We start from the raw sequence: 57,671 nt of genomic DNA, 5'->3' as shown, positions 1-57,671 counted from the left end.
AGCTCCGTTCGATGCCCGCCTGAGCCTGTTCGACGACCAGGGTCGCCTGTTGGCCCTGGCCGACCAGGAAGGCCGGGGCGAGCGAGGCCCTGTTCTGATTGGTCCGGACGCCGGTGAGTGCCGACTGCTGGTGGTAAACGGTCAGGATCGTCGCGCCTACGGCCCCTACCGATTGGATGTACTGCCGGCGCCGCAGGCTATCGGTGAAACTCTGACGCTTGGCCGTTCCGTTCAGGGGCGTATGGGGGCTGACCAGGCCCAGGCCAACTTCGCATTCCACGTCGATCATCCGGTCGAGCTGGATCTTGTTTTGCTGGATGCCAGCCGTTCGCTGGGATTGACCATTCGCGGCGAAGGGTTTCTGGACCAGGCACAACGCTGCGGTGAGAGTGAATTGCGAATGACCACCTATCTGCAGCCGGGTGACTACAGCCTGGACCTGCTCGCCGGAGAACGAGGAGCCATGCCGGAATCGGCTGGCGAATGCGGTCAGGCGTTAGTCGACGACGGGCGCTTCTTCCTGCTGAGCACCCAGACCAAGCAACTGCCGGAAGGCATGCGCAACGGTGGCCCGTTGAACGACGGCGACGACATCACCGGCATTCGCCGCGAGCGCGACAACGAATACCGCCTGGTGATCGAGCAGCCTGCTGAAGTGACGCTCAGTCTGTCCTCGCAGGATTTCGATACCATTCTGGCCGTCGAAGGTAATGGCGTACAAATGGAGAACGACGACACCGAGGCTGACACGAACTCTCAACTGAACACCCTGCTGCTGCCCGGCGAATACCGCGTGTTGGTGCAAAGCTATGAGGACTACGGCGACGAACCGGGTGGCGAATACCGGCTGACCGCCGATATCCGTCCATTCGAAGGGGAACTGCAGAATCAGGGTACGGTCGAACCCGGCACCACGGTGCGCGGCCTGCAGTCCGGCGACATCAATCGTTATTCCCTGACCGTCACTGAGACCTCCGAAATCAACATCGCCGTCGACTCCGACAGTTTCGACAGCTTCGTCGAACTGACCGGCCAGGGTGTCAGCCAGAGCAACGATGACGGCGGCGGTGGCTACAACGCCTTGCTGCAAACCGTGCTGGAGCCCGGCACCTACGAGATCGGCGTCAGCAGCTATTCCGGAAATGGCCTGTTCACACTGAGCGTGGAACAACAGCCGTTGAGCGGCCGCATGATGAACAGCGGCACCCTTCAGGTCGGTGATCGCGTTTACGGCACCATGTCCGACGGCCAACCGTTGGTGTACGACCTCGAAGTCGATAACCCGGGTCGAGTCCAGGTGTTCGCCCGCTCCGGCGCCGTGGACACGATGTTGCACGTCAGTGGTCAGGGTGTGGCGCTGACCGATGACGACAGCGGCGGCAATACCGATGCCATGGTGGATGACTACCTGGAAGCCGGAACCTATCGGGTGGAGGTATCCAGTTATGACAGCTATGGTTCGGGTGTGATTGTGATCGAAGTCACAGATTTGAACTAAGGTTGTACAAATCGACTGATTGCTACCTGCATGTGGTGGCTATTTAATTCTTGCCAGGCTGCGAAAAATGAATGACTATTTTCGCAGCCAATCAGCCTTTAGCCACCTTGGTGGTATTTCATTAAAAGTCGAGTATTACAGACAGAAATTTCGGCTGGAATGAGTCGGGAAACTTTACATAGAGGAGTGCATTTTAGTTACATTTTCGCAATAAACTTCACAAAACAGTGCCTTACATTTGAGGCATTATGATTGCACAATCTGAATGCCGACTAAGGAAGGAGAATATGATGAAAAGGTATTTGTTTGTACTCGTGTCGTTTGTCTTGGGCAGTGCCGCCGCCATTCCCGTCGATGTGACTGATTTTAGTGGAACCGCCATTCACTATGGTTTTGATGGGGACGTTGTCGGCTCAACCACGGCTGGAGATGGAAATGCCTGGTTTTCCAATGGGGAAGTCTCATCCTATTGGACCTATCCGGATTTTTCCGCCCCGATCTACAGAGACGGGTCGGACAGTCTGGCGATTCGCGTGGATTTCCTGGCGCCTGTTTCCGCGCTGGGTATGAACTTCACGTCCACTCACACCAATACCTCGTTGTCGCTCTACAATAGCTCCGGTGCCTTGCTTGAAAGCTATACCATGAGTACCTATGACATGGATGGCTGTCCGGACGAGCTGTTCAACTATCCCTGCGATTTCATCGGAGTCGACTATGGCCTGAACGACGTTTCTTACGCCATCATCGATACCGAGTCGGACAGCGACGATTTGTGGGTCGATAACCTGATTTACCAGAGTGTTCCAAGTCTGGCTATGGTCAGCGAGCCAAGTACCTTGGGCATTCTGGTTCTAGGGTTGGCCGGGCTGGTCGTGGCACGCAGGAAGCGAATGTCGCCTTTATAACATGCAAATACCCGAAGTCTTAATACACCGGAGGTTCCAGAGTATCATCGGTCGAACTGAGCAGGGCTTCGGGTATTTATCGAATCTTTTTGTCCCGCTTGCTTCTTGTGACTTTATAGCAATTGAGAGCAGTGATCTTGCCTCACTCAGGCAGTGTCACGTTGAGCAAAATAATTCCCGGGTAATAATATTTGCTTATCTGATAGCGCTGGAATTGTGTATTGATCTATAAACCCTGCAATTCCCTGGCTCGTTCGGCTAGGTTATAACCCCCTTAAGCCCTGTAGTGCCGTGGGCTAACCAGCCAAACCTCAGTCCTCGATGTCCTCCTTTAATATCTGGACGCTTGATTTTCGATTAATTCATCGAAGAGTTTTTACAGAAGGCTGACAGTGCATTTTAAATGTGAGAACATGCGCAGCCTTGTTGTGTGAAAAATGGACGGAAGCATGACGCTTCGGTCAAAGGAGATGTAGGGTAAATGGACCTGAAAGCAGTGAAGTACCTGTCGGTACTGTTTTTGGTCGCGTGTTCCAGCGAAGACAAATTGGCGACCATCGGCCAAGAAGAGATTACTCGACAGCAGTTTGAAGCCCACCTTGAGTTCAAACGCATCGACCCATCCGATACCGAGCGTGTCCAGCAGACCCGCGACCAGTATCTGGAGCGGAAAACGCTCGCCCAAGCGGTGTTGGAAGGCGACCTGATCGATGACAGTGCGTTGCAGGCCGAATTCGAAGAATTCCGTACGCAGATGATCATCAATCGGTATCTGTCCAATTATCTGGACGAAACGGTCGATGAAACCGCCCTGAACAACTACTACAACAGTAATCCTTCCGAGTTTCAGGTCAAACAGGCCCACGTCGCCCATATCGTCTTCCGCACGCACAACGCCATGACTGAAGCCGAGCAGCAGGCTGCCCAGCAAAAGGCGCGCAATGCGCAGGCACAGCTGATGAAAGGCGAGTCGTTTGAAACCGTGGCGGAATCCCTCTCCGAGGATCTTCAGTCGGGCCCGCAAGGCGGCGATTTGGGGTGGATCACCGAAAACGCGATCGATCCCGCCTTTGCCAAGGCGGCGTTTTCGCTGGAAGCCAAGTCTGTTTCAGACATCGTAAAAACCCAATATGGATACCATTTGATCAAGTTGGTGGAGCCGGTCAGAACCCAGACCCTGCCGTTCGATCAGGTGAAGGGTGATATTCGATATCGCTTACGCAACCGCGCCAGGGCCGCTGAAGTCGAGCGACTCAAGTCGACCCTCGATGTCTCCATTAATGAGTAAGGGATCCACTGATGTATCGATGGTCTCGATGGGCCGGAATCTGGATAGCCGCCGGCGTCCTGCTGACGGCTTGCAGCGATAAAGAACCCGCCACCGCAACCGAACCGACAGTCGACGAATCAGCCGAGAAGGTCGTCGAAGGTTGGGCAACGGTCAACGACTCCGTTCTGACCGACGACGAGTTCGAAGCCGCGGTGGATCGATTTTTCGGCGACCAGATTGTCGATGCGCGCGCCCTCCGCAATATCCGTGAAAGTCTCATCACCTCCCGCGCCTTATCCCAGCACGCCGAACAATCCCTGGATGCGGATACGCTTCGCTCGATTGAACTGGCCACTCAGGCGTATCGGGAAGAAAAGCTCATTGCCGCCTATCTCGATCAGGTCACCACGCCTGAACCGGTCAGCGCCCAAGCCGTAAAGGCTTATTACGAAAACCACCTGGAAGACTTTGGCGCCGCCAGCGTTAAACGCTTGGAAGTTCTGCGCATTAATTTCGAAGAGCAGGGCCAGCAAGCGGCCGAAGCGGCCCGACTGCTTGGCCGTGTGGATGAGCGCGATGACTGGGCGACCTGGAGCCAGAAACAGGCGGACGGAAGCGTTCGACATATGCGCGTTGCCGCCAACGATCAACTGTCCGCCAGGCTGCGTGCCGCCATCAAGCCGCTTGGCACGGACCAGGTCACCGGGGTGATTGTGGAAGGCGATACCGCCTATCGAATCCGCGTGTTGGGTGTGGACCGGATCCCCCCGAAACCCTTGGGTGAAGTCAGCGCCGATATTCGTCGGCGGCTGGCGGCCAATCAACTGAAGCAGGCCATCTCGGAAGTGTCCGAGGATGTCCTGTCGGACAGCACTATCGAACGACGATACGACTAAAACAGGCGAGGTCATGATCAGACTTAGTCAGGGAAAGGGTGTACAGTCAAGGCTGATCGGTGTTTTCGCCGTTTGGTTAATGTTGGGTTCATTGCCGGCGGTGGCCGGGCAATGCCATGGCCTATGGGACGAGGCTGTGCAAAGTCACGGCCAGCGGCTCTGGTTGGCCTATGGGGCGGAGCTGGCCGAGCCCGATCCGCTGCCGTCCAAATCAATTCGTCAATCTCGCTGGTGGGGCGCCTGTGAAGGTCAGGCCTGTTCCTCCACCGGTCAGGCATCCACACCACTCACACTGCCCGCGTTCGTTTTCAGTGAGAGCGACAGAGACCTCTCCCTTCAGGTATTGCAGCCCAACCCGACCGTCGTTCGCGAAGGTATCGAGTTCGCCACCGTGGACGTTCCTTATGGCGCTCATCTGGAATTCGACCGGTCTGTGCCGCTGCGCATTATCGATCGACTGCGTATCGGCGCCTTTGGCGAAGTCCGCCTGGCGCCGGGTGACTACTGGATCAATGAACTGACGGTTCAGCCTTACGGTCGCGTCGAAGTGGTCGGCGAAGGCCGCGTTCGGCTGTTCGTGAACCAGCCCCTGGAATTTGGCTATGGCGCCGACTTCATCGCGGATCAGCCCGACAATGTCGTGTTCATCGGCCATCAGGGAGCGCGGTTTTGGGGGCGCAACCGCGTCCAGGCCACCGGGTACAGTCACCGCGACGTGCGATTGGGGACGTATTCCGAGATGCTCGGCCGGTTGTCGGGCGGCGACGTCCAGTTGGACTTCGGCAGCCGTATTTCCGGCATTCCGTTGTCCAGTGAAGATCTGTTGCATGGGCTGTGCAATGATTTTGGCCCGATGCGCGATCTCGATGGTGACCATCGACCGGACGGTGTCGATCCGGATGCGGACGGTGACGGTTACTACAACTTCGTAGAAGATCGCGCCGGATCCGATCCATTCGACGCAACCAGCATTCCCCAACCGCCGGAGGACCCGGAGACCCCCGACCTGCCGGATGCGTGGGACCCGCTCGATGCCAACGCCTGTACCAACACCTTCACCAACGGGTTACAGACCCATGCGCCCGATGGCGTGATTCAGTTCGGGTACAACGCCCAGTTGCTGAGCCCGTCCTCGTTCGGGTTGCTGACAGGGCGTATCGACCAACCCCCGTTCACGCACGAAAGTCATTGCGAAACCGGATCCTGTTACGCCCTGGGGCAGTCGTCACAATCCCTGCCGGACTTTGACGTGCCCGCTTTGGACGGCAATGAGCGGTTGCGCGTTCGTCCGCGCTCCGAACGTGCCTTGCATGCGGACGATTCTCAACGTTACCGCTTCATCCGCATTCAGCCCCGAGCGTCGCTTGTCATCAAGGGTGGAGCCGACGGGTTCCGGGCGGGCGATGTCTGGTTGCAGAGCCGGTCCGAACTTCGATTGTCTCCGGGTGATTACTTCTTCGATTCCTTGAGCGTCGACCCGGGTGCGGTGGTGCGTGTCGACGGCGAAGGCACCGTCCGGCTGCATCTGGACGGGGAATTGTCGGTATTGCCTTATGGGCGGATCAACACGGATGAAACCGGGGAAGGCGATGCCTCCCGGGTCTTGCTGGATGTCGCCGGTACGGTCGACATCAGCTATCAAGCCAGCCTGGCCGCGCTGGTCTACAGCGATGATCGCGTTCGGTCCCAGGGGCATATTGACGGCGCTCTGTCTTCAGCCCGCATTTCATTGCGTCCTTACGCCACCGTTAACTATAACCCCGACGCCGTCTGGCAACTGGATTTCGGCACCTATTGCGACATTGACGACGACGGTGTGTACGACGGACGCGACCCGGACCGGGACGGCGATGGCATCAGCAACGACTATGAAAAAGAACTGGGGTTCGACCCCAATGACCCGACCAGCACACCGCCCGACCTGGACGGCGACGGCATTCCCGATGCGTTGGATGACGATCGCGACGGCGACGGCTACCTGAACGAAGACGATCGCTTCCCCGACGACCCGACCGAATGGGCCGACATGGACAACGACGGCATCGGTGATAACAGCGATCCGGATCGGGACGGCGACGGCTTCGACAACGAGGACGAAGTCGCCTCCGGTACCGACCCGAACGACGCCAGCGACTACCCGGATCGCATTCCGCCCACCGTGAGTATCGAGCATGCTCCTGCATTGACGCGCCAGGCCCAGGTCGATGTGCTGGCCAATGCCGCCGATGAATACTCCGGTTTGAAGTCCGTCGTATTGACCAACACCACAACGGATGAATCCGCTCCGATGCAACTGAACGACGACGGGTTTTGGGTAGCCCCGGTATCACTGACGAGCGGTATGAACAGCCTGATCGTCACGGCCACGGACAACTGGGACAACCAGACCACGGTAGACGCCCAAATCAATCGGGATTCACAGGCGCCTGTCTTGTCCCGCCTGCAACCGGACAGCGACCAGACCTCCGCCACGAGCGCCACCGTGGTCTACCGCGTGACCGACGACAACAGCGGTGTCGAGTCGGTCGAATTGACGACCGCCTCGCACACCCTGGAGCCGGTTGTTTCCGGAAACGAGTATCAATTTGACGTTCCGCTGACCGAAGGCGACAACACACTGGTCGTCAACGCACGCGATGTGGCCGGCAATGCAAGCGCCACCACCCTGACGCTGCTGTCGGATGTGACCGCGCCCCGTTTCGAAGAGGTGCTGGTACCGGAACTGGTCAATAGCGCGGAACAAGCGGTCAGCGGGCGGATCAGCGACAACCTGACGAGCATTGCACTCGACCTGACCTTGAACGGCCAGGACATTCCGCTGACGTCCAACATCGAAGCGGGCGTCTTTGCCTTTAGCGCGGATCTGACCCTGAACGAAGGCACCAACGAACTGGTCCTGACAGCGACGGACGCGGTCGGCAACCAACGCACGCTGACCCGCACCCTGAATCTCGACACCACAGCACCCGTGTTGAATGTCGTGGAACCCGATCCCTACTGGCAGGCGCAGCCCGGTTATGCACTGGCCGGGCAGGTGACCGATGACAACAGCGGCGTAACGGCGGTGGTCTATGAACACGGAGACCAAAGCGGTGACGTGAGCTGGGAGGCTGACGGCACTTTCTCATTGCCGTTGACGCTGGTCGAAGGTGAACAAGCCGTGGCGCTCACCGTCACGGATCTGGCCGGCAACGAGGTTTCTATGGATGTCGTCATCGCACTCGACACCACGCCTCCTGTCCTGTCGCCCGAGCAATCCAGTGAGCCGTTGACCGGATCCTCCGAATGGACATTGAGCGGCACCGTCAACGATGCCGGTTCCGGTGTCACCGCTCTGGTGTTGCATTGGCCTGGAGAGGCCGAACCCCGTGACGTGGCGGTCAACAATGGCCAGTATCAGACAACGATTGACCTGACAGAAGGCGTTCAAGCCGGTCGTCTGGTGGTTACCGATGGCGTAGGCCTGACCACGGAATGGCCGTTCACCGTCACGGCGGACTTTACCGCGCCCACGATACAGGTTAGCCCACCGGACGGTTACCTGACCAACCAGGTCCAGATAGCCGCTCAAGTGACCCTGGCCGATGAACCGGCCGGATTGCAGGACCAGACCTTCAGCCTGAACGGAGACGTGCAGACCCTGTCGGGAGCCGACACCAGCCTGGACCTGACATTGACCGAAGGCTTGAACGACGTGAGCGTGCAGGCCACTGATACCGTCGGTAACCAGGCCACCGAGACCCTGACCTGGAACCTGGACACCCAGGCGCCGACCCTCGAACGCCTGGCACCGCTCGCCGAATGGACCGGCGCCGCCACGGTGCTGGTGCGCTATGGCGTTCAGGATGACAACAGTGGCGTCCGGGACGTATCGATCGACCTGGCTGGACAGCAACAACCGGCCGAACAGCTGGACGGGGCCTACCAGTCGGAACTGACACTGGCCGAAGGCGACAATAGCGTTCAGCTCACGGCAACGGACCAAGCCGGGAATGTCTCGCAGGACAGCCTCCTGATCAAAGCCGATTACACGCCACCGCGATTCACGAACGTATCGGTTCCCCTGCTGGTCAACCAATCCGACTTGACCGTGACCGGCGATGTGAGCGACGCCTTGTCCGGCCTGAGCGACGTCAGCCTGCAATTGAACGGCGACGCCCAGGCACTGACCCTGACCGACACAGCCGAAGGCGCCGGATTTTCGGCCAACCTCGCACTCGCGGAAGGGGCGAATACGCTGGAACTGGTATCGACGGACGCCGTGGGTAACGAACAGCGGCTGTCCTATCAGGTCAATCTCGATTCGCAGGCGCCAACGATCGAACTGACCGAGCCGGATCCCTATTGGCAGAACGACAGCGTCATCCGCCTGTCGGGCCGGATCAGCGATGACAACAGCGGGCTGGACAGCCTGACCTACCAATGGGCCGGACAAACACACCCACTGACTCCGGACAGCACGGGTGCCTTCAGCCTGGACCTGACGATGACCGAGGGCGACAACACCCTGACCGTCACCGCCCTCGACCGCGCTCAAAACTCGGCTGAAGCAACCGTTCAAGCCGGTCTGGACACCACACCGCCAGTGATCGAACCGGAGCAGAGCAGCGATCGGGTAACCGGCGACGAGGCCGTCACCCTGTCCGGGCGGGTCTCCGACATGGGCTCGGGCATTGCCAGTCTGGTCCTGCAACGCAGTGACCGCACCGAGTCAACGCCCGTAGCCGTGGCCGGAGGCCAATACAACCTGTCGTTGCCGCTGACGGAAGGCGTATTGGAAGGCACCCTGCTCGCCACCGACCACGTCGGCCTGACGGCCGAATGGCCCTTCACCGTTCTGATGGATGCCACACCCCCGTCACTGACGCTGACACCGGAGCAGGACTACCTGACCAACGAACCGGCCGTCACCGCCGAGTGGACGGCAACGGACGACGGTTCCGGCCTGTCCGGCCAGACGCTGACGCTGAGCGGCGAGCCCCAGCCGGTGACGGACGACGCCCGTTCATGGGCGCTCACCTTGCGCGAAGGCACCAATACCATCACCCTCTCGGCCGTTGACGCGGTCGGCCATCGCACCGAACTCACCCGAGAATGGCACCTCGACACCCAGGCTCCCGAGCTGACCTGGCTCAGTTCCAGCGAGGCCACCAACGACCCGGACTACACCGCGCGCGCCCGCCTGGTCGACGCCAACGGCATCGCCTCGTATCAGCTGACGGCGAACGGTCAACCGGTCACCGGCACACTGGAAAGCGATACCCTGAGTGGTAGTATTGTGCTGCAGGAAGGCCAAAATAGGCTGGTTCTGACGGCATCCGACACCGCCGGTAACCCGGCCCGCATCGAACAGACCGTCTTCCTGGATACCCAACCCCCGGTACTGGCATTGGACGATGTCACCGACATCACCGCGGCCAACGACATCGCCATCGCCGGCCAGGTCACCGATGCCTCCACCGTTCAGGTCACCGTCGGCGACCAGAGCGCCACCGTCGGCGAGGACGGCCGGTTCAGCGTCACCGTCCCGATCCAGGCCGGCGGTAACGACATTGTGGTTCAGGCCATTGACGCTCTGAACAACCTGACCCAGCAAAGCCTCTCCGTCACCGGCGACCGCACCGGCCCCAGTGTCGAGTGGACGGCCCCCGCACTGACGGACCAGGACATCCTGACCATCACCGGTTCGGTCAGCGACGACTACGCCGATGTGGCTAGACTGCAACTGATCAACGACAGCCTGGACGGCGCCGGCTTCGATGTGACCGTCAACGAAGGCGCCTTCAGCGTGGACGTTGCCCTCGCACCGGAGGTGAACCAACTGACCTGGATCGCCGAAGACAGCGTCGGCAACACCAGCACCACCCCCTTTACCGTCGAACTGCAGACCACCCGCCTGGAATGGTCCTGGCTGTCGCACCAGCCGGGGCAGAGGGTCACCGAAGACAGCATCGTCGTTGAAGGTCTGCTGGATACCGACGTCGCCGAGAGCGACCTCAGCGTGACCATTAATGGTATGGAAGCCCGGGTCAGCGCCTGGGCCACCGAGCAGTTCTCGGTACGTTCCCAGAGCATCGAACTGGCCGAGGGCGAGAACGTCATCACGGTGCATGTGCAGGCGCCGGATGAAACACTGCAATCCAGCCTGACTCTGAACCGCACCTCGACCGAAGAGCCGCCCACCGAAGGAACCCTCACGCTGACGGTGAACTCCCCGGCGGACGGTACCCAGGTCACCGGCGAGTGGCTCACCGTCAGCGGTGAGATCGAGTCCGACACCCGCCCCTGGTTGACCATCAATGGCGAGACCGTGGCCCTGCAAGCCAGCGCACCCTACTACCGGTTTGCAGAAAGCCTGTCCGTCCCGACGGGATCTACGACCTGGGACCTGACTATCGAGGCCCACAATGAGCAGGGGCTCAATCAGCGGATAACGCGAACCGTCCAGATCGACCGAGGTGCACCGGTGGTCACCCTGGAGCGCCCCTTGGCCGAGTACCCGGACGTGAACGAGATATTGGAAGAACCCTATCCGTTTGCCGGCACGGTCACGGACGCGAACCTGTCCAACCTGACGCTGAACGGTCAAGTGCTCCCGCTGACGCCCCTGTCCGAAAACCAATACCGCTTTGAAGCGCCGCTTTCGCTGCCGATCGGATCCGAGACGACCCTGTCCCTGAGCGCGGTGGACCTGGCCGGCAACCGCACCCGTCACGACTGGGTCGTTAAAGCCACGCGCAGTCTGGACCTGGGTTGGTTGCTGCCGGCCGCGGACAGCCGCTTTGTGACCCAGGGCGAGCCGTTCCCGGTGCAACTGGTGTTGCGCTCCAGCGACGCCACCGCCAGCTACGCCTATCGGGCGCGCTGGGTCGACCGGAACAGTGACGCGACGTCCGCCTGGTCCGACCTAACGGTGGACCAGACCACGGTCAGCGGTGAACTGATGCTCAATGGCCTGGTGGGCGATTACCGAATCGACGTCCAGGCATTGGATGCGGGCAATCAGGTTGTCCTGCAGGCCCAGCCTCGGTTATTCCGCATCGACGAGCCGGCGTCGGTCGAAGTCGCCGTTGTGCGCACCGTGCCCGAGTCCGGCGCCGATAATGTGGAAACCAAAGAGGCGATCGGCGTCTTCTTCAATCAACCGATCGACCCCGACCAGTTGACCATCGACGTGTTCGAGACCGCCCAGGGCAAAACCTGGCGCAACCTCGACGAACCGGGCACCGAATTCTTCAACGCCCAGGGCCACCAGCTGGTCGACGTCTCCCGCAACCACGAAGCCGTACCCGGCTCCATTCGGGTGCTGCCGGAACGCAAGGGCTTCCTGTTTCAGCCCGCCCGCGAACCGGCCTACGACGCCACCCTGAGCGTTGAAGTGGCTTACCAGGGCCAAACGCTCACCCGCTACCAGTACCAGACCGAGCCGTTGCCCACCTTGGTCAGCCTGCGGCTCGAAGATCAGTACCAGCGCCCCCTCGACGGCCTGCGCGTGCGCCTTGGCGACCGGGAGACCATCAGCCAGGACGGTCGTGCCACCTTCGGATTCGCCGACGGTGAGCCCCCGCTGCCCACCGGCGACTACACCCTGTGGATCAACCCGGACCGCACCAACCCGCGCTACGGCGAGACCCGCATTACTGTTCCGGTCGACGGCGGTCGTCACAACGAACTGGGCACTGCCCTGGTCAGTTTCCTGAACCCCGAGACGGGCTCCACCTACTTAAGCAGCGGGGAAGCGCATGTCCTGCTGGACGGCGCCGTCTCGCTGGGCCTGAGCAACGCCACGATCAGCTTCCGCGACGGCCGAAACGCCGGCCCGGCTCACATCCAGTTCAACACCTTCGGCGGGTTCAACTACCCGACCCATCCGTTGGTTGCCCCGAACTGGCTGTACTCGGTGCAACCGCTCGGCATCACCCTGGACGGCGACGCCGCGATCAGCTTTGAACTGCCCAAACTGCAGAACGGCTACGACTACCTGCCCGAAGACGGCAGTCTGGGCCTGCTGATGGGCGTGAACCCGCGCACCGAGCGGATTGAACCGTTGGGCGTCGTGAAACGGGATGGTCATCGGGCCGCAGTGCTGCCGCCGCATCGATTGACCGTGTTGGATCAGTTCGGCGCCGTCTTCTTGCCGGAACAGGCCCAACCTCTGTTGGCGCGATATCTGGCCGGCGAGATCTCCCTGGATGTTTTATTGGTCCGCATTGCCGAGTTGGCGCCTGCCCCGGCCGGACAGAATTCGGAAAATGATTCATGAAGAGACGTAATCACATGACAAGGATCGCGACCGCCCTCATTGCCACTGTGCTCAGCGCCAGTTCGACGGGTGCCTTGGCTTTTGGCTTGGCCGGAATCATGAACCAGCCGGACCCAAGTTGGGGTTTTATCAATAATCGTCAATTTGTTAATGGTTATGTATATACCCGAGGTATCTACAAGAACGAAAATGGCTACCCGGTCTATGTGGTTTATGATGATTCGGGCAAGGAAATCTCTGAAATTGGCTCTTTGGATCCGAACGGTCCTTACGCAAATTCCCGAATCATGGCCGCCAGTGAATACCAATCCTATATCGACCAATATGAAGCCGATCTGGCACAGTTTCGTGAAACCTACCCCAATACACCCGACCCCGAGTTACTGACAGTTGAGCAATATGAAGATCGAATCAGTAATCTAACGACTTCTGTAGAACCAGCAGAGCCATGGAAGGGAACCGAAAGCGATAAAAGCCTGTTGGCAGGTACTATTTCGGTGCTAGCAAGACCAGAAAGTTTGCTTTATACACCCGAGTCTCCATATTTGATGCGTCAATATCCCATTGATATGACTGACGCTCAAACTATATTTGGCGGTTCGGGTTCCTTGATCCTGAGTGAAGATGGAAAGGTTCTATACACCAGTGAACATCGAATCGCATTGCGAGCGGTGTTCTATGAGGACATCAATACGGGGGAATTCGACCCTGGTGTATTTGTATCCAGCGCTAAGAAGTATTCGGGTGTGAACCCGAAGCTGACAAATCCCATCCAGGGTATTCCGCTTACATCCGGTATGGGCTCGCAGGGAGCCGGAACCACTAACGATATCGGCCAGTATTCAATGATGATAATGGCCACGCCCTGTCCTACGTTTTTCTACCAGTACAATGAATCTATTGAAGGCTGGATACCTTATCGTTCTTTCAATCCGGATATCACGGGAGCTTATCTTTATCCCATTATTCGTACCTTCAACTTCGTCTGTAATGGAATGGCGACCTATTCCTTCCAACCCGGAATCAATCCACCGTTGAGCCTCGACTTTCCAATCGATGTCAATATTCTGACAGGGTCCATCCGCATGCCCAGTGTACAACTAGGCAGCGATGGGGATACACCCAGCTATGATCTCGAAATACCAGAGAGTTTTACCAGAACTAAGGCAGACTTTTACGACTTCGATCTGGATGGTGAGTCCGACACAACCTATTGCGGAGAGCAGAACGACGAGGGTGACTTCGTCGTCAACCCAGACTGTCAGACGGCCACGGTTCAAGGTGTGTATTTGTCCAGCGCCGAGAATGACCCCGAAGCGGAAGGCTGCAGCGAGGATCCTAGCGCTTCGATTTGCCAGCCCAACTTCATGCGCATCATGGACTTCGAACGGGAGGACAAGGACAAGGCGTTGGTTTCCCAGCTGTCTCCAGAGCACATGAAGGATACCGATCTCTTTGTCATTCGACAGTCGAACGGTCAGTTGATAGCTCAGCGTCAAGGGCTTAAGGATGACGAAGAAGCATACGAACCAGCAGGTGGGGACGGTCTGTCTGATAACGATATCAATCTGGTGCAGGGGGAGCTCCGTGTTGACTATGGAATGGTATTGCGAGGCATGGAAAACCTATCCAACCAATACTATTCCTTTCGAGCTTGGGATGATGAGCGTGGTTTTAGTACCTGGCAAGCCAAGGGCAATATGGCTCCTGAACTATACGCTCATCGGGAAAGCGACCAAGTACGCGCTGGTGAGACTCTGGAAGTGTGGGCCATTAATCGAGTAACGGGTTACATCGGTCATGCCGATGTCGTGGTAGGCGAAGATCAATTACAAGACAGTTTCCTGGACACCAATGTTTCCGACATCGAGTTGCGACCACCCAATTTAAAGATCTGGGCTGAACGGCGTTATAATATTGAAGCTGGAATGACCCAAGGTGAGCATCGTGACTACTTAATTAGCCATGAAGGCGCTGGTGAGGGGGACGATACATATATCCAATTGTTTGTCGAATGGCTAGACCATGATGGCAATGCTTTGCCGGATGCACTTAAAGACTATGGTTATACAGGACGGCTCGCTTATGTATCCGGCGAAAATAGCCTCAGTGATGCCAGTCAAGCGGGGCACGCCCGTTTTGATATCAAACCGGGAAAACATGTGGAACTACTCCGGTTACCGGGTGCCGGACTGGATAACCTGCACTATTACGTCCAAGTAAATGGGATTCCATACAATTCGTATGATGATTTTTCACTGGGGCTGCAGAACCGAGTAGGTGATGTGAGTTTCGAGGGTACTCCGGAAAACAACTATCGTCCGGAAAGTTACGTTCCTATTAAAGTTCCTTTGTATGATGAAGAAGTGACCGATATCCAGTATCAAGCGTACATGAAAGAAAGGGAAAGGCTCGCCAAGGAAGAAGATTTTGATGCTCTCGAGAAGTTGCCCAGGCCGATTCCTGCTTATGATTGGGTCTACCGGCCAGAGTATCAATACAGTGTTTACGACTTGGTGGTCGACGAGTTACACCGTGAAACTCAGAACGACACCGATGAAAGTACGATTGATATTTACCAGGATTCCACACCCACACTATCTTCGATGGATGACGCGGTATCAATCTTGTATGAGCTGGGCTATTCGGAGAGCAGTCCATTGCCGTCCATGGACGGTGAAAAGCAGCTCGTATTCAATCTTGGTGAAAGTGAATTGGATGTGACCCTTTCCGGGAACGGCACTTTAGCCTTCGATGACCTATCGAGCCTGTCGCTGGTAGAGCCAGAGGACTTTTTGACGGCTAGTCTGTACCTGAATAGCGATGCCGGTAACCTCTTGTGGCAGTATGCCTTTGAATACCTGATCGTGGAGCCGCTCGCTTCCGGCATCGTTGTTGAACCGCATGAGACGTTGTATGTATCGGCGGATGATCCCGTTTTCGATTGGAAGGCACGCCTAATGGGCTATGCCAGCCGAAAACCCGATGTAAAAGAGCCCATTAACCTGCGATGGCTCGTTTCCGGCGAAGGGGCCATGGATGAGACCGTTCAATTCAATGACAGCAACGGTCTCTTTCTAAACCGCATTGTCATGCCGACCACGGCCGGCTCGAAAGCCAACCTAGAAATCGACATGGTCGGTACGGATATGGAACCCATCGAGTTGCCTACTATCGAGGTGGTCCCTGGGGAACCCCATTCGATCAGCTACAGTACCACCGGCAGTTTGGCGACTGAGGCACCCTTGACTCAGGATTTCATCGTTACGGTCCGGGACAGAAACGGTAATCTGGTTCAGGACGGTACGCCGGTTGACGTCTTTACCCACAACAGCCTGGAACTGGCTGATCACGACCTGGAAACCAGCGGCGGCAAGATGCAGTTCTCACTGCAGGGCGGACCTTTTAAAGGGGATGCCTCGGTAACCATTAAGTCGGTTGATGCCAGTATTGAGGTCCCTGTTCAGGTTCGTCCTTTGAATATCGATCTGGATTATCCTCAGGCGCTGGGTGTCGGTCAAAGCGGCCAGATCAAGGTCACCGTAACCGACCACGAGGGCAATGCCGTTCCCAACGCGGATGTCGTATTGAAAAGTACGTTCGCGTATGTGGGCAGTAATGTCATTGTGACGGACGATCAAGGCGTGGCCACAACAACCATTACCGCTCCCCAGGGCGTTCGCGATGGTGAACTGACAGCCATGGTGGGAATGAGCAGTTACACCAAAACGCACTACTCGGTACTGGACCCGAATAGTGAGTTGGGGAATCTTCAGGCGGACGCCCTGGCACTGGTTGGGGATCAGTCCGAAACGGGTAGTGTAAGCTATGCCCGCTACGACGGCTCGATCGCTGAGATTCCCTATCGTATTGAAGGGACCGTCAAAGTGAAGGGCAGCCAGGATGAATCGGTTGAAATAGAGTTGGGCGACGTATACGCACCCAACCGGGCTTTATCGGCGGCGTATATGATGAATGACCTTGAGCAAGGTCAGATCAACAACGACGCTGGACAAGATGCCTTGCTAGTACAGGGCGTCAAGCGCGTTAATGATGCCATGATAGGCCAAGGGCACAGCATGCAATGGACCTATAATCCCGATGTGCCGGCCTTGATGTATGGTGACAATATCCCGGCTTTTACCGACCCAACAGGTATGGCCTGGACGGCTGAGTTAAAGCTGGACGACATACGGTCAAGAAACCAAAGACTGAATCAAGAGGACTCTACTCACCCGGATGCCGGCGATTCTCCAGCCGAGATCATCAATTTGGGTCAAGGTGGTCAAACTCTGACAATAACGGATGAAGGCACACTCCAACTGAAGGTGCGAACCAACGCCGCTACGGTCGAACTGACGTCCGATCCCATACAAATTACCGAATGGCACAGGATCGCTGTCACAACACACTCCAATAGATTGACTCTGTGGGTCGACGATAATCGTTATGAAACCTCACTGCCGGAATTCATCGACTATCAATGGACTCAATACGATGACCCATTGCTGAGTCGCGACGCCGCTTTGCCGCACGACTTGGTTGTGGGTAAGGGATTAATAGGCCGTATCAACGGTCTGAAATTCTACGATCACACTAGTCAGCCGCTGATCATACTCAATGGATCCGGAGAAGTGGCGACCGTTACCATTGACGAGAGCGGTGAACAGCCCATATTGCTCAAAAGCCAAGGCCTGATGCGGCCCGAAGGCTCCGAATTGGCCACCCAGCGGATTGCTATCCGATCGGGAGGAAGCCGCCAATATGTATCGCTCATCTCCACCTCGGTCTTTACAGAGATGGCCGGCTTTTACGCCACACATTTGGCGGAGAATGCTCCACCCATTGATTTGGCATTCAACGGTGAAGCCCCGACCGAGGAACAGCTGTCGGAACTGCTGAGGATCAGCGAGCTTTCTGCTTTCGATCCCTTTGGTCAGGCACCCTATCCCTGGGCTAAGACAGCTCACGCCGGTTTCGGTTTGGACTTCCTGTGGGATACGATCAATTTCTTCATACCGATTGAAAGTATCGGTATCGTGTTCGAACAACTGGCCTTGCTGGCGACCGACCCGGAAGAATTCGATGCCATGGAGTTCACTATTGCCGCCGTTGACGTCTTGACGATATTCCCCCCGGCTAAGCCATTGAAGGCCGTTACGAAGCCGATGCAGGTTATGATGCGCGGCATCGCCAGGACAAACCCGAAATTCAGCAAGCACTTCGCCGGTGTGCTGGGTAAGGTAATGAACCGGGCGAAGAAAGGTGATTTTGACACCTTATGGAATCTGTTGCCCTTCCTTGTAGTGGTGATCGACCTATATCAGGATGAGGAGTCGCGGCAAGGCCTTGAGATGATTTGGAGCAGTGTTTCGAGCCCGGATGATTTGATGGCGTGGATTGACTGGCTGGGCTTGCCCGGAGAGGAATGGGCAGGTGAGGAAGTGCCGGACGTGGAAGCGTTCGCGTCGGTAGACGATGGATTCGTAATACCAGGCTTTGATAAGACAGCTTATGCAGCTTCAGGCAGTTTGGCTAGAGTATCTTCATCAGTAATCGGAAACACTTTGGAGCAGGCAGGGAAGCGTTTGGACGGTGGTGATATCAAAAATCTACCGAAGAGACTCTCAGACACAGTGACTCACATCAAACATGTCGAAGCTCAAAAACTAAGACGTTTTGTCCATAGCCCAGATATGATACGGAGTGTTACAGCTTTGGGGCTCAAAGGGGGAAGTCGGAGTGTACGCAACTTCCTAAGAGGAAAAACCAATGCACGTATTTCACCGGCAGCTACTCTGGCGATAACGGCCTATCTGGGGTGGGAAATGTCCTGCGGTAAGATTCTGGATGCGAAGGAAGATTTTGAAGCCGATGGCGATGAAGATGAATATACCCCTCCGGATCTTGGTCAGGAAGAGGGTGAGGTATTGGACTACAGCCAGATGCTCACGACTCTTGAGTGTGGTGATAAGGGGCTAAGGGGTGCCCAGAACCGATTCCATATATATCGAATGTTTGGTTCGGCTTTTACCGATGCGGCGAATCGCTATTATGAAGAGGAGGATATTGTTAAGGAGGACTCGAAAGTTGCATCTAACAATTTCCTTGGAAGTGGCCATGGTGCTCTGTTCCACTTGAGTCAAGTTGCGAGATTCCAGGCTTTGGCCCGTGCTGGCGGATTGGATATTAAATCGATCGAAGGACAGCGGAAGGTTTGGTTGTATGTTGATGAAGATGCAGTTGATGACGGTGATGATATTGTGGATAGAGGTGATCCTGAATTCGGTAGCGTATTTTATGACGCATATGAACGGTATGTAGATATAGTATTGGGGGATGAAGATAGTGAACGTTGGGTTGAGCTAAAATCATACTCTTGCTATGGAAATAGTGGAAAAGAGCGCTATTGGCCAGCAAGCTTTAAAAGTCAAAAGTCATCCCAATGGGATCTGGTAAAAGGTCAGACAGAATGGCCGAGCCTGCATAGACAGTTCTTGTTGGATCGAACAGCTAGCAAAGTGGGGCATGCTCGACTAAATGGAACGAACAGCATTGAGCTTGTTAGTGTGGCTTCCGAGTTTGAATGGTTATTTCAGAAGTTTAAGGTCAATAAAAAGAATACTAAAGGTAAGAAGCAGGATGTGCGGAATGTACTTCTGGGAAGCGTAGGAACTGCCGATAGCATTCGGGATGCATTGTCAAAGAAACCTAAGGCGGCGAGAAGTGCGAGAGAAAGGAATTACGATATATATATGGCTAATATGGACGGTTACATCAGTATGACTGATAAAGTAAGATATGCTGATTTGAACGGTCTGCTTAGTGATATGGTAGCTCTTGGATTTGATTCTGCGGTGGAAGCTATTAAAGAGTTGCCAGATTTAGACTGAAGGTGGGTAGTGATGATTATTGAAAAACCAGACTTGAGTTTTACGTCGGATCCTGGTTGGATCGCTGAACGTGAGAAACTATGGGATCAATATTGTGAAAGTAGGTACTCCGAGTTGCGTGGGTCGACATTAAAGGCGAGGAGGCAGTTTTTTTTTCATGGAACACTGGATAAACCGAGAGAGCACGGCCTAGGTGAAAAGTCTTTCTTGCGTGTGAATATTAATGACTTTCCATTAAGATCTCCCGAGGGATGGGACTATCTTGTCTATGAATATGGTGGATACAATGATAGAGAAGTTCAAGAGCTCGCAGTCTATCAGGTGCTACCAGGGTTGAAATATCTAGGTTGGAGTTTGGAAGAAGAACTGGCTTTATGGGAGTATTTTTTTCAAGCTACTTATGAGAGATCAATACGATCACCGAAATTAACTAAAAGGAAAGGTGTTCCTATTGAAGGTGATTTGCCACTTGTTAAAGTCATTTCACAATATTCTTCAGGCCTGTCAAGTCTTTTAAAAGGCACCGCTAATGCATCCCCTAAATGTTTACACAAAGCCGATTTTTTGATTTCTGCATTAAGTGAAATAGACTCGATCCTCCTTGCAAAAGATACGGTTTTACGGCGAAAATTGGATGCGTTGTTTAAAAGATTGGTTAAGTCTCGAGATAATTTACCGGTCCAGTATGAAGGTGATTTTAGTGCGTTTTATAGTAGGCTGTCATCTGCAATTTCTGATGATCAAGTTGATCCTGTTATAAAGAATATGTGGATAAAATGGAGCGGATAATTGAGTATTTTTAGTTGAGTATAGTGTGATTGCGCCGGTGCAGGTTGGTAAAGCAGGTCGTTGGACTTTGTGTGCGTTGATAGAATTATATAACGTGTAAAAATACATGATAGTTGATGGCATGAGCGATGCAGTAAAGTATGCTGATATGAGAGCATTGCTGGATGATCTGACTACGCTGGGGTTCAATTCAGCGGTTGAAGCGATTAAAGAAATACCGGATCTGGATGGGGGCTGACGAATGACAATAGTAATTGAAAAGCCGGATTTGAGTTTTACGGATAAGCCTGAGTGGATCGAAGAGAGGGAAAAGTTGTGGGAGAAGTATTGCGAGGGTCAGTATGCTGAGCTTCGAAAGGAGAAACTCAGAATACGCAAGGATTTTTTCTTTACAGGTGAGTTTGAGAGACCACGGGATAATGGAAGGGGGCAAACCCTATTTCTAAAAGCCAGGATTAATGATTTTCCGTTAAGGAGACCAGAGGGGTGGAGCTATGTTGTGTACAAATTCGGTGGTTTTAACGAATTTGAGATGACCAAGCTGCTAGTGCACCTAGTATTGCCAAGCCTGAAAGAGCTAGGTTGGAGTCTAGAGGAAGAACTGGCGCTTTGGGACTATTTCTTGCCATCCACCTATAAACCTACGGTACGGTCTCCAGGACCAACTAAAAAACATGGAGCTCCAATAGAGGGGAGTCTGCCGCTTGATAGTATTATTAGACAATATGCGTTGAATTTACATTGTTTGTTGGTAGGTTATTCTGAAATTTCTAGAAAATATTTCTATCGGTCCGATTTTTTAATATCGACATTGAGATCGATTGATTCGGAAGAGTTGAACAAGGGAAGTGATTTGAGCGATGTGTTGAAGTCGCTTTTTTCTGAGTATTATTGGGACCGCAGTAAGCTTCCCGATGACTGCCAAGAGGCCTTTGGCAGATTAATGACAGAGGTTGAAGAATTGATAGAGAGCGGAGGAGTGGACTCGTCGGTAAAAGAAATATGGGACGAGGTGAAGCAAAAGGAAGGTTGACTTGGTGTGCGACCTTCTTGTGGAAAGAGGATAGCAAGAACAAGGGAGTAGGCACCAAAGAACGAATTAACGAGCAAAATCACGCAAATAGGCCGGCAGCAGCGTAATAGCCGTTGGGCTAGCCAAAATACCGTCAAAAGCAAAAGTAGTTTACCGGTTGAGAATCACGGCAACCATTGATACCAATTTTTCAGGCGAAAACAACCCCGGATTATAAGAGGATTACCACCGATGGAGCTCTATCTGACCATCAAAGGCCAGGTCGAAGCTGAGCACGAAGCAGCATTTAAAGAGATGTTCAATTATATGCTGGGTGGCAAAACCGGCGCACCATTGGAGAATTTTGTTCAAAAAACCTTCCCGATGGCTGAAGCAAACCTGGAAAAAGCCCTGGATGTGTTCGAGGAATTCTACAGTACCCCCAATTTGGAAACCTACGAATTGAAGCAAGGTCAAGCCAAATTGAGTTTTATGGGCGGCCGTGACCTGGAATCTGCCTCGTTGTACTTGGTGGCCTGGCTCGAAGACTGCGGCTTACGGGACGTCGAGCAAGACAGTCAATGGATCTAGCCAAGGTTACTACCAAACCCAGGCGACTCGACCCTGGATGGAGCTAACCGGGAAGCTTCCATAAACACGACTATCGGAACTGGCGTCGGGGTTGTCTCCCAGTAACCATACAGAATGCTCAGTGGCTGGGTAATGCTCCGGGAAGGCGGCCACGCGTTTGACCAGGAAGTGATCCATGTTTTGTGTTTTGGCGATGACAATGTCCCCGATGTTGGGCGGTTCAGTAAAGTTTGGATCGACCACCAGCCAGTCACCCGGTTGCAAGATCGGCGACATAGAGTGGCCAGCCACGCGGTACCACTCAACCCCGGTGATCGCCGAGGGATTGTGCAGCGCAAGTGTTAGTAGGCTGATCCAAAATAGAACGGTACCAGCGAGAGGCCAAAGTCGGGCGCTTTTCTTATGGGGTCTGCAAGTGCTATTGGCTGCTTGACGGTGGTAAAGAATTAGATGCCATGCTGATACCAGCACAGTGAACGACCAAAATAGGCTCAGAGTGAATAGATAAAGCTGAGCTTTTTGTCTGTCCAGAAAGGCGTCGAAGTGCAATCCGAGGGCCAGGGCTGTGACCGTAAGCACTAGACAAGTCGCGAGATATCGATAACGCAACAGTAAAGCCTGAGTCAGCCCGGGAACCATCACAGAAAAAGCCTGTAGGGAGATTTTGGTGGTGTGCCAGGGTGTCATAGGGCCGAGTCACATCTGTTGGCTTTGCCAGCCAGATGGCAATGGTAGACCAGGTCGGAGACCGTCTCGCGCAGCGCAGGGTCAAGGTAGCTGTCGTGTTCCAGCGACAGGCTGTCCAGATCCAGGGCTGCGCGGACCTTCTCAGGAAGGTAATGCTGCATAAAGCCCCGGGCGACGGCCTGATTCTCCATGCCGTTGCAGAAAAAGCGGTCGTGCGGGTTGCGGGACGGTTTGGGGATATTGGCCACGGGAGCTCCGGCGTGTGGGTTTGTGGCAAGCGTTCATTATATTGACTTTACAGTGGATTTCGACTGTGTTTTCGATAAGAGCGGAGTGACATTCTGTCTGCCTTGCATCCGGCGAGGTGTCGCGTCCGCAGAATATCCGCGCCTCTACCATCCGTGTTTCAAGGCTTTTTTAAAATGGAGCCTTGGTACAGGATAGGAATCATAGGCTCTTAGCATTGAAACAGCGGAAATTGTGTCATCGGACCGAAGAATCGACATCTTCCGTCTTTGCCGGTTTCGAGCCATAAAACCACCCTGTCCCCTGCGGACAGTATGGCTTGATGCCTTTTTTGTACTAGAACCGGGATTCGGTCAGAGCATTCGCCAGTTGTTCTTGTTTTCAACGCAGACCTGTTTGATAGCAGATGCCCAGGATTTTCAGGGCGGATCGGAATAGCCGGGAAGTGAACACTGCTTTGTAATCGGTTCGCAGAGTTTGGCAACCCCGCCATGATCAATATCGTCGCCAACACGACAAAGATCATCCTTTTACCCCATTCCATGGTGAATAACTCTTCCGTACCGCTATTTTCAATCGACGCGCGGCATCATTGTGAGGCGAGGGAGTTTATCGGAACGGGATGGGGATGCCACCAATCGGAGCGGGAATTCGTGCAAAAAACTGTTGATCTAACCAGTGTTTCATGAGTGAATAACCGGGTGCTCTTTTGTATTCGCAGTGAGCACACGCTGTAAATCTAAACGCAACATAGAAAGGCTGATCTATCGACAGACACTGTCATTAAACTAGCGCTACCAACGGGTGCGGGTAACACCCGAAGGCAGCTAACCATGCAGACTTGCTAGAGGAGTCCACAATGGCTATCAATCATGATACGTCACAATCCCGCTCGCCCCAAAATAATTCAATCACCGTCCTCTCCCATCCCGTTCGACGACGGGGCGATTTTTATTCCCTGAACGATCTGCACGAGGCCGCCTGCGGCGCCCAAATACACCATCCCGATCGATTTCTGGAGTCACCGCAAGCTAGGGCCTGGGAGGCGGATCTGGCTGAACGAAAAGGCGAGCCGTATATCCCTACAGATCCCCGCCGAACCGATCAACCGGGTGCGTCGTTGTCGGTCTTCGCCCGAAGGGAGTTGGTTGAAGCCTACGCGCTCTGGGTAGGTTCCGGCTTCGCGCTGGCGGTGTTGCGGGCCATGGAGGATCGGCCCGATCCGGCGGCGCTCGACCCAAGCCCCCACACCCGGTACGAACTGGGCTATGTCCGGGACCTGCGTTGGGACGAAGACCGCTCGGGCGATATCGCCTGGTGGGAGTACGACGGGCAGGGCGCCTTGACAGCCGAGGAAGCCGCCGCTCGCGGGCGAGATTTCTTCGAGCAGACCCGGCGCCTGGCGCGCATCAACCCCAAAGATGCGGAAATGGCGCTGAAACACAGCCTGTTGAGTTGGTTCGAGGGCGGTTTTCGAGGCCTGGGGTTTCACCACTGCGAAATGGTGTTCTGCGACTGGCTGAGCCGGGCGGCTGTAGTGGGCATGGTCTCAAAGGGAGGCGAAACGTTGTCGCCGGTTACGGAATAAAGGGTATCGTTTCCAATTCGGGCTGAACAATAAAGCCGGGTGTTAATCGCCCGGCTTTATTCGAAGTGTTCGCTCTAGCCTCTAAATGTTCCACATTCGTTAAAGCAGACGCCTTTCCCATCCAGATTGGACATGAATACTTTACATTGGTAAGGTTCTGTTCCTCATTATGTCAGTAAACCGTCAGTTATGCGAAGGATGGCTGTGGTGCACTGGCGGTTGTATGCAGTAGACGTGATGTAAAGGATCATGGATTTGAATAAAGGACGGTTGTACCGGCGCCTGTGTGGGGTCTTGTTCGCTTCTTTGTCAGGAATGACGTTGTCTGGAATGGCTTGGGGCGAAGCAGGGCAAATGGATTTTCGCAGTGCGCAGGTTGTCACACCGGCTCAGCAGTCGGTGCGCTATGTGCTCAGTATCGAGCAGTGCCCGCAGTTGGCCGAAGTCTCGGTGAACGGCCAGGCGCTGTCGCTTTCAGAGGCCGAGCCCCGCGACGACGGCGCCCAAGCCTGCGAATTCGGGGTCACGCTCGAAGGTCCCACTCGGTTCGAACCCTCCGCAACCGTGGTCGACATCACCGGCCAAACTCACACCCATCAGGAATCCTTCGCGTCCGATCAAGCGTCTCCCGAGTTGTCTCTCGGCGAGGTATCCATTGCAGGTGATGCTCAGGACCAGTGGCTGGAAGTCCGTTTTCAGGCCAGTGACGACAACGATGTCCGCTATGTCCAGGCGGACATCAAAGGCCTCAGTGCCGCGACATTGGCGGAGACCGGTGGTGTCGTGGAATTGGCCGCCAAGTCCGCCTTCGCGAAGACCGATGGCCTGCTGACCCTCTACCCCCTGTCAGACGACCAAACCACCTTCCTCGCACGCATTCCGCTCACCACTCAGCTCTCTATGGCCCAGATCCTTCACGACGGCGTCGTGATGGTCGATGCCGAAGTGCGTGACGCCTTCGGTAACCGCCAGGCTCTGAACCAGATCGCCTTCACCGGGTCGGATGTGAACGAGCAGGTATTGGGTCTGTCCTCCCAACCGGCGGATGTCGTGCTCACCAACGCGTTGGAGCGTCGCCAGCTGCGGGCGGTAGTCCAGTTCGAGTTCCGCGGTGAGGTGGTGCTGAACCACAAGGCACCGGGGCTCAGCTTCGAGTCGTCCGACCCGAGCAAGGTTCTGGTCACCGAAGCCGGTGTGATCTACCCACTGGCCGAAACCGAGGGTTCACCGGTAATGGTCTGGGTCCGCTACGGCTCGGCGGAGCCGGTGGCTGTGCCGGTTTCGGTGGACTACAGCAAGCAATTACAGGCGTTGCAAACCGAAGAATCCACGCTGGTGTTGCCGAGCCTGAATCATTTATATGAGTTGCCGGTCTGGCAGGCGGTCTTTGACGACGGCAGTACGGCCACGCTGGACCCGGACGCACCGCTGAATTATCACCTGCCGGACTGGGCCTCGGACTTGGTCGAAGTGCGCTCCGGCAAGCTCCTGGCCACCCAGGCATTGAGCGAGCAGAACCCGGTACCGTTGACCGTGACGCTGGACGGCAGCGGTCTGGAGGCAACGCTGTCGATACAGGCGACCGACGCCCCGCCCGAATTGTCCCTGAATGTACCGGCCAACATTGAAACCGGCCAGGTACTGACGCTGACCGCCCAGGTTGAAGACGATCTGGGCGTCAATGATGTTCAGTTCTTCATCAACGACCAGGTCCTTGGCCGGGTCAAGAACGCACCCTATCAAATTGAAGTACCGGTCGCCGAAGCGTTGGCCGGCCAGTCCTTGTCCGTGGTGGCCCGCGCGACCGATACCGCCGGCCAGGCCGTACAGACCGAACCCCAAACCCTGTGGGTGCGCAAGCCGAGTACACCAACGCCGCCAACCTTCGATTGGGTCTCGCCCGCGATCGGGCAGGTCTCCGTCTCCGGTACCAAGGTGCCGGCCTTCATCGAAAAGGACCTGGGGCCGATCAAGTCACCGGCTCAGAGCGCGATCAGCAAAGTCGACTACCTCCTGGATGGCGACAAGGTCGCCACGGTGCGGTACCCCGCCATGGAAGTTCGTGAGGTTGGAGAGGGCAAGGAAAAAGAAGAGCATTTGTTCGAGATCTGGCGCGTTCCGTTGGATGTGCCGTCGGTCTCCGTGGACGAGACATCGGTCGCCGTCAGCGCGCTGGTGCACGGCCACAACGGCGGTGTCGCCAATACCGACGGTCGTCTGCTGAAAGTGGTGGCCAACGAACCGGCTCAAATACAGTTGGTCACTCCGGTCGAAGGACAGTCGGCGACCGTGGGTGAGACCGTTCAAATCAAGGCCCTGGTGGCCGATGACGCCCTGGCGTATGGCGCCGAGGCGTTGTTGTTGGTGGATGACGAAGTCACGGCAACACGTTACCTGGAAGCGGACCCGCAAACGCCGGGTTCCCGGGACGTGGCGACCGTACCGGTGAATTTTGAAGTACCGGTCGAGGCTGACCGTCTGGGTGGACGTATCGACATTGCCGTCCGGGTGGTCGACTACCACGGCCGGCTCTCCCAGACCGATCCCCGGTCCGTGGCCATTAAGGGGGATCAACAGCCCACGGTTTCATTGACCTCCCCAATTGAAGGGGCGGCGCTGGTGTCCGGCCTGCCGGTCGAAATGCGGGCCAATGCGGAGGACGACCTGGGCGTGGACCGGGTCGAATTCTATGTGGATGACGTCCTGGTCGGTTCCGATGAACACGCCCCCTACGCTTTTATTTACGAGACCGAAGAACAACTGACTCAGCCGTTGACCCGGGTCATGAAAGCCGTGGTTGTCGACACGGCCGGCCAGACGGACACCAGCAATACCGTCTCCGTCTCTGTCGGGCCGGACATGGAACCCCCGGTCATCAATTGGGCGTCTCCGCAATTGACGGGCACCCACGCGGGCTCGGAACGGGCGGACGTGGTCGAGAACCGTGAGTTTGTGTTGAAAGTTACCGGTTACGACAATGTCGGTGCCACACGGCTGGAAGCGACCGGCCTGGCTCGGGTGAATGGCGGTCTGGTGCTCACCGGCGCCGAAGAGGATGTACTCGGCGGGGACGAGCTCTCCTTGCAGGCCATTCCCGGCGCCCTCAATGCGTATTCTTCGTTGATACGGGTTACTGCGCCGTCCTTCTCACTGCCCGAGGGTACCGCCCCCGAGGAATGGGATGAAAAAACCGAGGATGACCGTCCTTACCGTTCCTTCCCCGTAACCGTCACCGCCTACGATGAAGTAGGCAATGCGTCGACCGTCTCCGCCGTCGTGGCTGTGGTGCCCAACCAGACGCCGACCATCGCCGAAGCCAGTCTGGATCAGGACAGCTATCTCGCTCGGGATACCCTTCAGTTGAACCTAGTGGCTCAGGATGACATCGCGGTCACCGATGTCACCGTCAGCTGGTTCGATGAAGACGGTTCCCTATTGGTGCGCCAGCAACTGAACCAACAGGCCGGATTTGTGCCTCGCCCGTTGATCGGCGAGACCCTGTCGCTGAATCTGGCCGAGCAGGGCCTGGCCAACGAAGCCCGGACGCTGACCGCCCAAATCATCGCCACCGACACCTTCGCCCTGTCGTCGGAAACCACCGAAGTGACCGCTCACATCCGGCCGGATGATACCGGTCCCAATGTGGCCTTCCTGTCGCCCACTCACGGTCGAACGCTGCTGTTGAACCGGGACTACACGCCCAAAGTGCGCCTGGTCGATGAATCCCCATTGAAGTCCGTCGTGCTAAAAGACGGCCAGGGGCAGGTGCTGGCGGACGCAACGTTGACTGCCGGGCAGCGGAAGGCGGAGATGGCGTTGGGCCGGCTCAATACACCCGAAACCGGCGAGCAATGGGAATTGACCCTGGAAGCGCGGGATTATTGGGGCAATATCAGCACCACGTCGGTGAGCGGGGCCTTGAAAGCCGACGCTCTGCCCACGATCAGCATCCGCACGCCCGCGGCCGGCAGCCGCTATCACGAGGGCGAGTCGTTCGCGATTAATGCTCTGGCCCAGGATGACATCGGGGTGGATGCCGTCACCCTGCGTGTGTTCGACGGCGGTACGCTCTTGTCCGAGCAAGCCCTGAGTCGACACCAACTGGAAGAGGGCGGTTACGCCCGGTTCAGTGTCCGGGCACCGCAGCATACCGGCCAGGAGCGCTTCGAAGTCGAGGTCCGGGACACCGCCGGACAAACTGCGACCGCACCGGTGGATATCGAAATACTCGACGATGAAGAGGCGCCCGAGCTGGCGCTCTTCCAGCCGACCGGGCCGCTGAGCGTTCAGCCCGGCAAGCCGATCAAGATCCGGGGCGAGGCCAGTGACGATATCTGGATTGATGAGGTTCGTACCCTGCTGATCGATGAATCCGGCAATGAGCTGGTGATGCCCTGGCGCAATCTCAGTCGCGATGGCCGGGTCGAGGACGTCAAGGTGCCGAACCCCGGCACGCTGGGCGGTATCACCGTCGGGTCGCGTTACTGGCTGGATTTTGACGGGTCCATCGGACTGCCCCTGTCGATGATCCACACCCACGTCGGTCAGACGTTGCAGTTGATCGTCGACGTACGGGACAACGGCGTGAATGTTACGCAATCCGAGCCCATCGAAGTGCAGGTGCTGGGCGACGAAGAAGCGCCGACCATTTTATTCGAGGATGTGGCGCAGTACGTCATCGAGCAAACGCCGTTCTCAGGCTCGATACACATCAGCGACGATTTCGGCATCACCGAGTACAGCCTGACCCGCCAGTACCAGGGCGAGGTGGTGACTCTGGGTGAAGAGTCCGGCCTGCAGGAAAAGTCCCTCGATCTATTCGAACGCATCGACCCACTGTCACTGGATTTTGTCGGCGATATCGAGGAAACCCAGCGGTTCGTATTGACCGTATCAGCGACCGACATCGCCGGTAACGAGGCCTCGGAAACAATTCAGGTCGTGGTCCATCCCGATGGGCCACCGGAAATGACGCTGGTGGGAACCGATCCCGAGTCGGATTACCGCCAGGGTAGTGTCGTGAAATCGTTGGTCAGCATTGAAGATGACTATGCCTCAAGCGATGATCGACTGCGCTCCCTTGTATTGCTGACTAGCCTGTCCAGCGAGTCGGGCTATGGTCTGACCACCACCGAGGACGGGTTATTCGCGCAATTGCCGGATATTACCGGGGATCTGTCGATACATGCCAACGGACGAGTGTCCGCCATGTTGGCCGCGACGGGGGAAGGGTTGAGCCTGCAGGCTATGAGCTCCGCTCCGTCTTATTTGAACGTCAGGCGTGCCGGCGCTGCGGTGCCGCTGACCTTTGAAGTAACGCGAACGTTTTACGACGATTGCGGTCTGGTCACCGAGACTGAAACAATCACTTCCCAGGACGGTCGGATCTCGTTGACCGACCCCCAGAACCGACCCCTGACCGCTGTGGACGTTCGCTTCCAGTCCGGTATGCCTGAATGGCTCACCGGTGTTCGTTTGGACCGCTCCAGCTTGAGTGCTTTGAACGCCATTCGGGTGAACAACGAATCCTCGTCCATTCGCCAGCGTCACCAGTTGACCTGGTCTGTCCGACAGGACGGCGCTGTTCACAGCCTGACCCAGCCGAAAGTGAGCAGCAGTGCGTCAGCCAGCGTGCGCCTGGCGGACGGATGGTTTATTCCGCGCTCCCAGCAGCAGTCCGTCCGATTGATGGGTGCCGCTGTGGATCGTTTCAGTCAGGACAGACCCGCGCAGGTTCTGGCGGAGTTGGCTTTGTGGCGGTTGCAGGCGGATGACACCCTGCCGGAATTGACTGTCGAATCCCCGGCGAATGGCCAGACAGTAGTGCCCGGGCAGCGATTGGATCTGAAACTCAATGCCTCCGATGACAGCCGCATGCTGCGGTCGATCCGGGTCCGCGATGGACAATCCCTGTTGCATGAATCCGGCTGGTTGGCGGACAGGAACGACCACCACTACAGCATCGATGTACCCAAAGACTGGACATCACCCGAGTACAGTCTGTCCGTTACCACCGAAGATGCCTCCGGCCTGACGGCGGACGCGTCGCTATCGTTCCCGGTGCGACGTAATCACGCGCCGGCGGTGGAAATGAAAGCCTTCAAGTCCTACCGTCAAAACGGTGTCTGGCGCAAGCGCTACACCGATGCGGCCCGGCTGAATTACGGTGAATTCTGGGTTCGCTACGGCGAGCCTTTCGAGATGGATTTCGCGCTGAGTGACGATGAAGCTCTGATGTCCGCCCGTCTGTATCGAAAAGGGGTGGATGGAAACTACATCGGGGCGCCGCTGTTCGAGAAAACCTGGCCCCACCAATGCGGTACGCCGGTAACCCTGCAAAGCGGTCTGTCGATTGACGTCACGTTCAACCAACCCGATGTGACCGAGTATGAACTGGTGGTCAAGGACTACTACGGCCATACCACCACTCGCTCGTTCCTGGTGCATCCACTGACCAACATGGCTCCGCAGATCCAGATCGTCAGCCCGGCCGACGACCAGATGCTGGTCGCGGGCAGTCGCTATATCCGCATGTTGGTCGCCATCACCGATGACCGCATGTTGTCTGAGAACAGCGTGTCTGTGCGGGTGGATGGCCGATCGGCCGAGATCCTGTCTAGCGAAATGTTGCCGGTGAATTCGGCGGATGTGGACGACACCCGACTGGACCAGAGCTTCAACGCCATCTACGACACCATAGAACGGGTTTACGGCGTGGATATGGCCAAACAGTGGGGCCGACCGGACAGTCTTTATGCGCGGTTGCGTGAAATCGTGCTCCGTGTCGATGGCGGGTTGAGCAATGATCGTGAGACGGTGACTCTGTCGGCCAGCGTGACGGACTCCGACAAGGTCCACACACGGCACGGTATCGATCTGCAGCTTCAACCGGATGACATCCAGCCGGAAGTCTTCCTGCGCCAGCCGGAGGCCACCTATGGGCCCGTGGAAGGTTCCGACTTCACGCTCGCGTACCAGGCCTATGACAATACTCAGGTCAAACAGATCGAGGTCGCAGTGGCCTATGGTGCCTTTGCGGAAGCGGGCGATCCATATACGCTGACCGACTATGACACCGTCCGCACTATCACCGATATACCCGAGGAAGATGCGGATACCCGAACCACCTCGCAGGTCGAAACACCGCGTTATTCGAACGTTCAACACACGCCGCTGCTGTCCGAAATCGCCGATATGACCGGCATACCTCATGCCGACATCGAGGGTGCGGCTATTTTCGTTCGTCTGCGCGCTACCGATGCCTGGGGCCACGAGACCGAATCGGAAGCCTGGTTCAACATTCGGCGGGACGAGCCACCTACGGTTGATTTGGTGGAGCCGCACATTGGCGCGACCGTGGTGGAGCAGACCGGTCTGTACGTGAATGTCCACGCGTTCGACGATGTTGGCGTGGCCGAAGTGCAGCTGGTGGCCGAATACGCCAATGGTGATACCGCCTACCAGCAGATCCTGCGTCAACCGCCCTGGCAATTCGAAGTGCCGATTCCCGAGTTCGATGAGGGGCAGGCCGACGCCAATGCGGTCACATTGAAAGTGAGCGCCCTGGATACCTATGGCGATTCCACGGGTGATTCCTTGCACCGGGTCGATGAGCCGCCCCGCACCATCAGGATTACCAAAGACCAACCGCCTCAGGTCACCATCGCCCAGCCCCTCGACGGCGCGACCGCCATCGAAGGTCAGCACGTTCTGGTGCAGTTGAACGCCATCGACGATGTCGGTATCGACAGCGTCAATGTCGAAGTCACCGGTTTGATTGGCGGCAGTCGCACGCTGACGGACATGGTGTACCCCTATGAAATGGTGCTGAGCATTCCTTATGGTCAGGCCGGTACGCCGATTGAATTGTCCGCCAGTGTCACCGAAACCCGGCCGTCCGGAGAAGCCCGAACGGTTGAGTCGCCGCGAACCGTGCAAATCGAGGTCACGGCCGATACCGACGCCCCGACCATTACCGTCGCCAAACCGTATGAATCCGGTACAACGGTCACAGAAAAACGGGCCATGCCGTATCAGGTCGCCATCGACGACAATGTGAAGGTGAACGTTGCCCGGGTCCATCTCGCGGTCGATGGCAATCTGGATGGCGTCTATTCGGAAGACGAACGAATCCGATCGCAAACCCTGTTGCAGGCGCCTTATAACGGGCAGATCGGCATCGGGACCATCGAGGATTACTGGACCGGTGACGGACCGGAGCCCAATCAGTTGCCGTTGCAGTTCACCGTGGTCGCGGAAGACGGCGTTGGCAACCGGAGCGAAACCTCACGACCGGCCATGCTGATTCGCAATGCATTGCCGGAAGTCACGGGCATCCAGTTCCTGGATAACCGGGGCAATAATCTGGGCGGTGTCGACAGCCTGACCGAAGGCCGACCGGTGCGTATCACCGTGGCGGCCAACGACCCGGAAGTCGGCGTCGATTCGGCCGAACTGTATTTGGCCACCGGCACCGACCCGCAGGACGCGGACTACAAGCGCCTGGGCACAGATGGTGCCGCGCCGTTCGCCTTCGATTACGTCGTCCCCGCGGGCGAAGTGGGCGAAACCTTGAATTTCCGGGCTCGGGCGACGGATATGGACGGCTATCGTTCCGAACTGTCGCTGGTGCGGTCCGTGACCATCGATGAGGACCAGCCGCCGGTGATCGAGATCGTCAAACCGGCCAATGATCAGTCCGTGGTTATCGACGGGCAGGACATTGAGATCTACGCCGAAGTGTTCGACGACCTCGGGCCGGATGGCATCGACCGGGTTGTTTTCCATGTCAACGATCGGCCACTGTATACGGCCTGGTCTCCGGTGGGCGAGCAACTGGGTAGCTATGCCCAGGATCATATCTATCGCGGTACCTTCTCCGCACCGGAAGGCGTCGATGGCTTTTATGTGCATGCTGTGGCGTACGATCGTCTCGGGCATGAAGCCCAGTCACAAACGGTTCTGATCGGTTCGATCCGCGACACCGTGGTACCGCAGATCGAAAACCTGCAACCGCTGAACAACGACGTTCTGACAGCCGGCGACCCGGTTCGTTCCGTGGTTGGTGTGGTGGATATCGGCGTCATCGATCATGTTTATCAAACGTGGACGCGCGAGTATCGCGGCGCGGATGGGGCCTGGCAGACTCTGAACGAACGCACCTTCGAATTGTTCCGTGATGACGCGCGTGAACCGGGTGACGAGACACCCGTCAGCGATGAACAGAACCACCGGACCATCTACTGGGCGGACATCGTTGCCGGTAGTCTGCTGCAGCGCACCGAATGGCCCAATGAACGGTTGCGCATCACCACCGACGTAGAGACGGAACATCACGATGTGTCCTCGGAAACGGTGCACGAAGTCGGTCTGAGATTTGCCGAGACGCGCTACATGGCACCGGACAACAGCCAAAGTGGCTGGAACAGCGCCAAGGAAGTCTATTTCAGCTCGGTCGGGCAATATCGCGCCGCCGACCGCAAAGGCGCCATGATGGCGGCCTGGTCGACGTCCGACCCGTTTTGGCTGGAAGAGCAGCATCTGACTGAAGCGCCGGAACGAATCGAGTTCAGCGGGATCGGGATTCTCGACAGCGTCGATGAGAATCAAAGTGCCGGTGACGGTAATTTCTTCGCTTATTCCGACTTGCTGGCAGGCAGCCAGGAAATATTCGCCGGTACTATTGGCGATATGGATGCGGAAGCGGACCTGATTGTTGCCGGCAAGTCTGGCAGAATCAACGAAGAGGCTTGCCCTCCGATATCGCCATTCCCGAAAGGCTGCAGTTTTATTACGAAACTGGAAAGCCAAATCAAAGATGACTGGATTGCCGGTTCTTCTCTGGAAGGCACCGGTGAGCTCTACTACGACAACACCGGTGCCGAACTCCTGTTGTTCACCCAGCGCAATGGTGATGGTCAATTCGGCCTGCCCTATTTGCTGGCCGGCCGTGTCGACTTGCCGTACAACACCGTATTAGGCCTGGATCGTATGGACAACCTGGTGCTGGTGGCCAACGGCCATGGCGGCATCCAGGTTATCGACATCTCCAACTTCAGCGCGCCCTATCACGTCGGTTACATCAAGCCCTATGGCTACAGTCGCGATGTGGTCATCCAGGGTCGTTATGCCTACATCGCCGCCAGCCATGAAGGGGTTGTTGTAGCCGATATTGCCGACCCGGCCATGCCTATTGTGGCTTCGGTGGACACCACCGGCGTCGCCAGTCGACTCTTCCTGAGAGGGGATCGGCTGTACGTCACCGACATGGCCGGCGCGGGAAGGGTCTCCCAACTGAATATTGTGGACATCAGCAGTCCATTCACGCCGCAGGTCATCAAATCCGTCGAGTTGGAACCCAACCGCGAAGATTTGGTGAGCGACGGCGTGTATGACGTGCTGGTTACCGGCAACAAAGCCTATGTCACCGTTCAATATTCCGACCAGGAAGACAAGCCCGCCCAGTCGGTGGTCGAAGTGATCGACCTGAGCCAGATCGACGACTATACCGTCGACAGCACCGTGCCGGCCGTGGTCCAACGCGAAGCCTCCGAGGCCGCCTTGGGAGCGCACGACATCGAACTGGCTCGTGGTGGTGTTCAGGTGGCGTCCGGTACCGGTGGTATCAAACGCCTGGAATTGACCGAAATGACTGTCTTGGCGGTCACGCCCGAGGACGGTCTCGACCAGGTTTCCCCCAACCTCGAAAGCATATTGGTGGAATTGTCCGATCCAGTGAGTCTGGATCAGCAAGCGGACGCGCATCTGAAGGTTATGGCCGGGGATGTCACTCTGGGAACCAATGTCACGGACCGGTTCGATATTGAATTCCCGGTGACGGATGACGACATTACCCAACGTCACCGCATTGAATTGACGCTGAAAGCGGGCGAGGCGCTCGATACCCATCAGAAATACACCGTCGTCGTGACCGAAGGGCTCGAACCGGCTGCCGGTGTGGCATTGAGCAGCGATTTCACCAGCCGCTTCTATACGGCAATCAGCGATGCCTTACCGCCCGAAATCGTCTCTATTTGTGCGCAACAGGTCCTGGATGAAACCCAGGTGTGTACCGCCAGCGGTGGCATCGAAGGCGGGACCAAGCTGGTTATTCTGGGGCATAACTTCTCCGATGCCCCGACCCTGACGTTGGGTGGTCAAACCCTGGTTGTCGAATCCGTATCCACCACGGCGGATGGACTGGACAAAGTGGTCGCCTCCACCGTTCCCAATTACGCCGGCCCCGCCAGTGTCGAAATCGAGAACAGTGCCGGACTCAAAGACTTGGTTATCGGCGGCTTCACCTACGTGGACCTGCTGCGTATCGACTTTATCGACCCGGCCGTGGTGTCGACGACCCAGGCCGGCGAGAACGATCTGACCCGCATTGTCGGGCTCGGCTTCCAGCCCGATGTCACGGTACGTGCATGGAAGTCCGGTCAGCCAGAAACGGCTCAAACCTTTACCGTCGACGGGGATGTCCTGTCACTTTACAGTGCCGAGGAAATGCGCTGGTCGGTCCCCGATTTCAGTGACGATCAGGGCGGTTATCGTGGATTCGTCGATGTCGAAGTCACCGATGGTTTGGGGCGGCGCTATGTCAAACCCAAGGCGCTGTTTTATGGACGGCTGGACGTCAACCGCATTTTGGAACCGGCTGCACCGGATGTCGAGGATTTGGAGTACCTGGACCCGACCGAGTTGCCTCCGGGTGGCATCGTCGATTTAGCAACGGACACCAACCTCGATCTGCTGTACGTCCTTGGTCAGCCACTGGACGACTGGTATAACCCCGAATCCATGCCGCATCCGAACCGGATTACGCACATCGATACGATGCGCAAATTGTATTACCCGGGTTGGATCAGCCTGGTGCATTACGATCGGTCCAACATCGGTCAAGCGGCGCCGATGCACCGCCTGGGTTACTACGACTTGCCCAAGGACACCAAGCCCAGCTCTTTGGCGCTCGGGGGTGAGCATCTATATGTATTCAGCCGAGGCATTAACTTCAGCCTCATTGGAACACCCCACGAAGGTAATACCTGGCTGCATGTGCTGAATCGGGTGGACACGCTTGAACCTCTGCCCGAAGGGGAGTCGACGGACCGCGGCATTCTTTACGAGATACCTCTTCCGTTCTCCAATCCGGTGAGCGACGCCATTGTGGTCGGCCGCCTGATGGTAGCGGCCGAATCCGATGGGGGGCTGGCACTGATCAGCCTCGCCAATCCGTCCAAGCCGGTGGTGATCCAGACCATTGAGGAAAAGTCCATCGGTGGCTCCAGGCACCACCTCGATATCGACCAAATGGAACATCGCGATGGCTATCTCTTTGCCGTATCCAATGGCCAGCGTCTGGTGTTCGATTTACGCCGTCCCGGTCTGCCCTTGGTTCATAGCAGCCCGATGGAGTCGAAGAACCCATGGCTGGCACTTTTTGATAATCAACGGGGCATCGTTCAGGACGCTGACGATGACAGTTTGGTCTTCAGCGAATGGACGTCCAGTGAATACCTGAGTGAAAGAGCGCGTTTCACAACAAATGGCTTCGAGATACCAGGTGATACCCAGGCGTTGAATGCCTTGACCACATTGGTGGCCAAGTTTGACGTGACCGAGCGCAAGAAAAAGCCGGATCAGGCCTACCTGTCGCTTATTGATCGGAGTGAAAATCAGGAGGCGACGCTCCTGGATGCCGTTCAGGTTGGTAAGACGATCGAGCTCTATAAGCCTTTCCGATCCAACCACCTTTTGACGGGTGACGGTCTTTTCGCGTTTGCCGATGAGTTCTCTCCGAATGAGTCCCGTTTGGTCATAGTCGACACTCTGATCAGCGATCTGGTGTCAACGACGCCTCATGCGGGTACGGTCGGTGTCAGCCTGGATACCGGTATCGAGATGACCTTCTCGTCACCACCGCCGGTGACCCAAGGCGATCTGACAAGCTATGTGGAACTGGTCGCGCTTGATGGGTCTGAGTCCGGCTCGTCGGTATCATCCACTTTGAGCATCGCTGAAGGCGACGATCAAACTCTGATCATCCAGCCCGATGCGCTTTTGGACTCCAATACCCGTTATCAGGTTCGCCTGAAAGGAGAACCAGGCAGCCGACGTACCCGTGGTTTGATGGATTTCAGTTGGTCCTTTGAAACAGGCAACGATGTCCATGACCCCTTGGACGTATTGAACATTGCCCCGACCGCGCTGACCGTGGATGGTGGCCAGGTTTCTGTGGACTTGGCCAATGCCGTCAGTCCAGCTTTCTTTATAGGTGGGGAAGGGGTATCCATTACAAGTGTTTCCGCCATCGAAGGCGGGCAGCGATATGTTCTGGAAGTGCCACCGAGCACCGCCGGCAGTGCGGAATTGCTGATCAAGGACAGCAACGGTCAGACCTTGTCAATTCTGGGTGCGATTCAATACCTGGAACCCTTGACCCTGACGCGGTTGACACCGAATCAAGGCAGCCTGAATGGCGGCAATGTCGTTACCATCATTGGTGAGGGGCTGCGCCAGGAAGACGGTCTGACCATCCGGTTTGGGGATCGTACCGCTACGGATTACAAACTGCTGGATTCCGAACGACTCCAGGTGACCGTGCCTTCAGGACGACTGGGGCGTGTTGATGTGACCGTGGCCTATGCGGACGGTCAGACCGGTACCCTGAAAGGCGCCTACGAATACGTACAGCCAAGTCAGGCGTTGATTGAGGGTATTTCCACCATTTATGACGCTCGGCTGGACCCGAGCAATACCTACCTGCTGGCGGCGGCCGGAAACGATGGCCTGGTGGTCTTCAACATCGATGCCTCGACCTACACCGCCAGGCAGGACCGAGTATTCAATCCGGACGATCTGTTAAAACTGATCGATGAAGACGAGGACGGCCAGGACGACCGTATTTTAACGCAGGTAGAATTGCCCGGCGGGTACAGTGCCGTCGGTGTTGAGCCTTATTTCGAACCGGGTGTGGATCGAGCATTTGTGACCGGTGTCAAACCGGGGCATCCGGCCAAACTGTTTATCCTGGCGTTCGATGAACTGGATCTGACCCGAACCACCTGGGTACGCGAACAACGGCTTACAAGTACCTATGCGCGTGGGCTGACGGTCAACGATGATCGCGTGCTGGTCGCCAATGGCTCGGCCGGCCTGACCATCGTTGATGGTTGGTTGCACAGCAAGACGTATGTTTCGCAGAGCGTGGGCTTGCCGACAAGTCTGCCGGCTCAGGACGTTGACGATTGGGTTTCAGAAGACCGCCTGATGGGCTATGCCGCCGTCGTGGCGGGGGACTTTGAACTCAACGGGAAACCGTCCGATGACGTCGATACCCAAGCGACCGGTGGTTTCCACATCATCGGATTCAATGCGGGATCCGGCACCGAGGTTGTCGCTTCACTCGACCAGCCCGCCAGTCGAGTTGTGGTCGAAGGTCATTATGCTTATCTGGCTGCCGGAAACGATGGCCTGGTGGTGGTGGACATCGCCGATCCTGACCAGCCACGCATTGTCAGCCGGTTCAGTAAGCCGGGCTATGTCTATGACATCGACGTACAGGGTGGTATTGCCTACCTGGCCACAGGCGAAGGCGGCACCCGCCTGGTGGATGTGACCTCTCCGGATCAGCCCTTTGTGCTGTCCGGTACAACCGGTATGGATGCAACTTCCTACGTGGTATTGGCCAGCAACTATGCGTCCTACTCCATAGGGAATGGCGCGGTCGGCGTTACCGGTGACAGCACCCTGAAGGTCCATGGAGTCGAGCCCGCTCAGGGGGTTCTGTTCCCGGATGGCCAAGGCCGATACCGCACTCTGGTTCGGTTCAACAAAAGTATTGAGGGCGCATCCAGCAACACCGACCATTTCCGCTGGATCGATTCCGACGGCCAGGTTTTACCAGCGGAGGTTGTCCTGGAAGGAAACGATGCCGTTGTCTTACTGGATCGGGACACCGCTCGTACCTTACCGTCCGGGGAACGGCTGGTATTGGAGGTGGATGCCGGGATTGTCAGTACCGACGACAGTGGATTTGTGCTTTACGAATTGGAAAGCGACCGGCAGTTCGAATTCCAGGTGCAATCGAATGCCTGGGCTCAGGTTGAATTGCACAACGTAGTGCCACGTCGGTCCCTGGTTAACCAGCCCCGTACCCTGACCGTAGGAGTCTCCGGTGTACCGGCGACAGCTGATGTACGCTTGTCGCTGGATGGAATCGACATTCCGGTGGTTGAGCGCATGCAGGACAGTCAGAACGACGACCATGAGTTGTTGATCGTTGAAATGCCTGCCATGTCAGCCCCCGGTTTGTATAACCTTCACCTCGAAAGCTCTTTCCACGGCATTACCCAGCTAACGACGCTGGAAGGTGCTGTGGCCATTGACGACGACATTGCCATTCATTCGGTCACCCCCGCTTGGGGCCCGATTCAGGGTGGCAACTCGGTCCGGATCACCGGGTCGGGTTTCGAACCCGGTACGAGCGTAACTGAAGGGCTGAGCGCGGTAATCGGCAACATTCCGATATCGGGTATCACTGTCTATTCCACCAGCCAAATCGAAGTGCATATGCCACCGGGCGTGCCCGGAAAGCATGCGCTGACGTTGGAAAACCGTTACGAGCAGGAAACCGAGAAAACCAATGCGTATGGTTTCGGCCTTCGACAACTGGCTGTCAGCCATCCGGAAGCGGTTAATCCGACCCGGGTCGAGGTGGACGCGGAAATCGGCACAGCCATAGCGACGAGCGGCTATTACAAGACACACAAGACACTGGTGACGGCGCATGACGTCGGCATCAGCGAAGCATACCGAGCCGTGGTCTTCGATGTTCAGGATCCGAACCGCCTGTTGCTGGTGGGGGGCAATACGACGTTGCCAACCGGCAGCGAAGGTGACCAAATGATCGCGGAAGCCTTGGCCGTCAATTCCATTTTCGAAAAACAGCAACGCGGGGAAACCCTGACTTCGGAAGAAGAGACGTTGCTGGACCGGTCCGATCAACTGCAGCTGCCCTTGTCCATCGATTCCGTCGATCTGCAATCCGTCGTTGAAGTGGAAGAAGGCGTAGAGCGCAAGCGGCTGTATGTAGCTACGGGTAACGGTGGTGTCGCCCGATTGAATCTGGACGAGCAGAATGGATTACAGTTACTGAACCAGGAAAAAGGCGAAGCACTGACCTCTTCGGTGGCTGTATCCGATCAGTTGTTGGTGTCGGCGGAGCTTGCGGCCGTGCCCCCAAGTGGTGCCAAAATTCCTCCTTGCGGTTTCGTTTCTGGAACCGACAGCGGCCATCGCATCCGGATCATGAACACCATGGACCTGGATGATCCCATCCTGATGGATTCACAACCGATCGTGGCCGGAAGTGTTCTGGATATCAGCGAAAACTGGCTGCTTGCCTCCGGACACAGAAAGACAGCAACCTGGCTACAAGCCATGGGTTGTGAGTTCATCGCTCGGAGCAGTCTGGACGAACCGTCCAATGCCACGGATTCCAGCATTCTCACGCTGATGGATACGTCGAATACAGAAGACGTTCGTGTGTTCACTCTCCCGAGTGATGCATCCGCCAAGGATGCCCTGATCCATCGCGACCGGCTCTGGGTGGCGGCCGGCAAGGCCGGCCTGGTCGGTTATGCCGTCGACAACCCGGACGACATCCAGATCATCGGCTTGTCGGGGCTGCAAAGCGGAGGCATCGATGCTCATGGCCTGACGCGTGTCGGCAGTACCCTTTTCGTAGCGACTACCAATGGTGTGGTGGTGCTTGATGTACGTGACCCACGCGCGCCCCTGGTGGTGTCAGCGGGTAACACCGAGTCGGTGCTTGACGTCAACCTGTTCAAAGATCGCCTCATTGCAGCAGGCGGTATTGGCGGTCTGCGCAGCTTCCAGTTGCCCGGCGCCCTGGTCGTGTCTTCATCGGCCGACTCCCGTGATCGACTGACCGTTCCGGAAGCTGAACAATTCACCCTGCGTTTCAATGAACTGGTCGAACCGGGTTCACTGGAAGAAGACGGTGCCGTATCGCTGGAGTCCATCCACCCGGATACCCTGGTTCGCACTCCGGTACCGGTGTCGATCACACCGGTGTACTACGGCGACCTGTCTAACGCTACGGACCGCTACACCGTCAGTTTCGCGGTAACGCCTGACATGCACTACGAGCTCAAAGTGGACTCGGCCCGTAACGTTCGGGGAGGTGACTTGTGGGTTCCGTATGAAGTCGAGTTCACCATTGTGGAGGACGGACTGGCGCGTCCCGATATTCAGAGCGTTGAACAAGGTGCGTTTAATGTAGGCGACGAGCGCGACCTGATCATTCGCGGCGAGGGCTTCCAGGCTGATTCCGTCGTTAAAATCGGGGCCCGGTCATTTCCTGTCGACTGGTTGGATGAACATACCTTAAGGGTCAATAAAGCCGAACTCTCTCAAGCGATATTCGAAGCGGGTCAATACGCGGTTGAAGTCCATAACGGCTCCCTGAGTGATCGTTTCAATGCCGGCGTCATGATTGGCGAATCCATCGACGGGGTCGCGTTCGATCTAAGCCGGAGCACCATGTCCGTAAAAGGTGGCATTACAGTCTCTGCCACGGCCGACAAGTCGGTATTGCTGCCAGGCGCCACGGTGCGTCTGGTCGGCCGCACCAGTGGAACCGTCTGGGAAACGGGTGCCACACCGTTTGAAGACGGGGAAGTCGAGACCACCATCGACCTTAACGAAGACATCGAAAGCCAGTCGAGCCTGACTTTCATCGCGCCCGGCGTAATAACCGCCGAACTGGTGGATGTCTGGATTAATCTACCCGGCGGTGAGACTGTGTCGGCGGGAACGCTCTCCTACACCTACCCGAATGGGCGGATGCTATCACTGCCGAACTATCCGCCGATGGTGGCGGGTGCCATTCTGCAGACGGACGATACGCTTTTTGTAGGCGTCGAATCGGGACGTCAGCCCACAGCGTACAACCATTTTCTGATGGACGCCGGTCTTGAGATCTATGACGTCTCACTGTACGACCGGCCTGTGCGTTTGTCCCAGCTGCCGCTGGATGAACCGGTCACCGGTTTGGCAAAGGTCGATCAGTTGCTCTGGTTGGCCAATGGGGCTGACGGTATTTCTCTGGTTGATATCAATCGTCTGGATGAACCACTGGAGTTGGGTCGCTGGCAATTGGCCGGTGGCGATGTTAAGGATCTGACATACAGTGATCGTCTTGACACAGTTGCGGTACTGGTGGCTGATGAAGCCAACCAGTCCGGGCGAATCCAGTTCTATCAAGCGCACGGCACAGGGCTCAAGGTCGACCTGGATTGGCCGGACCTGCGCTTTTCGAACGGGGCGGATCATGTAGGCATACCCCGGGCGCTGGAATGGAGTATAGACGGCGAGCTGGTGATTTTGGTTGAAGGTCCGAACGGGTGGTACACCCTCTCGATCGACCCTCAGACCAAGGCTATTGAGCGCAGCGCTGTAACTCTGGCGGAGCCGGGATCGGTCGAGCACGTTTCCATGACCCTGGCCGGCGATCGTCTGGTGCTGGTCACTGATCGTGTCTGGCAGGTATTGGAATCCGATGAGTCCGAGGGTTGGGTGCCGGTTTATTGGCAAGTCCAGGCTGACGACAATACCGTTGTCTCCAGCCAGCAACAGCAATCGATTACGACAAACTCGGATGGGCTGGTCGAAAAATCATTGCCCTCCTTCCAGGTCACCTCCGTGCTTCCCGAGCCCGGTTCTATTCTGACCGATAACGATGCGATTCAAGTCGGGTTCAGTCAGTTACTCAATACGGACCCTGCCGTTATCGAAGCCGGTGTATCCATTTTGTCGGACGATGGTACTCCGTTGACCGGTGCGACTGTGGATGCCATCAACACGGTTTATGGCGGGTTGCTGACAATCGATGTTTCATCCATTACAGAACCGTCACCGTCCATCAATTTGGTTCTGAACGATACTCTTCGGGATATCTCAGGTGCAGCGCTTGAACCGGTGCAATATGGTTTTGACCGTTTGGCGGGTCAGCGCCCGCAACTGGAGCATGTGCAGCGAGTCACCGATGCGGGTGAAACCAGCCTGCATTATTTCCATGCCGATGGCACCGAAAAAGCTCTGATTACCGGAGAATTCCTGAATATACCGGCGGATCACCTGGAATTGAAGGTAGATGATCAGACCGTGGCGGCCGACGACATCACCGTGCTGGATGACCAACGCATTCAGTTCACCCTGCCGGCCATCGAAACCGGGTCGGATCCGTTGGCCCTGACCTTGACGATCACCAATACAGACAGCGGTGTGACGGCTCGCATGGCAGGTGCGGTTGTTGTATTGCCATCGCTGTCGGTTCAACACATCGAACCGGCCAGTGGTCCGATCCAGGGTGGCAATCGGGTCACCCTCTATGGGGCCGGTTTTACCCCCGGTATGAACATCTGGTTTGGTGGCCAACCGGCGGGTGATATCAAGGTATTGTCCGGCGGAGCCGCGACTGTTCGCGTACCGGCAGGCAGCTTTGGCGAAGTGGTTGTTTCAGCAAGCAGCCCCTTCTTCGAAGACCAGCCGTTCGAGGCGGCCGACCCCTATTTCTACACCGGTCAGCAGACGGGTGGAGTCAACCTGGACGATGGGGCAGGCCAGCCCATTGCTAAAATGACGACGAATGGTCAACTGGTTTATGCGATAACAGGTGGCCAGCATCAATTAACCGACGAATTCGGTCATACCAAGACACTGAGCAGCCAAACCGCCCGATTGGTACTTCTGGATGTCAGCGATCCGGTAAATCCCATCGTGCTGACCAAGGATCAGGTCGATGAGGAAGCGAAGTATTACCACTTCGAATACCCGGGGCAATTATCTCCACTCGGTTTCACCGATATGGCCCGGGTCGGCACCCAATTGTTTGTCTCCGGCGGAGACAAACTGTTCGTGTTCGATACCACGATCGCCAATGATCCTATTCTGACTCGCACCAAGACACTGACAGGCAATGCCCGAGTGTTGCTGAACGAGGGGAATCTGCTGTTCGCGTTGCACTCGAAGGGCGTATCCATATTCGACACCAGCCGACTGTTTGAGCCGAAACGGGTGGCGTATCTGTCCAGTCAGGACCTCGGGGGAGTGGTGAGCCAGGGTGTCGTGATGAACGATCGACTCTGGATCACGACCCAGGACGGTCGACTCCGCTCCTTGTCGCTGGTGGACGGCGCCTATGAAGTTCGCACCGAAGCCGAATTAAAAGATGGCGCGGGGCGCACCTTCCAGGCCGGTGGTTTGTGGGTGAGTGACAACCTGATTCTGGTCAGTGCCCGTTCGTTTGGCAGTATCCAGGCATTTACGCCGGGCATCGACGGCTGGGAGCGGCAAGACGAACTGAATCTGACCCATTTGAACGCCTCTTCGCAACTGAGCGCTGGTCAGTTGTCCGTACGTGGCGCCCATTTGTTCGTTGCCGCCGGCGAAGGAGACCTGCAGGAATACGACATCAGCGGTTGGCTGAACGGAGAATTCGATCAGTCTCCGGTGTTAATCGATTATTTTGGTGTGACGGGCAATGTGGAAGCGTTCGCCTTGAGCGAAGATGCAATCTACACCGGTTCGCGCTTTGGCGTAGTGGGTGGCTCTGGCCGTGACAATCCCGTTGACGATGTCGGCAAGGTAAACACCCTCGGCGGGGCACTGGGTACCTTTGCTGATCCTTCATTTACCGTGCTGGAAGCAAGCCCGGCTCCAAATGGATGGGTCTCCGGATTTGAACCTGTCCGTATCCAGCTCAATCGAATCGCTGACTACGATCAGGTAACGGCAGGCTCCGGGATGCTGACCGTTACCCGCTCAGGTGTGGATGTCGCCGGTTATCTGACCCAATCGGTAAACAATGCCGGCGGACGCCTGGAGTTCACACCGAACCAGGCCTGGCAACCGGATTCCGAATACCGCATACGCTTGTCCGGGGATCTGATCGACTTGCATGGCGACACTTTGGGGTATGATCAAAGCTGGCGCCTCTATGGTACAGAACACAGAGCCCCCTCGCTTTATGGTGTAGAGCCAAGTTTCGGAAGTTGGGCCGGCGGCAGTGAAGTTGTGGTTTCGGGCCAGGGTTTCGGATCGACGACCCGATTCAGCTTCGGCGGTATCGAGGTATCGTCGGAAGACATTCTATCGTTGACCGCTTCCGAGGCTGTGTTGAAGGTGCCTGGACACACCAAGGCCCGGGACGCCAATGTCACCGTAGGCGTGACGGTGGCCAATGGGCCGAGGAAAGCCACTCGGCTGCGTGGTTTCACCTATACAGCCGAACCACGCATTCTGGCTATCGGCCAATTCACGCCGTCCAGTGGAGATATCGACTATTCGGATAGACGCTTCCTGTTCAGCCGTGACGAAGTCATGGCGATCAGGGCGGCCGGTCTGTCCGAACAAACTCGCGTATTGCTCAACGGCGAACCGGCGACTGATGTCACTCTGATCAACGAGTCGACCCTGGTCGTTCGGCTTCCCGAAAGAGCTTTGGGCACGCTGGGCGTTCAATTGGTCAATGGAGCGGAAACCAGCGTCGTCAATCGCGATGCCTCGATTTTGTTGTCTACCCAAACTCTGATCGAACAGGGTCGAACGTTTGCCGTAAACGGTGACCGGATAGTGGTCGGTGAAGGCAATGGTGTAAGGCTTTATCAATTCCTGAGTGACACCGACCTCAATCGACTCACATCCATGGGCATTAGTGATGATGTGATCGATCTGCATCTGGGCAAGAACGATCTCTTTGTGTTGTCGGCGGATGGCCGGGTAAGCTTCTTTGACATCAGCGATCCGCTGGAAGCGACATTCGTGGAATCTTGGCAGGGACCGAGCGGAAGCCGTAGCCTGAGCGTTCATCAGCGAGACTTGGCTGTGGTGACCGCGGGCGGCGCTTACCTCAAACCGCGTCAGGCAGATCTCTTTACCCGCTTGTCCGGTTCGGCGCTTGATGCCTTCGCGCATGCCAAGGGTTTGATCCTGGTGCACGCGGACCGGGCCGAGGTACGGTCCTGGTCCGATCCGGATACTGTGACCCATACAGAAACCCTGCCGAATGCATCGAATGAGTGGCGCTTGCGCTCCAACCTGGCAGGACGACTGTTGATGACCACGTCGGACCAGTTTGTGGCTTGGAATACATTGCCGTTTGTCCTTGGTAACTCCCATGGACTGAACACGATAAGCGGTACCGGTTCACCGGCGGCCCTGATTCAGGATTGGCGACTGGAACAATCCGGTGAAGACTGGAAACTTCACAACGGGCTTCTTGAAACCGCGGACTTCGGGGTGGACATCCCCAGCCAAGTCGACTTGGACGATCTGGCTCTGACTGAAAGAGGTCAGCTACTTTGGGAACAGTCCGGTCGAGTGCGCAGTGCAGTCCTACCGATTCATGCGGTCAATACGGTTGAGTCCCATATCGGAGCTGCTGACGATTCGATCTCTCTGTCGCTGAGCGGTTCAGTGGACAATTGGCAATCAGTCGATGTTCGACTGGAACAGTCGGACAATCAAACGCCGTTGGGTGTGACAACCACCTTGACCGGACATCGATTGTCGATTTCGCCTCAAGCCAGTTTTGAAGCGGGTACGCGCTATACGCTGACTTTGGACGGGCTCGAAACCGATCTGTCGGGCGTCGACGAACCCGCCCAGTTACAGTTCCCGCTGGCGGCGGATGCCGTGTTCGGCTTGGAATCGGCCGAACTGGATGGCGTATCGCCCCAGATGGTGCTGGAAAATTCAGCATTCGATTTGACACTGTCTGGTTCGAACCTGTCTGAAGTCACCACTTTGTCGGTAGGGGAGCTGTCGTTCGGCCCTGATGATTGGGTTCTGTCGTCCGGTGAATTGACCTTGAACCTGAGTGTCGGGGAAGCCGGTCGATTGGACATACGCTGGCAAAGCCAAGGTACTGACCGCGTGATAGGCGGGGCTTTGGAAGTCGTGGCCGCATTGGCCATCACCGACCTGTCGACGGATCATGACCAGGGTGGCACCGCTCTCTCCCTGGGGGGCGGCGATCAGGTGTCGTTTACCGTACCAGCCTTGCGCAAGGAAACGATTGCCGTTCACTGGCTGGAAAGCGGGGAGGCAATAGGCCCCGAAAACCGCATGGAATTCGAATACAGCGGCAATACCATCCGGCTGCAGTCGCCGGAAGGAACGACTGGAAAACAGGTTCGGCTGGCCCTGGTCAGGTCGCGTACTCAGGAATCACTTATTTCGGAAACCCTGCTGACCTACGTTGATGATGTCGCTCCCAAGGTTACCGTTCAACAAGCATTGGGTGACAAAGGGCGCTTTGCGTTCTCAGCCGATGAACCGATCAGTTTCGATCGATTCACCGCCACTGCCAAAGTCGAGACCTATGAATCCAATGGCTCCGAAGACATTACCGACTGGTTCAGTTCGATTCAGTTGAGTGATCGATCCTATGCGATTCAACTGAACGAAAATAAAGTGTTGCCCGCCAACCGGACTTACTTTTTAAGTGTCTACGGCATAGCCGATAACGCCGGCAATCTGTCGAGCAACGGCTCGGGTGATGCCACGGGCCAGTTGAGGCCGACCTACCAGGCACCCGATACACTGGCACCCAGAGAGGACAGTATTCAGGTTTCTTCCGGAGGCGACATCCTGGTGGATGGCCACGGTTTTATAGCCGGCTCTCGACACATTCTGGACGTGACCGCTGAGGACAACCGTCAGTCCTCGAGCGAGTTGGACTACGACTATCGGCTGTCCGCCAACGGCGGCATCAGCTATTTGACGGGCTGGAACCGCATCAGGAACAAGCGTTTCGAGCTCAATGTCGACGACCGGTTCGACTCCGACCTTACGTTGGAAATACGGGTCGGCGACGGTTCAATGTCCACGATCAAACGATTCCAGTACAGCGTACAGGCGGCCTCTATCCAACTGGCCGATAATGGCTTTGCCGTTACTCCCGTTCAGCCGGAAGAAGGTCAGTCGATCGACATCGCATTCGAGCTTGAGGGCAATCTCGAATTGATTCGTTCCCTGGCGGTCTATGTTGATGGTGTAGCCATTGATTCCGCATTCAACCAGGATACCGGCCTGGTCCAGGCCACTTGGCAAGCCGAGGCTCTGGAAGCCTACGGTTCAAATGGCAGCGAAGTGGATTTACCCGTAAGGCTCGGCGTGACCTATGGGGTAGAGCACCAGGTGAAGTTGTTCGACCGCCAGTTCACCTTGCTGCCGGATTCAACCGCACCCCGAGTCGCCATTGTTTCGCCTGCGGATAATTCGGCTCTGCCCGAATCGATGCCGCTGGAAGTGTTGGCGAGCGTGAACGACGGTACCGGCATCGAGAATATTAAATGGTGCGAAAACCTCGTCGGTCAACCCGCCCAATGCATTGAATCACAGAGCAGTCGCTATGGTCTGACCGGTGACTATCAGGTGGGCGATAGTGTCCAAGTCAACGTCAGGGCGACCGACGTTCGCGGCAATCAAAGCGAAGCGGTTGGTATTACCTTTACGCTGGTCGATGAACTGGGCTCGGTGCCTTACATCCGGTGGCGGCAGCCGCAAGACCAGTCGAACCTCTACTCGGGTCAGACGCTGAATTTCGAAGGATCTGCGGCCGATATTGATGCGGTGAACGTGACCTTGTGGATCAATGGCGAAAGCGACCATGCCGACAATCCGGAATCCGAAGCCGTTGTCGTCCAACAAGATGCATTCACGGGCTCTATGTCGATACCTGTTCGGAGTGCGGATACCTGGGCGACACTGGTAGCGCATGCCGAAACCTCATCCGGTAAAACGGTTCGGGATCTCCGCTCAGTACTGATTAAGGCAGATGATGGTCTGCCGCAACAGGCTTCAATTGAATTACAACCGGCAAGCGGGCTGTACTCCGGCTTGATGGCACGCGTGCGTGTCGCACCGCCTGAGGGTATGGCAGACTTCGATACGTTGTCCTCGTTCGACGTCGTCGGTGACAGCCAGACCCGGACTTTCCCGATGACAGCGGCGGAACAAACCGTACCGGTGGGTGCCGATTCCCTGATGGTGAGAACCCGCTTGCGTGATCTCTCCGGCAATGACGTCACAGTAGAAGAAACCTTTGCGACAACGCCATATCTCAGTCCAGAACCAATAGCCATTCATGCCCTGGCCACGAGTGAGGAGTCGATCGTTATCCACGGTGAAGTGACGGATGACCTTTGGATCGTCAATGGCTATACCGGTATGACTTTGGGTGTCGACAACAAGGTTGTTCATACCGTTACAGATGCCACAGCCCAACGTGCCTGGATGAGCGGAACCTGGTTGGCTATCGAACACAATTCTGTTGGTAACCAATATCCCGTGTCCGTATTCCGCAAAGTAGACGGTCACTGGACGTTCGTTTCGGAAACCACCCTGAATGGCCGACCCGAAGGGCTATTCGACAATGTGCTGGTGACCCGCAATGGGCGTTATGTCTCGGCTTGGCTGTTGGGTGAATCGGCACCGGTATCCGTACCGGGCGTTGCCCTGGATTCGGCCATCCAGGATGTTGCCGTGAATGGCAACCGAGTCTGGGTACTGACCGCCGACAAGCTGTCTGCGCTGCTGGTCACCGTGGGTGACGCCGTGACCCTGACACGTCGGGAAAGTCACAACTTGAATGAATCGGGTGAAGGACTGCAGCTTCGTGTAACACCCCGTTATGTCTATGCATTGGGCACCCATGACGTTCACGTATTCGATCGCGAGAACCTCGGGTGGAGTGAGATGACGCTGCCTTCCTCCCTGGATCGGGGCGCTGCCTTGACCATGGACGACGGTTTGCTCCTGTCCTTCCACGATGCGGTACCGACGCGTGTCATCGAAGGTGGCGATACCCTGGGTTGGATGCCCGAGGTGTATCAGTCTCTGGCTGGCTCTCCGCTACGCTTGGTAGCCCGCAACCGGAATACCGGCGAGTTGGTTGCTTTTAAACGGGATCACGCACCGGAAACCCTGCCCGTAACCCATCAGTCGGCGGGGCAGGGTATATGGGTCGCTGTCGGCGATGGTTTGTCACCGTCGAAGTCGATTGAATTCCGAAACACGGCCGATCAGCCCGTGACGGCCTTGTGGGTCTCCGACCCATTGGCATTGGCTTCCAGCCTGCCGGATGCCTTCCTCCAGGGCGGCTATTTCCTGAGTGGCGCGGACGAAGAACAAACGGTCACACTAAATCGACCGGGCGCTACTTGGAATGTCTCCGGCCAGGTTACCGTACCGGCCGACGGCGATAGCCTCTCTATATCTCCAGCCGAATCGGCCTCCTTTGCCAATGGTGGGTTGATCCCGGTTGTGGTGCAGTCGGGTAATGACGTGACTTTGTCTGGCCAGGCCGCGGGCCAGGGTATGGTGCTGCCAGCCATGAGTTGGCTGGATGCGTCTCTGGAAGAACCCTCAGCCCTTCTGAACGTGATTGCCGGTGAGACAGAGCAGAGCGTTCAATACAGTCTCAGTCCTCTGTCGGTCAGCGGAGAAAGGGTGACACTCGCATCACCGCTGGCCAATGACACCTTCGTTGAAGGCGAGCGCATTCCGGTGGACTTGTCCACCGTTGTGGATGCCGACGTGCGCTGGATCAAATTGAGCCTGAACGACTTCAATGGCGCTGTTATACATCGGCAAATCCTGCCGGACGGGGACATTAAAACCGGCCTGACAGCACCGTTCGTCGATGTTCAGTCCACCTATTTCCTGAAAGTGACGGCCTACGAGACCGATCAACACATTCCGGTCGTGACCGAGGTGCCCATCCGAGTCTTGCCGGATACCCAGGCCTTGTCCCCCGTTTTGACCGGGCTGGGATCTCATGCTATTGCCGGTAGCCAAGTGCGGATCGGGGTCGAGGCTGATCATGCCAGCGTTCGTGAAATCCGCGTATATCAGGGGCAGACTCTTCTCGCCTACGGACAGAACAGTCTGACCGTCACCGTGCCCGGAGAGGCTGATGCCTTGAAGATTCAGGGGACGGCCGTTTCCGTGGACGGGCATCGTTTCACCACGGAACAAAGCCTGGAGGTTTTAAAGGGGCCGGTATGGCAGACGACGGAATACACTGCCGAACATGCTCTGGCCAGCCGACAGGGTTTGTGGACCAGTCGCTCGGAAACCCTCTATCTGAACGGCGACGCCCGTATCGACACGCAAGGCACCGTGGTGTCCCTGGCCGGATACCGGGACCGCTTGTTGGCATTGACTCAGGAAGGCGAACTCTGGTCCGTCCGATTGGACGGAGAAAATGCCGAGCGGATTCGGAGTTATGATTTTGAAGGCCGGCAATTGGTGCTCTCCGGTGGCTGGCTGTTCCTGCTGGACGCGCAGGGGAATCTGTACCGGACACGAATTAACGAGAGCCTTGATGAGGCGGCATCTCCTCTGCTCACTAATGTCACTGCAGTGCGAGCAAACGGGGACCGTGTCCATGCGTTAGCCTCCAATGAGCTCAAAACGATTGACCGGTCGGGTCAGGTGTCGACGCTCTTTAGCGGTGAATCAGACCTGATCAGACTGTCGCACGGAAAAGAGACCATCTGGATCGCCGACGAAGCCGGAACGATCCGCGGTGTCGATCCCGTCTCGGGCCGCGCTCAAACAGTTGACCAGCTCGGCCAGCCGGTGATTGGCCTCGTCGAATGGGATGGAGTCGTCTTCGTGGCCGACCGATCCGGAAACCTCCATGCCTACAGCGCCACACGTTCACCGAATGCGCTGGGCACATGGTTTGACGTATTCGAAGAAAACGCGACCGATTTGATGGCGTGGAACAATGGCCTGATCGGTTTGGGGGCCAACGGCTCACGGCTGACCAACATTGGGTCCCATTTGCCTGGTGGGACGGAACATCAAGCCGAAGACTTGGGGGCCGTGACGGATATTCAGGCGGCGAATGGCCACTTTACGGCGCCGGGGGGCAGTTATGGCGCTGTGCTGGGCACGCAAACCGGGTTTGAGTGGACGCGTTCTGTTTATCCTGTGGGTGGTTACGCCGGTCGTGCTGACGCCACAGCGGTAAACGGCAACCACTATTTCATCTTGCAACAGGATCGGCAGCGTGTGTTGGCGATGGACCAGAATACCGGAGCGATCCGCACTCTGGTCTCTGGTTTGCCGGTTAGCCAATTGGCCGCCAGTGAGACCGCGATCGCCGTCGGTTACGACAATGAGATTCGCCTGTTCGATGCCGAGTCCCTGGCGTTGATCAGCCGTCATGTATTCAGTGATGCCACTGTGGAACGGTTAGTGATCGACCGGAACCTGGTGATATTGACCTCCGACCAGAGACTGTATCGATTGAATATCGGGACGGGATCCGAACCGGTCCAGGTTGGCCATTACACGGGCTCGGATATCCGTGACCTGTCGCTTGCGGGCCGTGAACTGCTGATGGCTCAGGGTAACGACATCAAAGCCGTTGATATTCTGAGCGGTGCAACCCGGCTTTATTCCCAGGCGAGCCAGGTCCTGTCCGTCGACTGGATGGGTCGGGATATTCTGTTCGTGGAACAACAGGATGTGACCCGCATTCGCCACATTCCCTTCCAAGCAGAGACTGCCGAAACCGCTCCTATATTCGAGAGCGCAAATACCCTTTCGCAGTTCGACTATGACGCCCACCGACTCTACATGGCGCATGGTGACAAAGGGCTGAGCGTCCAGCGATTGGCCTTGGACCGCATACCGGGTGAACCTCGTATCAATACTCTTGAGGAGTCATGGGAACTGGGTCGGCCATTACGGGTGGCTCTGTCCAGTGAACGCTCACAAGCAGCCTATCAACTGGATGGAAACGATCACGCTTATCTCTTCGGTGCTGGAAACGACGGGGTTTATACCCTGAACCTGAGCGGTGACGAAGTGTCGGGGCAGAACCTGGCTTTGAATCTGGACGCGGTCCAAATGAATGGCCCGATCGCGCATTCCGGTGATACGAGCATCGAGGTGGTTGGCAGTTTCCAGACGGACGCGTTGTCCGTCGGCCTCAGCGCACAAGGTCGCTATACCGCGACACCGGTGCAATTGAGTGCGACCGTCAATGGCCAGGTTTCGAATGTTCGCGAGATCCAGTTCTATGCCGCTGCTCCGGCCAGTAGCGACTTCAAACTGGTTGCTCGCGATCGGTACGCACCTTACGAGGTGGATTTGAACGCGTCCACAGCCGGTGACTATCAATTCCGTGCGCGGGTACTCACCACAAACGGCCAGTCGAGGGACAGTGAAGTTCTTATCTTCCCGCGTGTCGATGATGAGGCAGCTCCCTCGGTTCAGATCGAAGTCCCGGACGAACTGATCGCCGGTCAACCGCTTCATGTCGATGTCACCGTAACCGACGCCGAAGCCGGCCTGGAATCGGCCCGTGTCTATTTGGATGGGGCTTATCGACAGGAGATCCTGGGTGGCACCACCACTCGCATCAGCCTGCCGGCCCTGACCGACGGCAGCTATACCCTGAGCATCCAGGCGGAAGATAAAGCCGGTAATACCGCTACAGGTTCCGAAGTGATCAGCATCGTGGCCGATGCCGAACCGGTATTTGAAAGTGCAACGGCGACCGACAGCATTCGCGAACGGACCGGTCTTGAAGTGAGCTTCGTCGCCACGGATGATGTTCAAGTGCAAAGCGCGTACATTCTCTGGAATGGGTCCCGCAAGGACCTGACCGGTGGCACCAATCGCCTGGTAGTATCCGAGTACATCCGCGATGTCCGTACAGAGCGAGTCGACGGATCCGTCACTCAGGACCTCACCATTGGCATAGTGGACAGCCAGGGCCAGGAAACCACTCAAACTCTGGCTGTAACCGTCAACCAGGACTTGCCACCGGATCTGTCCGGCATGGACGTCTTGTATCCGGACACAGCCGTTCGTGGCCGCAGCATTCTGATGCAGGTCAAGGGACTGGGCAGCCTGGATGATGGCGGCCGATCCGATTTGACGTTGGAAGTCTTGTCCGACGGTGAATTGCTCGCCAAACCCGGGCTCAATGGTGACTTTGTTACCTTCAGCCTAGCCGTACCGAAGGCGGCCCCAAGCGAGTGGCCGATACGCATCCGGGTGACTGACGGTCTTGGGCAAAGCACCACCAGCGATGCGTATCTCATTACCACAGTAGGGCAGCCGAACAAGATTACGATGTCCACGGAGCGCGGCAACTCCCCGGATGAAAGCCGGGTCGGCGCTCTGGCCCGCTTTGATGCCAAGGTGGTCGATGATGCGGGCATCGCCGTCGCAGGCCAGACGGTACGCTGGCAACTGACTTATCCCGGCGAAGATGAACCACGTGACCTCGGAACCAGCGAGACAGACGCCGAGGGTATTGCCACGTTGCAGATGCTGACGCAGCGGAAGGCCGCCGACTATACGGTGGGAGCCATCCTGCCCGAGTACCCGGGCGTGGCGAGTGCTTCGAAAGCCTGGACCCTGAACCCCGGGGTGCCCGAGAAGGTGTTGTTGAATCACTTACCGGCGGTTCGGGTAACGGAGTCGATCAACCAGAACTGGACACTGTTGGACATCGCCGGTAACGAGACCCAGTCCGATTCTGCACTGGCGTTGACCGTTACCTATACCAACACGGTCGCTAACGACGATTATTTCGGAATTTCTGGTGAATCGACCTTGACGGTTGTCGACACCGCCAACACCACGGCGGTCGAAGGCGACTTGGCGAACGGCGACTTGGTCTATCAGTTGACCGCACCGACAACGGCGGGACTGCATTCCCTCGCCTTCGGATTCGACGGCCAGCCGCTGGACGTTATGTACGACCACGACGGCGATGCCGACACCCAGGCCGTCGCCATCACCGGATTGGACTGGCGAGTCGAACCGGGTGAACCCGCCGAACTGGTGTTCGTCGACGGCGAAACCGGCGACGCGGTCGATACCGCCCTGACTCGCACCTCGAAACAGGCGCACGACTTCGAAGCACGCGTGCTCGACACCCACGGCAACCCGGTCGACACCATCAACGGCTTGCCGACAAACGGCCTGCTCGGGCTTAGCTGGACCGGGCCCGCGACCATCAACGACCGGACGGAAGATGCCACCCTCGACATAACACGAGGCGTAACCGGCTTCGCCATCGAGCCGACAGATGTCGGCCAGTTCGAACTGAGCGTAAACGAGATTTCCAGCCCGTTTGAAAGCGCTGACCTGTCCGCCACCGTCTCGATCGAGTTCATCTACGCCGACCCGGCGGTGGAATCCTTCAACTATCGCCTGGGCATCAACGACGACGCCGACGTTATCGATATCTGGTTCGACGAAGCCGTGCGCTTACCCCAGGACCTGATCGACAGCCTGTCGGATGAAGAGTTGAGCGGCCAGATCGCCACCATAAGCGGCCAGGAATGGACCTACAAAGGCAGCTTCAGTAGCGATAGTTCGGATCGCATCCGTTTCACCTTCGGACCGGACAACGATGATGCCATCTGGAAAGCGGGTCAATGCGCCACGATCAGCTTCGAGGAATCCAAACTGGTCAGCGTGCAAACCGGCAACGCGGTCCAGCAGGACGTGATCGAAGTTTGCCCGTTAGATGCCAGGCTCCGACTGCACGACAACCAGCGCTTCATTCTGGCCAACCAGACCTACAACCAGGCGTTTGTGTGGTCCGACTACTTGAGCGACTCCGATCGCAGAGCCCGCCTCAGCCTTCACGTGAATGGCGAACGCCAGAGCGACAACGCCGTTGCCTATGGCGTGCGTATTCCGTCGATGGCTGAACTGGGTGGCGAAGACGGCGCGACGCTGACCGTGCGTGCCGAAGGCAGTTACTACGATGCACAGGGTGTTGAAGTACCGATGGCGTTCTACAACGAACTTCAATACCAGGTGTTCTCACCAGACGGCGACGCGGACAACGACGGTGTAACCAACAAGATCGAAATCGGTACGCCGGGGCTTGACCCGACTAATCCAGATTCGGATGGGGATGGTCAGCCGGACTCCGTGTCTGATTTGGTGATTGAGGGAACCAACGGCGCGGATGAGCTGCATGGTGGGCCAGGGGATGACAAGATCAGCGGCCTGAATGGAAATGATGTTATTTACGGCTACTTCGGTGATGACATCCTGACTGCCGGAAACGGTAATGACAAGCTGTATGGGGGCGCCGGTAACGACACCTTGAGCGTGAACGGTTCGGGCAGTAATGAGCTTTATGGTGGCGATGGAGATGACACCCTGACCAGCGGCTATAGCACCGACCGCCTGGAAGGCGGTGCTGGAAATGATCGGCTGGAAAGCGACTATCGTTATTCACGCGACCGTTATTGGTTCTACCCCGGCTTTGGCCAGGACGTCATCAAGGACTACAGCTATACCAGCTATGCCGACATCATCTACTTCGGTGAAGGCATAGCACCGGAGGACATTACTTATCAACGTGATGGCGAGGACCTGTTGCTGAACCACGTCAATGGCCAGGACAGTATTCGGGTCGAACTGTGGTTCAACAGCTTCAATTACCACATCGAGAAAATCCGATTCTCCGACGATACGGTTTGGTTGGATGAAACCATTACCGATGAACTGTTGACGGTTGTCGGCACCAGTGGGGACGATGTGATCACAGGCGTCAACAACCATACCGACAGGCTTTATGGCGGTGATGGTAATGACACCCTGTCCGGCCTGAGTGGCAACGATTACCTCTATGGTGAATTGGGCGATGACATGCTCAAGGGGGGTAACGGAAACGACTACTTGGAAGGCGGACACGGCGATGACACTCTGATTGCCGGAAACGGTAATGACAAGCTGTATGGGGGCGCCGGTAACGACACCTTGAGCGTGAACGGTTCGGGCAGTAATGAGCTTTATGGTGGCGATGGAGATGACACCCTGACCAGCGGCTATAGCACCGACCGCCTGGAAGGCGGTGCTGGAAATGATCGGCTGGAAAGCAATTATCGTTACTCACGCGATCGATATTGGTTCTACCCCGGCTTTGGCCAGGACGTCATCAAGGAT

General features: G+C 56.7%; 13 protein-coding genes (1 of these 13 running past the window's edge). 11 read left to right on the top strand and 2 right to left on the bottom strand.

Annotated features, from left to right (window positions below; genetic code table 11):
* From IE111_RS12315 to IE111_RS12275, 9 genes are all read left to right on the top strand, one after another.
* A protein-coding gene (locus IE111_RS12315) for a PPC domain-containing protein (RefSeq protein WP_189609027.1) crosses the window boundary here: on the top strand, positions 1-1,498 show its 3' portion. It extends 284 nt beyond the left edge of the window; the window shows 1,498 of its 1,782 coding nt (coding positions 285-1,782); its start codon lies beyond the left edge, outside the window; the stop codon is at positions 1,496-1,498.
* Positions 1,499-1,785: 287 nt separating this feature from the next.
* A complete protein-coding gene (locus tag IE111_RS12310; RefSeq protein WP_189609025.1) occupies positions 1,786-2,406 on the top strand; it encodes a PEP-CTERM sorting domain-containing protein in 621 nt (206 codons plus the stop codon).
* A gap of 481 nt (positions 2,407-2,887) precedes the next feature.
* Positions 2,888-3,694, top strand: a complete 807-nt coding sequence (locus tag IE111_RS12305) for a peptidylprolyl isomerase (RefSeq protein ID WP_189609022.1) — start codon at positions 2,888-2,890, stop codon at positions 3,692-3,694.
* Positions 3,695-3,705: 11 nt separating this feature from the next.
* Positions 3,706-4,572 carry a peptidylprolyl isomerase gene (locus tag IE111_RS12300; RefSeq protein WP_189609020.1) on the top strand — a complete coding sequence of 289 codons (867 nt, stop codon included), beginning with the start codon at positions 3,706-3,708 and terminating at the stop codon, positions 4,570-4,572.
* Positions 4,573-4,708: 136 nt separating this feature from the next.
* Entirely contained in the window at positions 4,709-12,835 is an 8,127-nt protein-coding gene (locus tag IE111_RS12295) for a hypothetical protein (protein ID WP_189609018.1), read from the top strand.
* 14 nt (positions 12,836-12,849) lie between these two features.
* The gene (locus tag IE111_RS12290; RefSeq protein ID WP_194523970.1) at positions 12,850-19,728 is read left to right on the top strand and encodes a hypothetical protein; all 6,879 of its coding nucleotides are present in this window, start codon (positions 12,850-12,852) and stop codon (positions 19,726-19,728) included.
* Between the two features lie 12 nt (positions 19,729-19,740).
* The gene (locus IE111_RS12285) at positions 19,741-20,517 is read left to right on the top strand and encodes a hypothetical protein (RefSeq protein WP_189609014.1); all 777 of its coding nucleotides are present in this window, start codon (positions 19,741-19,743) and stop codon (positions 20,515-20,517) included.
* A gap of 241 nt (positions 20,518-20,758) precedes the next feature.
* Positions 20,759-21,550, top strand: coding sequence for a hypothetical protein (locus IE111_RS12280; RefSeq protein WP_189609012.1), 792 nt, complete (start codon positions 20,759-20,761; stop codon positions 21,548-21,550).
* A 231-nt stretch (positions 21,551-21,781) separates the two neighbouring features.
* The gene (locus IE111_RS12275; protein WP_189609011.1) at positions 21,782-22,120 is read left to right on the top strand and encodes a hypothetical protein; all 339 of its coding nucleotides are present in this window, start codon (positions 21,782-21,784) and stop codon (positions 22,118-22,120) included.
* Positions 22,121-22,129: 9 nt separating this feature from the next.
* Here IE111_RS12275 and IE111_RS12270 read toward each other — a convergent pair whose 3' ends face one another.
* Both IE111_RS12270 and IE111_RS12265 read right to left on the bottom strand, forming a co-directional pair.
* Positions 22,130-22,807: a S26 family signal peptidase gene (locus IE111_RS12270; protein WP_189609009.1), complete on the bottom strand. Its 678-nt coding sequence runs from the start codon at positions 22,805-22,807 to the stop codon at positions 22,130-22,132.
* On the bottom strand, positions 22,804-23,055 hold the full coding sequence (locus IE111_RS12265) for an Rpn family recombination-promoting nuclease/putative transposase (protein ID WP_189609007.1): 252 nt from the start codon (positions 23,053-23,055) through the stop codon (positions 22,804-22,806). Before IE111_RS12265 ends, IE111_RS12270 begins: the two co-directional genes overlap by 4 nt.
* Positions 23,056-23,912: 857 nt before the next feature.
* Between IE111_RS12265 and IE111_RS12260 the strand changes: the two genes are divergently transcribed.
* Positions 23,913-24,641, top strand: a complete 729-nt coding sequence (locus IE111_RS12260; protein WP_189609005.1) for a KilA-N domain-containing protein — start codon at positions 23,913-23,915, stop codon at positions 24,639-24,641.
* A gap of 354 nt (positions 24,642-24,995) precedes the next feature.
* Positions 24,996-57,671, top strand: a 32,676-nt coding sequence (locus tag IE111_RS12255) for an Ig-like domain-containing protein (protein WP_194523969.1), incomplete at its 3' end; no start/stop codon positions are given.

It is taken from the genome of Saccharospirillum salsuginis (genome assembly GCF_014651855.1).
GTDB classification, from domain to species: domain Bacteria; phylum Pseudomonadota; class Gammaproteobacteria; order Pseudomonadales; family Natronospirillaceae; genus Saccharospirillum; species Saccharospirillum salsuginis.
The sequence above is the reverse complement of the archived record's forward strand: the minus strand, read 5'-3'. Positions and strand labels throughout refer to the sequence as shown.

Coding starts and splice junctions, on each gene's coding strand:
- IE111_RS12310 (WP_189609025.1), top strand. CDS start 1,786: ATGATGAAAAGGTATTTGTTTGTACTCGTGTCGTTTGTCTTGGGCAGT.
- IE111_RS12305 (WP_189609022.1), top strand. CDS start 2,888: ATGGACCTGAAAGCAGTGAAGTACCTGTCGGTACTGTTTTTGGTCGCG.
- IE111_RS12300 (WP_189609020.1), top strand. CDS start 3,706: ATGTATCGATGGTCTCGATGGGCCGGAATCTGGATAGCCGCCGGCGTC.
- IE111_RS12290 (WP_194523970.1), top strand. CDS start 12,850: ATGACAAGGATCGCGACCGCCCTCATTGCCACTGTGCTCAGCGCCAGT.
- IE111_RS12285 (WP_189609014.1), top strand. CDS start 19,741: ATGATTATTGAAAAACCAGACTTGAGTTTTACGTCGGATCCTGGTTGG.
- IE111_RS12280 (WP_189609012.1), top strand. CDS start 20,759: ATGACAATAGTAATTGAAAAGCCGGATTTGAGTTTTACGGATAAGCCT.
- IE111_RS12275 (WP_189609011.1), top strand. CDS start 21,782: ATGGAGCTCTATCTGACCATCAAAGGCCAGGTCGAAGCTGAGCACGAA.
- IE111_RS12270 (WP_189609009.1), bottom strand. CDS start 22,807: ATGACACCCTGGCACACCACCAAAATCTCCCTACAGGCTTTTTCTGTG.
- IE111_RS12260 (WP_189609005.1), top strand. CDS start 23,913: ATGGCTATCAATCATGATACGTCACAATCCCGCTCGCCCCAAAATAAT.